We start from the raw sequence: 56,692 nt of genomic DNA on the forward strand, positions 1-56,692 counted from the left end.
ACCGCGTCGGCGATCGACCGGGTCCCCGTCACCACACACAGCGTGTAGGTCACGTCCGCCAGCTCCTGCTGCCACGCCGGGTCGGGCTTCTCCGCCAGCGCGATGCGCGCGCTCGCATAGCGGGCGAGCAGGGACCTCACACGGCGCGGCTCCGGCTTCAACACGACCACAAGTCCCTCCCAGGAAACTCTTCAGTGCCGTACGTGTTCCCCCGCACCGCGCCCTCATGCAAGGCGTTGTGGTTCAGTCCTCGATGACCACCCGAACGCTGGTGACCTCAGTGTCAGCGGCATCCGGCACGACCATGCCGGCGTCGATGCCCGAGCGCAGATAGCGGACGACGTCGGGGTTGAGGCGCTCCCCGGGAAGCGCGGCGGGAATGCCGGGCGGGTACGGGGTCAGCATTTCGGCGGTGATCCGGTCAAGCGCCTTTTCCCACGGCACCTGTTCGGTCCGTCCGAAGAACGCGTCGCGTGGAAGCAGGACTTGTTCCAGCCGCAGCTGTTCCGGGTCCGGGATCTCGACCTGCTGGGCGGGCCGCAAGTCGTCCGCGTGCGCGGCGACGTCCCGTAGGGCTGAGAGAAGAATCTGCGCCGTGTGCTCGTCGTCGGCGTGGCTCAGCTGGGCGCTGATGCGGCGGTGGTCGGAGAGGTGGAGATTGATCTGGTGGTGTTCGCGCAGCCAGTCAGCCGCTCGGTAGCCGGTGGTGCCGAGGGCGGTGATGTCGATGATGATCTGGAGGGGATCCATGTCGGCCGCGAGGCCGGGCCCGCAGAAGTCGTCCCGCCCGTGTACGTGCATGCCCTCGATGCGTCCGATCTGCTCCCGTACGGACGCGGCCAGGGCGAGGGCGTCCTCGTAGAGGGCGTGGCCGTGCTCGACCATCTGGCGGCGCCATCCGTCCATGGCGGCGTACAGCAGGACGGAGGGGCTCGTCGTACCCAGGAGGTCTTCACGGCTCTTGAGTACTTCCGGCTCGATCAGATCCCCCTGGAGGTGGAAGACCGAACCCTGCTCAAGCCCGGAACCCATCTTGTGCACGGAGGTGACGCAGACATCGGCTCCGGCGTCCATGGCCCAGGTCGGAAGCTTCTGATGGAACGGCAGGTGCGCACCCCATGCCTCGTCCACGATCAGCGGCTTGCCCCGCTTGTGGCAGACCTCCGCGATGGCGGACAGATCCGTACAGGTGCCGTACGGCGTGGGCGTGGTCACGAGCGCGCCCTTCGCGTCCGGATGGTCGGCGAAGGCCGCCTCGAAAGCCTCCGCGCACGGCGGGTGCGCGAGATGCCGCCGCGCGTCCCACTGCGGTGTCACCCAGATGGGCCGGATCCCCGACAGGATCAACCCCGAGACCACGGATTTGTGGGCGTCGCGCCCCACCAGAAGCTTCTCGTGCGGCCCTGCCACCGACAGCATGGCGGCCTTGACGGACAGCGAGCTGCCGCAGGTGGAGAAGAAGGCGTGATCGGCCCCGACGGCGTCCGCCATGAGCGCCTGCGCCTCTTCCACCACACCATGGGAGGAGGTCCGGTCGTCCAGGCCGCTGGTCGCCAGTACGTCGGAGTGGAAGACGGCGTCCCCGAGCACGTCACGGACCCGGGGATCCGCTCCGCGCCCCTGCTTGTGGCCCGGCGGGGTGAAGGGGGTCTGCCCCTTGGCGTGGTAGGCCGCCAGAGCTTCGAGCACCGGTGCTTTTGAATGGTCCATGGGCTGCGGCTGCCCGGTACCGATGGGGACGAAACGGTGCGCTGCTCCAGGTGGCGGCGGTGCCGGAGCCCCCAGTTGCGCTAAAGGCCGGCGTCCGCCTTCTCCCGCAGGCACCGCCAGGCACGCTCCGGCAGGTCGGGAGTGAGCAGGACGTCCGCCGCGGTACAGGCCAGAGCCTCCGCCGAGGCGAGCATGGCTTCTCGACCGCGGTCACTGGCGGCGGCCTCGGCGAACTGCGGGGTGTGGTCGCAGCCGCCTCCATCCGTGATGGCGACGAACGGATGGATGGCGGGGACCCGGGTGCTGACGTTGCCGATGTCCGAGGAACCGAGATAGACCCCGGGGGCAGGGTCTTCGACGGGAACGCCGAGCCGTGACAGGTGGTCCGCGAACCGGCTGGACAGCACGTCATTGTTGCGGAAGTGCTCGTACCCGGCCGTGACCCGGGCGGTCTCGGCCCGGGTACCCGTAGCGAGCGCCACCCCCTCGGCGCAACGGGCCAGTTCGGCCACCAGAGCGTCCAAGGCAGCCGTGGTCGCGCCCCGGAGCCCGAACAGGCCCTCGGCGAAAGCGGGCACGATGTTCGTGGCCTTGCCGCCGTCCGTCACGATGCCCTGGATGTGCGATCCCGGCGGCAGACGCCGGCTCAGCACGGCGAGCGTGTTGAACAGCTGGACGAGCGCAGCCAGCGCGTCGACCCCCTGCGTCGGGCTCCCGGTCGGATGCGCCGCACGACCATGGAAGCCCACGCGCACCTGGCACTGCGCGGTCAGGGGCGCCGATGACCAGGTGTTCACGCCGGGGTGGAACATCAGAGCGGCGTCGACGCCTGCGAAAACTTCTGACTCCACCAGAGTGACCTTGCCGCCGCCGCTCTCTTCGGCGGGGGTGCCGATGGCCAGAATCGTGCCGTCCACCTGTCCCAGCGCGCCGCGCAGCGCCAGCGCGGCGCCGAGTCCCGCCGCGGCGATCAAGTTGTGCCCGCAGGCGTGCCCCAGGTCGGGCAGGGCGTCGTACTCCAGCAGCAACGCGACGCGAGGACCGTTGCCGTTCCCTCCCGCCCGGGCCACGAACGCCGTGGACAGGCCCGCCACGCCACGCTCGACCTGGAAGCCCTCCCGCTCGAAGTGCCCGGTCAGCACCTCCGCTGCCCGGTGCTCCTGGAAGGCCAGCTCCGGCGTACGGTGCAGTTCCAGGGCGACGTCCCACAGGCGTTCCGCCCGGGCCGTCACCTCCTGCCCTATGCGCGTGTACAGAGCGTCGTCGATTTTCGCCATACCGCCTCCTCCGTATCTCCGTCTGCCCCGAAAGGCGGCGCCGCGCACGCTTCTCCGCTCGCTCCTCAGGGTGGCCGAGGCCGGTACGACACCGCGGCCGATGGGCCAGGGCGTTCGACCGCCTGGCGGCACGATCAGGAGGGGAGGGTGATCCGCAGGCCGCTTCTGGGCCGGGTGGGGATGCGCCGCAGGGGAATGGCCAGATCCTGTGGCGGCACCTCGTAGTCGAGGCGGCCGAGGCGGACGCTCAGTGCTTCCAGCAGAGCGATCGTGATCTCTTCACCGGGGCAGCGGTGGCCCGTCGAGGGGTCGCCTCCGCCCTGGGGGACGAGTTCGTCGCGGCCGACGGCTCGCTCCAGGAAGCGTTCGGGGCGGAAGGCGTACGGATCTCCCCACAGCTCGGCGTCGTGGTTCTGCCCGTACAGGTCGAGCAGTACGAGGGCCCCGGCGGGGATGTGCCGACCGCGCCAGGAGGTGTGCGCGGCCGCCCGGCCACCGGTGAAGGGCGCGAAAGGGTAGAAGCGGCGTACCTCGTGGACGAAGGCCGCCGTGTACGCGGTGTCACCGTCCCGGAGGCGCTCGCGGTTCTCGGGCCACCGGTGCAGGGCGTGGCCGGCGAAGGCGACGAACCAGGCCACCGCCACAGTGGGCCGGATGACGTTGAGTACCTCCACCGCGGCCGTGTGGGCGTCCAGCAGCTCGCCGTCCGCGTCACGGTGGTGCGCCACCGAGGCGAGCACGGAGCCGTCGGGGACGGTGAGGGCACCGGTGCGCACCTGATGCACTACGGGCGCCAGCCATGCCTCGCAGCGCCGGCGCGCCCGGCGGGCACGCCAGTGGCGCGGGCCCGGTGTGGCGAAGCCGTCCACCAGGGCGACCAGGTCACGCGCCGTGGGCTCCACCCGGGCGCCGTCCAGCGGGAGGCCGGCCCATCGGCACACCCCGGCCGTGAGGATTCTCGCCGCCTCGTCGAACAGCACCACGCCATCTGGGCGGCCACTCCAGCGGGCGACCGCTTCCTCCCACACCGCGGTCACCTCATCCACCAGGTCCGCGACCCGGGCCGGCGGGGTGAGGAGCGACAGGAACATCGCCTTGCGGACGCGGTGCGCTTCACCGTCCAGCGTGTGGATCGCGCCGTGGCCGAACAGGGTGCTGAGCACCGGTTCCGGAAGGGCGCCCCGGCGGCGTACGTAGTGCTCGTCGTAGAAGAACCGCACGGCGTCCGGTCCGCGCAGCGCCACGGTGTGCCGTCCCATCAGGCGAGCACGCACCACCGGGCCGGCGGCACGGCGCATTCGGTCGGGGAGCCAGGCGTATCCCCGCAGCAGCAGGGATCCGGTGCAGTCGGCGAGCGGGGGTCCGGGAAGACGCATGGAACGCCATTGCCCCGGGCGTCCGGTACGAAAACCGTACGTGGGCCGCTTGGCCCAGGACCAGACCTGCGCGCGGTGCTTAAGACAGCGCAGCCGGGAAAGGCGCCTACCACAGTGGCGGCGGATGACGCCCAGGAAAGCCGATGTGTAAGGGATTGCCATGAGTGACGACCAGATGGCGGATGACGTGTACCAGCCCACCGGTAGCAACGAGGAGCAGGAGGACGCGGCGCCGCTGGACCTCCAGAACGCCGTGGACGAGCGCACGTACGACGACATGCTGGACGAGGGCTACTCGCCTCCGGAGAAGCCGCTCGGCGTGACGAAGTACGGGACGACCGCGGCCGAGCAGCACGAGGGGGAGTCCCTGGACGAGCGGCTGGCCCAAGAAGCCCCTGAGGTCGGCGAGGATCCGGGCGACGGTCTGGGAGATCTGCCCGGCGGAGAGGGAGAACCCCTCCTGGACGCCGAGAGCGGTACCACACGCGCGGGACGTTTGACGGCTCCCGACGACGGCGCGCACACCGATGTCACCAAGGAGCTCGTCGGTCAGGACCACGGCATCGACGCAGGCGCCGCGAGCGCCGAGGAGGCCGCGATGCACATCGTCGAGGAAGAGCCCGCCGTGCCGGGGGAGGGCCAGGCCGAGGGGGAGAACGAGTAGGGCCTCGGCTCCCCGCGCCCGGCCCTCAGCCCGGCTGGCCTGCCCGGCCCGTGCGGGTCGTACCGCTGCGCTGCCTTCCGCTTGCGCCTGCCGGACGGTCAGTGATCTCTGAGCAGGCGCCCGGCGCCGAGGACCCGATCGTTGAAGCCGTGCTCGCGCAGCGCGTGCCACAGCGTCGCCGCGTTGATGGCGACGACCGGTTTTCCGAGTTCGGTTTCGAGGGCGTCGGCCTGGGAGACGAATGAGAGGTTCGTCCCGACCTGCACGATCGCCTCGACGGAGGGGTCGTCCAGTGCCGCGACCACCTCCAGGAGGCGGTCGGGACCCACCCGGGCGATGCCCGTGGCGGTCGGGCAGCGCAGTCCCGAGACGGCCGCGACGCTGAATCCCGCTTCCGTGAAGAACCGGCTCACCTCCCGGTCGGCGACCGGCTGGTACGGGGAGAAGACGGCGATGCGCCCGCAGCCCAGCGCACGCAGGGCGGCCTGGCAGGAGCTCGCACCGGTGGTGACGGGCAGCCCGGTGCGATCGCGCAGGCGGCGTTCGAAGGCGGCATTGCCGGCGGCGCCGCCCCAGAACGTCTCCGCGGACATTCCCATGACCATCCGGTCGGGCTCCGCGGTCAGGACGTCGCGAACCGCGGTGTCGATGGACGCCCTGATCTGTACGAGCAGGGCTTCGAAGTGGCGGTCGCTGTCCATGGCCGGGTCCGGGATGTACATGGAACCGGTCCGATAGGCGATGCCGGGGATTCGCGCGCCCCAGTAGTCGTGCTCCACCACGGTGTTGGTGCTCGGCACGATGACCCCGAAGACGGCCCGGGTGCCCACGGCGTTGCTCATACGGGAATGCTCCAGTCTGGTCGGTGGAAACGGGACGGCGCTGGGGTTGGGGAGCGTTTCGTCGTGTGAAACCCTGTTTCGCGGAAACTAGGGGCGGGCGGGCCTCCCGTCAACGGGCGCCCGGCACGGACGGGCCGCGGTGCCGGGAGGCCGCCATGCGGACCCGTTCCTCCCGGAGCTCCTTGAGGTGGCGCAGGGCGTCGACCTGGATGGTGTGGCGGGTGGAGGCGACGTACCGCCGCGCTGTGCGCTCGTGGTAGGCGGCGATCTCGCCGCGCATGACGGCCGGCGGCGGCAGGACGCAGCGCCCCTGGATCAGGTCGGCGACCCAGTGCGACTGCGCTTCGGCCAGGGGCATGATCGCGCCGAGCGGCTGCACCAGGCCGATGAAGTAGAGGCCCTCGTGGTCGGGCGAGACGACGCGGCGGTAGAGGCTGACCGCGTTGTCCGCCGGATCGATCAGCTCCCTCGGTAGGAAGGGGAAGGCGATGTCGTACCCCGTGCAGTAGATGACCGCGTCGACGTCCTGTCTGCTGCCGTCCTCGAACACGGCGCCGCCCCCGTCGAGTGCGCTGATCATCGGCGTGACCGAGATGTCGCCGTGACCCAGGCGGGAGAGCAGGTCGTCGGAGATGGTGGGGTGGGCGCCGAGCACCCCGTGGCGCGGTTCCGGCAGGCCGTACGAGGAGAGCCGGCCGCGGCTGAGCCGTAGCAGAAGGGACAGGCCGCTCGCCTGCACGGCCAGCGGCGCCCGGGCGAGCCAGGACGCCGTGAGGTGGTCGGTCGGGGTGCCGAAGAGGTACTTGGGCAGGATGTGCGCCCCGCGGCGCATCGTCAGGAACGTACGGGCGCTGACACGGGAGGTCTCCACGGCGATATCGCAGGCGGAGTTTCCGATACCGAGGACGAGGATCCGCTTTCCCGCGAAGGGTTCGGGCGTGCGGTAGTGGTGCGAGTGCGTCTGAACACCGGTGAAGGAATCCGCCCCCGGCAGCGCCGGACGCGGCAGCCGGGGCTTCCAGTGATGCCCGTTGGCGACGAGCACGGCATCGTAGACCCGGCTGGTCACTTCACCGTCATCGCGTCGGCGCGCCGTGACGGCCCACCGCCCCTCGGACGTTCTGGCGACGCCGGTCACCTCGGTGCGGAAGGCGATCCGCGGCCGCAGGCCGAAGTGGTCGACGAACGCGTCGAAGTAGCGGGCGATCTGGAAATGACTCGGGTAGACGGGATAGGTGTCGGCCATGGGGAAGCAGGCGTACTCCATGACCTGCCGAGAGGTGTTGATGTGCAGGGAGCGGTAGGCCGAGGACATGCCGTTGTCGTTCTCGTAGCGCCAGTTGCCGCCGACCTGGGAGCCGCTCTCGTAGCAGTCGTAGGGGATCGCGCGCTCGGCGAGCACCTGGCAGGCCGCGATGCCGGACGAGCCGGCGCCGATCACACAGACACGTTCCATGCCGACCTCCGTCATGACCACCCGGTCATGTGACCGGGTGGTCACAGGCTGGTCCTGTGCTGAGAGGTTGTCAACCTCCCTTGATAGCCCACTAGTTGTGGTCCGATGCCTCATCGCCGTCGGTACGGTCGGGTTCATTGACAGGGGCCGGGCTCCGCCCGCACTATGACCGGGCGGTCACATGACCGCCCGGTCACGCCGCGCAAGCGATGTCCTCGCCCCCGGTGCGACCGCCGGGCCGGTCGCTGTGCGGGAGCCGCAATGCCCACCTCTTCACCACCCGAGCACGCTCCGACGGCAACGGCCGCCCCGGAGCCTCCTCCGCCAGACGACGTCGACGTGCTGGTCATCGGATCCGGCTTCGGCGGCAGCGTCACCGCCCTGCGCCTGACGGAGAAGGGCTACCGGGTGGCCGTCCTGGAGGCCGGACGCCGCTTCACCGACGCCGACTTCCCGCGCACCTCTTGGCGCGTCCGCGACTACCTTTTCGCCCCCCGCCTCGGCTGCCGCGGCATCCTGAGGATGACCCTGCTGGGCCGGGTCCTCGTACTGAGCGGAGCGGGCGTCGGCGGCGGCTCCCTCGGCTACGCCAACACCCTCTACGATCCGCCGCCGCCGTTCTACGAAGGCACCCGGTGGGCCGCCATCACCGACTGGCGCACCGAGCTCGCCCCGTACTACGACCAGGCACGGCGCATGCTCGGTGTCGTACCCAACCCCCGCTTCACCCCGTCCGACCGGGTACTGAAGGAGGCGGCCCGGGAAATGGGCCGAGAGCACACCTTCAGCACCACCCCCGTGGGCGTGCACTTCGGACCGCCGGGCGCCGCACCCGGCACGACCGTCCCCGACCCCTACTTCGGCGGTGCCGGTCCCGACCGCGCCGCCTGTCTGCACTGCGGGGCGTGCATGACGGGATGCCGCCACAATGCCAAGAACACCCTGCCCAAGAACTACCTCGGCCTGGCGGAAGCGGCCGGCGCCACCGTCGTCGCCGAACGGACCGTCACCGACGTACGCCCGAACGGCGCCGCCACCGGCTCGGACGCCGACGCCGACGCCGCCAGCGGCTCGGACGCCGGATGGACGGTCACCTCCATCCGCACCGGACGCACCCTGCGCCCGGACACCCGCACCACCACCGCGCGGCACGTCGTCTTCGCGGCCGGAGCACTCGGCACCCAACGCCTGCTCCACCACCTGCGTGCCACCGGCGTCCTGCCCGGGCTCTCCCCTCGCCTGGGCCACCTGACACGCACGAACTCGGAGGCCGTCCTCGCCGTACGCTCACCGGACCCCGAGGCCGACTTCACCCACGGCGTGGCCATCACCTCCTCCGTGCACCTGGACGAGGCGACCCACGTGGAACCCGTCCGCTACGGCCCCGGCAGCAACCTCCTCGCCCTGCTCGGCGCTACCCTGACCGACCCGGTCCCCGGCCGCTCCCGGCTCCTTGCGGGCATCACCGCGATGGCCGCGAACGCCCGCCGCCTGCCCTCCCTGCACCGCCCGCGCCACTGGGCCCGGCAGTCGGTGGTCCTGCTGGTCATGCAGTCGGCCGACAACTCCCTCACCACCCGTCTGCGCCGCGGCCCGTTCGGACCGCGCCTGACGAGCCGGCCCGGCGAAGGCGCGCCCAGCCCCACCTGGATACCGCTCGGCCACCGCCTGGCCCGCACCGCGGCCAGGCAGAACGCCGCCCTGGCCTGCGGCACCTGGGGCGACCTGCTCGACATTCCCACCACCGGCCACCTCATCGGCGGGTGCGCCGTCGCCGATGACGCCGGACACGGAGTGGTCGACCCCTACCACCGCGTCCACGGCCACCCCGGCCTGCACGTCATCGACGGCTCCACCATCTCCGCCAATCTGGGCGTCAACCCCTCCCTGACCATCACCGCCCTCGCCGAACGCGCCACCGCGCTGTGGCCCAACCGCGGCGAGGCCGATCCGCGGCCCGAGCCCGGTGAGCCCTACCGCCGGGTGGATCCCGTACCGCCGCGCCGCCCCGCGGTACCCGCGCACGCCCCGGCCGCCCTGCGATTCACGGCGTGCCCCCGACCACCCACCGAAGGACAGGCTCCCGATGCCGACGTATCCGCCTGAACCCTGGCACCTGGCCGGGCAGATGTACCTTTCCCTGTGGCTCGTCCCGCGCAGGGCCCTGCCGCCCCTGCCGAAGGGGGTCCGCCCCCTCACCCTCGCCGGCCGGGCCGTCATGGGCGCCGCCTGGGTCCTCTACGAGAACGACAGCGTCCTGCGCTACAACGAGGTCCTCTCCGCGGTGCTGGTCCGCGACGGTCTGCGGCCCCGGGTCACCATCACCGACATCTGGGTGGACAGCCCCGCGTCGATGGCCGGGGGCCGCGAACTGTGGGGGATCCCGAAGGAGCTGGCCGCCTTCGACATCACCCGGGACAAGGACTTCCAGGCCTCGGCGCGGACCGACGCCACGGCCGTGTGCGCCGCGTCCTTCCGCCCCCGGATCAGGCTGCCGGGTCGCTGGCCGGTGGCCTACCGCGTCACCCAGCAACGCGGCGGACAGCTCAGGACCAGCCCCGTGCGCAGCCGAAGCGCGGTCGGCCTGGCCCGGGCGAACTGGCGGATCCCGTCCGGTAGCCCCTTGCGGCTCCCGGTCGGCGGCCCGCCGCTGCTCAGCGTGGCCCTGCACGACTTCAGCCTCACCTTCGGCAGCCCCGCCGCCCGGCCACCGTCCGCACCGTCCGACCCGGTGGTCTGAGACCACGTCGAGGCCCCCGGCGGCCCCCTTACCTCCCGAGGAGCGCCCATGACGCCCATGACGCCCGTGCCCGATCCGCCCGCGACACTCTGCGAGGCCTTCCAGCGGACCGTGGCCGCCCGCCCGCACGCACCCGCCCTGCTCACCCTCGACGGCACCGCGCTGACCTGGGCTCAGTACGCCGATCGGGTGGCCTCCGTAGCCGCCGCCCTGCGCCACCTCGGTATCGGCCAGGGCGAGCCGGTGGCCCTCATGCTCACCAACCGGCCCGAATTCCACGTCGCCGACTGCGCCGCTCTGCACCTGGGAGCCGTCCCGTACTCCCTCTACAACAGCCTGCCCGCCGACCAGGTACACGACCTGCTCGTCAGTACGGCCGCCCGCCTGGTCATCACCGAAGCCCGCTTCCTGCCCGTCCTGCGCGCCGCCGCCGCCGGAACGGCGGTCCGGCACCTGCTCACCGTCGACGCGGCCCAGCACACGGGCGAGGATGCGGTCCTCGCCCTGGCGGACGCCGAGGCCGGCGCCCCCGGCCCCCTCGACCTCGCCTCCGCCTTGGATGGCGTGGGACCCGAGGACCTCGTGACCCTCATCCACACCTCGGGCACCACCGGCCGTCCGAAAGCCGTCGAGATCACCCACCGCGCCATGATGAGCCAACTCGCCGGCACCCAGCAGCTCCTGGAGGTGACCGGCGAGGACAGCCACATCTCCTTCCTGCCCGCCGCGCACATCGCCGACCGGTGGGGCTCGCACTACACCCACCTCCTGTGCGGAACCAGCCTGACCTGCCTGGACGACATCTCCCGGCTCCCCGAGGCCCTCACCCTCGTGCGACCGACCCTCTTCGGCGCCGTCCCCGCCGTCTGGCAGCGGATCCGCGCCGCCCTGGAGGGCGCGCTCGCCGACGCCGACCCCGCACTCCGCGAACTCGTCGAGGACGCACTCGTCACCGGCCGCCGCCTCGCACCCCGCCGGTGGACCGCCGCCCTCAGTCCGTCCGAGCGGGCGGAACTCGATGCGGCCGACGCGATCCTCGCCGAACTGCGCCGCCGCGCCGGGCTCGACCGCGCCCGGATCTGCATCACCGGGGCCGCGCCCCCGCCCGAGGGCCTCCTGGAGTTCTTCCACGCCCTCGGACTGCCCCTCACCGACGCCTGGGGCATGTCCGAGCTCAGTGGCATCGCACTCACCGCCCGGCCCGGGCGGCAGCGGCCCGGCACGGTCGGCCGGCCGGTCCCCGGCGCCGAGGTCAAGATCGCCGACGACGGGGAACTCCTCGTACGCGCGCCCTTCCTGATGCGCGGTTACCGCGACGAGCCCGAGCTCACCGCGCGGACCGTGGACGCGGCGGGATGGCTGCACACCGGCGACCTCGCCACCCTCGACGCCGCGGGAGATGTCCGCATCGTCGACCGCAAGAAGGACCTCATCATCAACAGCGGCGGCAAGAACATGGCCCCCGCCCGCATCGAAGGCGTGCTGAAGGCGTCCTCGCCCCTGATCGCCCACGCCGTCGTCATCGGCGACGGCAGGCCCTTCAACGTGGCCCTCCTCGTCCTCGACCGGGAGGCCGCCACCGCGTGGGCCCGCCGTGAAGGCATCGCCTCGGCCGAGCCCTGGAACACCCGTACGGAGGAAATCGCCGCCGTACTCGCCGAAGCGGTGGCCGACGCCAATACGCGCCTTTCGCGCCCCGAACGGATCCGCGCCCACGAGGTCATCGTGGAGGAATGGGCGCCCGGCGGACCTGAGCTCACCGCAACGCAGAAGGTCCGCCGGGCCGCGGTGGCCGACCGGTACGCCGACCTGATCGAGGCCCTGTACCGGCACGGTGCGGCGACCCGGTGATCTCGGGCGCGCTGGCGCTGATCGCCGCCGTCCAGATACTGCTGGCCGTGACCGCCTGGCACACGGGACCGCCCGGCCGGCTCACCAGCCTGCTCGGCTGCGCCCTGGCCTACGACTCGGCCGTAGTGGCGGGCGGCGTCCTGCTCGGCGCGGGCCCGGTGCTGGAGACTCTGAACTTCGGCCGCTTCCTCGTCCACGCCCTGGGCACACCCCTCGTCGTGCCCTGCGCCGTCCTCGCGCTGCGCGCCGGCCGCACGGCCGTCGGCGCCGCGTGGGTCGCTGCCGGCGCCCTGGCCGTGCTCGGCGCGGCCACCACCCTGCCCGGCCTGCGGCTGGAGCCCCGCACCTGGGCGGACACCCTGCGGTACGCCGACGCCGAGTCCGGCGGATTCCCGCTCGCTGCCGTCCTCGCGATCGTCGTGCTCCTGGTGATCGGTGTGGTCGCGTGGATCCGCCGGACGACACCCTGGATCGCGCTCGGCGCCCTCGCCGTCTTCGCGGCCTCCGCCGCGGCTTTCGCCGCGCCCCCGCTGGGGAACCTCGGCGAGGCCGTGATGCTGGCCGGCCTGGCGGTCGCACGGCGACGGCCGCCGACCGAGCCAGTCGCCGCGCCTGTTCCGTTCGAGTGAACAAAGTTCCGTAGAAAGAAACAGCAGCCATATTGGCGCGTACGCGTCATTGTGCTGAAGTGGCGTACAACGTTTCCCTCTCCGATACCCCAACAGGAGGGTACTTCCGTGCTGCGCAGACTCATGCGCGCGGTCCCGGCCGTCATACTGGCCGTCGCCGCCACCCTGGCCGCCCCCACCGCCCTGGCGGCCACCCCGCCCCCCACTGCCCTCGCGGCCGATCACGCGGCGCCCGGGTCCTTCCCCGTCGCCTACGCGGACGTGACCGTCTCCGCCTCCGGCCGCTCGTACAGCGCCCGCGTCTGGTACCCGGGCGCGACGGCCGGCGCGGGCGCCCCCGTGGCCCAGGGGCTCCACCCCGGACTCGCCTTCGGACACGGCTTCTTCCAGGACATCTCCAAGTACGAGAGCACCCTGCGCCACTACGCCTCGTGGGGCTTCATCACGGTCGCCCCCAAGTCCCAGGGCGGCATCTCGCCCAGCCACACCGGCTTCGCCGACGACCTCAACGCGGCCCTCGCCTGGCTGACCACCCAGAACTCCACCGCCGGCTCACGCTTCGCCGGCGCCGTCGACACCAACCGCTACGCCCTGTCCGGCCACTCCATGGGCGGTGGCGCGGCCCTCCTCGCGGCGTCCCGCAACCCCGCCGTCAAGAGCGTCAGCACCCTGGCCGCCGCCGAGACCAAGCCGTCAGCGGTCACCGCCTCCGCCGCGCTCACCGTCCCCGCCCAGTACGTCGGCGGCAGCAGGGACACCGTCGCGGGCGTCGACGGCCACCAGCGCAAGATGTACGACGCGAAACGAGCGCCGGCCCAGCTCCGTGTCATCACCGGCGGTTTCCACTGCGGTTTCACCGACAGCGGCGGCTTCGGCTGCGACAGCGGTTCGGTCACCCGCGCCGAACAGCAGCGCCTCACCCGCTCCGTGACCACGACCTACCTGCTCTACACGCTCGGCCTCGACGCCTCCCTCCACGACCGGGTATGGGGCGCGGCCGCGCAGAACCAACCGGGAGTCGTGTACAGCGCGAAACCCTGAACGGCAGCGCGCTGGTGACCCCGGCCGCAGAAGCAGCCTTCACACCGACGACAGCGAACAAGACGGGATCACTGATGGCACACGCCACGCACCACACACGGCTCAGCGTCAGCCGAGGTATCACGGCGGGCCTGCTCGGATTCGCCCTCCTGACCGCCGCGGGCACCGCGAGCGCGGCCCCCACCGAGACCCCCGAGGGCCCCACCACCGTCCCCACCCGCGTGTACACCGCCTCCGTCGGAACCGACGCGGCCGACATCTACTACCCCGAGACCGGCAGCCGGCTGCCGGTCGTGCTGCTCCAGCAGGGCGCCAACGTCGACAAGAGCCACTACGAGGGATACGCCCGCACCGTCGCCGCGTTCGGCTTCGCCGTGGTGGTCCCCAACCACCTCCGGTCCGTGTTCGGCGTCCCCGGCCTGTGGGCCTCCGCCGACCAGAGCCTGACCACCGTCGCCTGGTCGAAGGCCGAGAACACGCGGACCGGCAGCCCCCTCGCCGGCCGGCTGGATCCTGCCAGTTTCGCCCTCCTCGGCCACTCCTTCGGTGGCGCCGCGGGCGTCGCCACCGTCCAGGGCCAGTGCGCGCCGCCGTTCTGCTTCGGCCTCCCGCCGGGCGCCGTCACGCCCGCCGAGCTCAAGGCGGCCGCCTTCTTCGGCACCAACAACGCTTCGCCCGGCGGCGGTCCGGTGGCCCCGATCAACAACACCGTGCCGGTCGCGCTCATCCAGGGATCCGCCGACGGCGTGGCCGCCCCCGCGGCCGCGCGGGCCACTTACGACGCCTTCCAGACCAAGCCCAAGGCGCTCGTCAGCGTGGCCGGGGTCAACCACTACGGCATCACCGACGTGCAGAACCCGCCCGGGGCCGCCCCCGACCCCTCCGCCCAGAGCACCGGCCAGGTCGAGGGCATCCGTACCGCGGCCCGCTGGTCGGCGCTCTTCCTGAAGGCCTCGCTGGGCGACGCCTTCGCCCGGTCCTACGTGCGCTACTGGGGCGATTCAGCGGACTCCGCGGTCACCGTCCAGCAGGCCCACTGAGCCCGCGGCACACCACGGAGGCGGCATCCCGCCGGCAGTCCGCCGGTGAGATGCCGCCTCCGTGGTGTGCCGCGGTCGCTGTGCCGTCCGCCGTCAGTGCTCGCGAAGCAGCGTGCCGTAGCCGTGCAGTGTGTCGGCGCAGCCGTTGTCCCGCAGGGCCATCCACCACGTGGCGGCGTTGATGGCGATCACGGGCAGCCCGAGCCACCGCTCCGCCTCGTCCGCGAGTGACACCATCGACAGGTTCGTTCCGCACTGCACGATCGCCTCGACGCCCGGTATCGCCGCCAACTCGACCAGCACCGAGCGCAGTTCGGCCTCCGATACATGGGCGATGGAAACCGCCGTCGGACATCGCAGGCCCTTGATGCCGGCCACCTCGAAGCCCAGCTCGGTGAAGAACCGGTCGACATTGGCATCGCCGACCGGCTGATACGGGGTCACCACCGCGATGCGCCGCGCCCCGAACAGGCGCAGGGCCCGCTCGCAGGCCTCGGCGCCGGTGGCCACCCGCAGACCGGTGAGGTCATGGATCTGCTGGACGAACGCCCGGTTGCCTTCGACACCGCCCCAGAACGTCTCCGCGCTCATGCCCATGACCATGTAGTCCGGCTCGCAGGTCAGCACGCGCTCGCAGGCCGCGCCGGTCTCCTCGCGGATCTGCTCCAGCAGCCGTTCCATGCCGGAGTCCCGGTCCATGTTCTGGTCGCGGATGTGGATGCGGGAGAAGTGCGCGGTCACACCCGGTACGGACATCCGGTAGAAGTCCGGTTCCACGATGGTGTTGGTACTGGGGGCGATGACGCCGAACTTGCGCCGCCAGCCGAGACTGTCCGTCATTCATGCCGCCGATCGGCCGGAGGAAGGGGAAGCGGGGGAGGAAGGCGAGGACGAGGACACGAGGTCGCGCCGGCGCTTCGCCAGCCGCCATGCGAGTACGACGAAGGCGCCTTGAGTGAGGGTGTTCGCCGACTGCTCCACCCACTGCAGCGCCACGCTCTGCTCGGGCCGGGCCGCCAGCGGCCCCAGCACGTACATGCCGCTGAGCCACAGCCCGCCCGCGACCGCCGCCGGGATGTCCCCGTCGGAGCGGGCGAGCAGGATGAGGCGTACACCGCAGACCGAGACGGCCACGATGGCCACCACCATGTTCGGCACCGTCGACCCCAGGAGCAGCCCCGCCGCCCCCGCGGCCAGCCAGAGCGACGCGAGCCCCCACAGCGGCGGAGGTCTGCGGCCGGCCCCCGGACCGCGCCCGTCCGGGGGCAGGGTGAGGACGGCGTGGGCGAGCAGCAGAAAACCGGCCGACAGGCACGGGAAGAGCGCCTTGTCCATGCCTTGGACGTCGGGACCGTCCAAGGCCACCAGCAGTTTCCAGGTGGCCTTGGAGAGCCCGCCGAGGAGGACCAGGGCCGTCCCCGCCGCCGCGGTCCGGGCGGCGGTGCGCGCGCCGTGCTTCCGCAGCGGCCCGATCAGCAAGGCGGCCCCCACGCCCGTCAGCACCACCGGCACGAAGTCCTCGACCGCGAGCGACAGCGGATAGTCCGGACCCGCGCTCACGAGGCACCCTCCCGCTCCGGAGCGGCCGGCAAGGCCTCCGGCAGCACCGACCGCCTGCGCAGCGCCGCCATCGCGAACCGTTTGGCAGCCTTGCGGCGCGTCAGCCACGCCACCCGGCCCCCGTTGGCCGTACGGTCGGCCAGGACCCGGTCCGCCAGCCACGGCGTCACCGTCTCCACCCGGTCGGCCAGGATGTTGAGCACCGCCCGTGCCTTCGGGTACTCGTCCGGCGTGTACTCGTGCAGCAGCAGGTCGGTGACGACGATCCCGGGCGACAGCAGCAGCGCCCGGACGTCGTGCGTACGGGTCTCCTGCTCCTTGCGGAGGTCGGCGGCCAAGGCTTGGGTGAGGTAGGTGACGGCCCTTTTGCTCGCGCCGTAGACACTCAGGCCGGGCATGATCCGGCCGTCGGAGCCGAAACCCTCCATGTTCCACACCCGGCCCCGGCCCAGGCGCAGGAAGTGCTCGGCCGCGACGGCGCTGCCGTTGAGGACGCCGCGCAGGTTCACCGCCGTCACAGCGTCGGACTCCCGCGCACTCAGCTGCCACAGCGGCCGGCGGGCGGTCGTCGCCCCGGCGTTGTTGATCCAAGCGTCGGCAGGCCCGAAGGCGTGCTCGACCGCGGTCCACAGCGCGGCCACCTGGTCCCGGTCCGTCACGTCCGCCACCCGGCCGACCGCCAGGGAGCCGCCCCCGAGGCTCGCCAGGGCGGCCTTCACGCCTGCCGCGTCGCGCCCGCAGAGGGCGACCCGGCAGCCCCGGTCGAGGAACGCGCGGGCCAGCCCCAGCCCGATGCCCCGGGTGCCGCCGGTGATGACCACCGTCGAGGTCATGACGCCGCCTCCCAGTCCAGTACGCCGTGCAGGACCCCGGCCAGCGCGTTGCCGCCGAACAGCTGGTACGTCACCGCCAGCCGGCCGCCCGCCGCCATCGCGGGACGGGCGTCGAGCATGAACTCCCGGCCGCGCACCCGGTGCACCTCCCCGTCGGTGAAGTGCCACAGCGGGAAATTGGCCCGGCCGAACGCCTGCGCGTTGCCCCAGGCATCAGGTCCCTCCCAGAACTCGCGGGTTCCGTCGCGACGGCGCTCCACCGTGAAGGAGTGGTCCAGGCCGCTCCCGCGCCAGGTGACGTGGTGGCGCGCGCGCAGCAGGTCCAGTGGCCGTACGGCGATCTCCACCTGCACGTCCCCGAGGTACTTCTGCTCCGCGCTCCACAGCTCGCAGGAGCCGGTGAAGCCGCCGGACCGCTTGGTGGGCAGGATCCACGGCACGGGGCCGCAGGCCGTCTCGGCGGCCAGGTGCCGGGAGACGCGTTCGCGGGCGGCCTCGTCGTGGTCGTCGTGGTCGTCGTGGTCAACGTGGCCGGTGGTGCGCACGTACACGCCGTTGAAGCATCCGATCACCGTCCAGCCCTGGTGCAGCACCGAGGAGTAGACCTGGGTCAGGCCGTCGGGCAGGACGTGGTTCCAGGTGTTGAGCGCCACCTGCCAGCCGGGCCCGTAGTAATGGGCGTCGACGAAGGAGCCGTAGGGCTGCCCGCTGCCGTGGAAGTCCGGACCGGTGTAGAGGCGGTTGTCGTCGGCGTCGGTCACCGCGAAGGCGAACGGCGCGGCGAGCTGGAACCGGCCGGCGAGCGGCCCGCCCTGAAGCAGTCCGCCGTCCATCCGGTACACCGTCCCCCCGTCGGTGAACTCGGAGGAACGGCGGATGTCTTCGTAACCGCACCAGGTCCCCTGCGCGTCGAACAGCGAGGGCCGGCCGTGCCATTGCCCCGCGATGCGCTGCTGCCACCGGCTCGGACCGGCCCCGGGGGTACCGCTCATGCCGCGGCCTCCTCATCGGGAAGTCTGCCGGTGGTCAGCAGCCCGCGCAGGCCGTCGGTCACCGCCGTGCCCAGCAGCCGGTCCACCTGCGCCCAGACGGGGTCGATCCCCCGGCTGAACAGGGCCTCGCGCAGGCGGCGGTCGCGCAGGGGCGCGTCGCCCTCCTTGGCCTCGCCGGCGGCGTCGGCCGGGAACACCCGGGCCAGCTCCAGCCAGTGGCGCAGGTACTCCTCGGCGAAGGGGGTGACGGCCCGCAGCGCCTCCGCGTCGGCGCGGTGGACGAGCATCCACGGCGACATCAGGGAGCGTTGGCGGGGGCTGATCGCCGCCGGGGTGAGGCCGGGTATCTCCGAGGCCCGGCTGTAGGGCCCGGTCAAGGGCCCGTACACGTGGTCCGCGTAGGCGGGGCTCACGGCCAGGTCGACGCGCGGGACCAGGTCCAGGTGGAAGGCGTACCCGCCATGGGCCTGGACCGAGTCGAGGGTGAAGTGCGGCAGCGGGGAGCCGGCGGCGCCGAAGGCGAACACCATGTGGCTGTCGAGGCCGAAGGCCGGCACCACCAGCGAGACGGTCACGACCGCGTCGACACCGCTCCGGCCGCCGCCGCGGAAGTAGCGTACGGAGCCCACCGGATCGGGACCCGCGGGGGTGGTCAGTACGGCCCAGGGCGTGGGCCGCTCTTCGACGGCCGCCGCGTCGAGGAGGGCCTCCAGGACGGTGCGGGACAGCCGGGCGGCCGGGGTCGCGCCGTCCGTGGCGGCGTCGGATGGTGCGGAGGGCGTCATACGGCTACTCCTTCTCATGGGCCGGTGCCGGGGACTGGGACCGTTCGACGGTCGGGTGGAAGCCCTGGGCCTTCTGTTCCCAGGCACGGGCCAGCTCGGGCACCGCACGCCGGCCCGGCGAGGCGATGACGGTGGCGCTGCGCGCGGGGACGTCGCCGATGATGCGGTCGGCGTCACCGACCGCCCAGCCCTTGGCGGCGAGTTCCTGGCGGCGCCGGCGGTAGGCGACGGAGATCATGTCGGAGCGCAGGTGCAGTTCGGCGCCGAGGTCGGACGGCAGCAGCTCCGGACGGGTCCCGTCCACGACCGGGGCGTCCTGGTCGAAGATGCCCAGCACCCGCTTGCGGGCGTTCCTGTCAGCCCAGTCACCGGTGAAGAAATCGCGCAGCGCCACCCACTTGACGAGGGTGGTGGTCTCGTCGACGGGGATGTTGGTGTCGTAGATGATCATGTTGCCCAGCGGCAGCCGCACATGCAGTTTGATCAGGTTGGGCAGCATCCAGCCCGCCGTGGTCACCACCGGCGGCCGGTCCTTGCCCCGGGATCCGCGGTCCGTGTACAGCCTCGCCCACAGCCCCTTGGCGGCGGGCGGGTTCAATGCCACCGTGGCGAAGGCGGACCACTCGTCCGGCTGCTCGACCGTGTACTCCTCGACCTCCGGCCGGTCCGGATTGCCGAAGGCGCCCGCGTGCACGAAAGGGGTGTGCGCGATGTCGCAGCCGTTCTCCAGGATCCGCTCGTAGTTGGAGTGCCACAGGTACTCGCCGGTCACCGCCTTGAACCGGCCGCCGTCCCCCACCAGATCATCGAACTCGGGCCAGTGCGGGATCGGCGGCCGCTCCTCCTCGGGGAGCTCGCCCAGGAACACCCAGACGAAGCCGTACCTCTCCTGGACGGGGTAGGAGTCCACCCGCGCCTTCTTGGGGATGCCCCGGCCCGGCTGGTTGGCGGGGATCGTGGTGCACGCGCCCTCGGTGTCGAAGCGCCAGCCGTGGTAGGGGCACACCACGCAGTCGTCCTCGACGGTGCCCGCGGACAGCGCGGCCCCGCGGTGCGCGCACAGGTCCGACAGCGCGACCGGCTTCCCGGCCGGGGTGCGGTAGAGCACGAGGGACTGGCCGAGGCAGACGGCCTTCAGCGGTTTGCGGACGACACGGTCGGAGAACTCGACCGCGTACCAGAAGTTCTTCAGCATCGGTGGGGCACCTCGCGGTTTCTGACGTCTCGGCGGGAGCAGGCGGAGCAGCGGCGGACGACGAGAGGGGGGCGGGATCAGCGGCGGGATCAGCGGCGGACGATGAGAGAGGGGGGGGAGGGCGGGATCAGCGGCGAACGACGGAGACCAGTCCCGGATGCGGGGGCGTCAGCAGGGCCCCGTACGCGGCGGTGTCCGCCGGGGAGGGCCGCTCCGGCAGGGTCGCCGCGCAGAATGCCGTCGCCAGGCGGCCGATGAGGGCGCGGGCAGCGCTTCCGGCGGCCTGCGGCGGCTCCAGGAAGGCGCGGGCGCTGGTCGGGTCCACGGGATCGCAGAACGTGAAATGGCCCGCCCCCGCGAGCTTCACCCAGGCGTGCGCCCCGTCCGCGTCGGGCAGGGCGCGGTGGAACGTACGGGCGACGGGGTCGGTGGTGGCCGGGTCGGCGCCTTCGGCCGGGCCCGCCGTCGCCCCGTACCGGTCCGCGCTCGCGGCGATCACACCGTCGTGCTCCCCCGACATCAGCAGGACGGGGACGCCCGCCGCGACCGGCAGGACGGTACCGGGCGGATGGCCGAGCGCCGCCGCCACCAGGGTGTGGGCGCCGTACGTGAACACCCCGCGCAGACCGGGCACATGAGCGGCGGACTGCAGCGCTACCGTGCCGCCGGCCGAGTGGCCGCCCACCACCACCCGCCCCGTGTCCAGCAGCCCCGCCAGGGGGGAGGAGGCGGCGGCCAGCTCCGTCAGGGCCGTGAGGACGGCGCCGATCAGCGGCGTCGTCGCCCGTGTGCCGTACGCGCCCGGTGGGCAGGCTTCCAGGTCGATGCCGGGCGTCACTCCGTGGCTGCCGGCGAACAGCTCTCCGACCAGCTGGGGCGTCACCGCGACGAAGCCCCGGCCGGCCAGCAGTACCGCCAGCCACCGGTAGGAGTCCGCGGGCACGTTGATGCCGGGGAGCAGGACGACGACCGGGAACGGGCCCCGCCCGGCATCGGCCGCGACCACCCCGGTCAGCCGCTCGGTGTCGGATCCGGTCGCCCGGGCGGGATAGCAGACCCTCAGCTGCGCCGTGTCGAAGGGCTCCTTGAGGCCGGGGACCCGGCAGGCCCACCACAGGGACCGGACCTGGTTCACGAAGGCCTCGGCAGGACGCGCTCGCCGCCCCACAGCCCCCGCACCAGCCGGTCGGTGAGCTGCTCGCCGAAGTACCGTACGGCCATCACGTTCGCCGGGTCGCGCTCCACGATGTTGCGGCGGACCGCCAGGTCGGCGGCGGCCAGCGCTCCCCGCTCCCCATCCGGCACCGGCTCCGCCTCGTCCACCCAGGTGAGCCAGCGATCGACGTGCTCGTGCGTCAGGCGCCGCACCAGCTCGATGTGCCGCTCGTCGCGGGGCATGGAACAGCAGTAGGCGGTGGGGGAGAGGCTGCCGCGGATGAAGCCGCTGCGGCTGGTGAACCAGGACAGGTTTTCGTACTCCTCCCGCACCGCGAGCCACTCCTCTTCGGCGGGGGCGTAGTAGCGGTCGTAGTAGTCCCCGTCGGCCACCAGGCTGGTACGGGGCACGGAGTCGAGGTAGAACCATCCGCCCGGCCAGCACAGCAGGGCGATGCCCAGGTGAGGGACGCGGAGGTGCGGGCCCAGCCAGACGGTGAGATGGAGATTGACGAAGCCGTGCTCCGGGTCCCCGACCCAGGAGTGGATCATCCAGTCCACCTCCGGACCGCTGAAGCCGGCCAGTGAACCCCGGGGACCGCCCGCCGCGCCGAAGGATTCCAGCTCCTCGGTGGAGGGGTCCCGGTGCAGCTCGAAGCGGGCCGTGATCTTCGCCTTGAGCTCGCCCAGCAGTTCCTGCCACTGGACGAAGGTCTCCGTCACATCGGTGACCGCGGACTCGTCGGTCATGTCCTGCACGGCCTTGAGTGTTTCCGACACGTCGCTCCTTCACTGGCCGGGGTGGGGGTGCGCGGGGGAGGCAGAGCCCTGGGCGCGGGGCCGGGGCGCCACCAGGGCGTCCGCCAGTCTCCAGGGGCGCCCGTCGACCAGGTCCGTGGCGCGCGAGACGAGCCGGTGCTCGGCCTGGCGGGGCCGGAGAGCGGCCAGGGTGAGGCCGGGCCCGGCCGCCGTGGTCGCGGGTGTGCTGATGGTGCCGTCGAAGGGGGTGCCCCGCGAGCGCCACAGGCCGAACTCCACCGGCAGGGCGTGCACGGCGCCCGCGCGGTGGCCCGAGGCGACGACGTTGATCCGGTTCTCCGCCGCCCGTTCCGGAAGGCCGAGGGCCGTCTCCCAGGGTTCGGTCACGCCCAGGCAGACCGCCGCGGTGTCGACGCCCCGCAGCGCGGCCAGGCGCAGCGTCTCCGGCTGGGCGGCGTCGTCGCCCGGGACGACGGCGACGCGGCCCCAGGGCGTGTCGTGGGTGAGCAGCTCCGCCGCTCCGCCGGCCCGGTCCCAGCCTCGGTGGCGGTCGCTCTGGTGCAGCTGGTGCTGGGTCAGCACCGGCCCGTCGCGGTCGAGCAGCACGCCGGCATGGCCGGTGGGCAGGGGGAGCGTGCAGGCGAGGTAGGCCGAGGTGCCTTCCAGGGCGGTGCGCAGGGTCCGCAGGACGGTCTGGGCCTCCTCCGGGTCCGGGCGCCCAGGACCGGGCAGGACGCCGTCCGAGTGCCAGAACAGCTCCGGCAGCACGATCAGGGCCGCGCCGCGCCGCGCGGCCGTGCGGACCAGACGCGTGGCGTCCTCGACCGCCGCGCGGCCGCTGCCGCGCGGCCGGACGACGGCGGCGTCGACCTGCTCGGCGCGGGAGCCGGCGAAGGCGGGGGCGGGGACGGGCGGTGAGGCGATCGGCAGGTAGAGCGAGGGGCGCCGCACCGCGAACGCGTCGGTGCCGTCCGCCCGGCGTTTGTCGGCGGCCGCGGCCGGCTGGATGTCGGCGACCACCACGGCCTCCCCGCGCCGCGGCCCCTTGGCGACGACCCGCCCGTCGGGAGCGACGATCTGGCTTTCGCCCGCCCCGTCGAGCGCCTCGGCCGGTACCCCCATGGCGGCGCTGATCGCGCCGATACGGTCCGCCGGGAGCAGCGGGCCGACCTTGTTGGCCGCGATGACCCACACCCGGTTCTCCGCGGCGCGCACCGGGATGTGCAGCGCGGCCTCGTCGAGGGCGAAGGAGTTGAGGCTGTTGAGCAGCAGGTGGGCCCCGCGCAGGGCGAGCCCGCGGCACACCTCGGGGATGACCCCCTCCATGCAGGAGTACAGGCCCACGGGACCGAGAGCGGTGTCGATGACGGGACCGGCCCGCGTCGCGGGGTCGAGATGGTCGTTCTCGCTGCCCATCAGGATCTGTTTGCCGGCCGTACCCGCCAACTCGCCGTCCGGCCCGTAGAGCAGACTCGCGGCCGTGACGCGCTCCGCTTCCGGGGGTCCGGAGGCGAGGGTGACGTGCAGCTTGACGGAGAGCCGATGGTGGGCGGCGCGTTCCGCCACGGCCGTCAGGAAGTCGTCCCCCCGGCGGCAGGCGGCGGCCAGGGCCTGAGCCCGACTGTCGTACCAGGACAGGTGGTTGCAGAACTCCGGCAGGACCACGAGGAGCGCGCCCCGCTCCGCGGCGGCGTCGATCATCCGGACGCAGACGGCCAGATTGGCCTTCCGGTTCGAGCCCACGGCGAACTGGGCGGCTGCCACGCGAAACGTGCGCGCTTGGTCCATGGTCGACTCCATCGGTTCCCCTAGCGGAACAGCGTTTCCTTAACATACACGGGTGGGGCTTCCTGCGACAGAGGGAGAACGGGCCCGGCGCAAGGAGCAAGTGCCTTGCTCGGGGCTGTCGTTCTCATCAGGTTCAGCGATGCAGCCGACCGCCGCGGACGGCTCCGGACCCCCTCACGGATAGGCTCCCGGTGCCATTCCCGCGCCCCCCGCCCGGAACGCGGCGGGTGCGTGCGTGAGCACCGGTTGTACGTACTCCAGCAGCCCCTCCGCCCCGTACTCCCGGCCGTGCCCGCTGCGCTTGACCCCGCCGAAGGGCGCCCGTAGCGCCATACCCGTCCGGTTGTGGGTGTTGACGAAGCGGAAGCCGGCCTCGAACCGGGCCGCCAGCTCGAAGGCCCGGGGCTCGTCCGCGCTCCACACGGATGCCGCGAGGCCGTACGGTCCGGCGTTGACCCGGGTGACCAGGTCGTCCTCGTCCTCGTACGCCAGCACGGGGAGGGCCGGACCGAACTGCTCCTCGCACACCAGCGGGGCGTCGTCACCCAGCCCCAGCACCAGCACGGGCCGGACGAAGTGCCCTCCGCCCAGGCGGATCCCGGTCTGTACGGTCCCCAGCTCGATGACGGTCCCCCCACGCGCGCGGGCATCGGCGACCAGCCCCCGGACGCGGTCAGCGGCCCGCGCGGAGATCACCGGACCCACGGTGGTGCCGGCGGCCAGCGGGTCACCGAGCCGCAGCACGCGCGCGGCCGCCGCCACATACCGCTCCACGAAGCGGTCCAGGCCGGCTCGCGGCACGTAGACCCGCTTGGCGGCCATGCACACCTGACCGGCCGTCGCGAAACTCGCCAGGACCAGCCGGTCCATGTCCGCCGCCGTCAGTACGGCGTCGTCCAGCAGGACCGCGGCGTCGTTGCCGCCGAGCTCCATCGTGGTCGGCGTCAGCGCTCGCGCGGCGGCGGCGCCGACGGCCCGTCCCGCCTCCGGCCCGCCGGTGAACGACAGCTTGCCCACGTCCGGGTGACCCGCCAGCCGCAGCGCCACCTCCGCTTCTCCCTGGCATACTCGTACCACGCCGGCAGGCAGCTCACGGGCCGCGCCTTCCAGGAACGCCGAGACGGCCAACGGAGCCAGCGGCGACGGTTTGACTACCACGGCATTGCCCGCGGCCAGCGCGGGAGCGAGTTTGACGGCAGCCAGGATCACCGGGGCGTTCCACGGGGTCAGCGCCGCGACCACCCCGAACGGCCGGTACCGCCGCTCCAGCCGGCCCTGGTCGTCGTCCACCACCTGCGGCGCCAGCAGCCGTGGGGCGTGCTCGGCGTACCAGCGCAGTACCGCGCAGGCGTACCGCACCTCTCCCCGGGAGTCGGGCAGTGGCTTGCCGGATTCCCGGGCCAGCAGGACCGCGAGGTCCCCCGCGGCGGCCTCCACCCCGGCAGCGATCCGCGTGAGCGCCGCGGCCCGGTCCACCTCGGCCGTCCCCGCCCACCCGGGCGCCGCGGCCGCCGCGGCTGCCACGGCGGCGTCCACGTCCGCCGCGGTGTGCGACCGTACGCTCCCCGCGGGCCGCGCCGTACACGCCGGATTCTCCACCGTGATCCGAGGAGCCGAGCTCCCGCCCCGCTCCGGTGGGGGCGTCACCGCGACCACCGGACACCGCGCAAGGAGTCGATCATCGAACTGCGCAGCAACGAACGACGCGCCGCCACCGGATCCGCGGCCGTGGCCCGCAACCCCGCCAAGAGCGCGTTCCGTTCGGCCGGATCCCGGGCGCGCAGCCGCTTCCAGTTGGCGTGCGTCTCGGCCCCCACGTAGCGCAGCGCGCAAGCGCGTCGTTCCTCGGTGCGCTCCGTCAGCTCCTCCTCGGACCCCTCGCCCGTGAGCAGGTCCGCCAGCGCGCCGCCCACCAGCACCGCGTCGTGGATACCGCTGTTCATGCCCATACCGCCCAGCGGGTTGTTCACGTGCGCGGCGTCCCCGCACAGCAGCACCCGGCCGCTGCGGAACGTGCCGGCCACCCGCTGGTGGACGCGGTACAGACTGGCGTGGGCGATGGCCGGCCGGCCCGGTCGCGAGGTGACCTCGGCCAGCCGTCCGGGCAGGCGGGCCAGCTCGCTCCGGTCCGACGTGCCGTCCGGGGTGGGCAGCAGGATCCGCCAGTGGTCGGGGGTGCGCAGCAGCACCATCCACTCGTCGGGATCCAGCACGTAGGCGATGGGAGCCAGATCCTCCAGAACGGCGCCGGGGTCCTCGTCCAGCGAGGCGACCAGGAACCGCTCCGGATAGGTCATCCCGTGGAACTCGGCCCGCACCGCATGCCGTACGGCGGAGTGTGCCCCGTCGGCGCCCACCAGCCATGCGCCCCGCACCCTGCTCCCGTCGGCCAGGACCGCGTGGATGCCCCCGGAGGTCCGCTCCACCGCGCTCACGCGCGCCCCGAAACGCACCTCGGCGTCCGGGCAGTGGCCGAGGGCCTCCAGCAGCATCGGAGTCAGCTTGTTCTGCTCGCACTGCAACCGAAAGGGATACGGGGTGTCGCCGGCCAGCAGAGACAGGTCCAGCGTGGCCACGGGGCCGCTGCCGCGCTCGCGGTACTGGAAGGATCCCGCGACCAGCCCGCGTGCCATGAGACCTTCCACAACACCCAGTTCGGCGAGCATCTCCAGTGTGGGCGGATGGAAGGTGGACGCCCGGGACTCCGCCGCGAGCTCCGGGCCCGCTTCCAGTACGGTCACGGGCACGCCCCGGCGCGCCAGGACCAGCGCGGCCGTCAGGCCCACCGGCCCGGCGCCCGCCACCACGACGCGGTCGGCGGCCGGCGCGGGGCGGAAGGCACTCATCGGTCCCCCTCCCGGCGGTGCGCCGTGTGCAGCGCGAAGCCCGACTCCACGCCCGTCACCCGGCTGCCGGTGAAGTGCAGCAGGGTCTCGGTGCTGCCTTCGTCGACCAGGCCGGAGGCTCCCCACGCGGGCCGGGGCGTATCCGTATGCAGGCTCATCACCGAGGACCCGTTCACCTTCACCTCCCCGGCGGCGATACGGCCGGCCACGCGCAGCCCGTCCTCGGGGTCGGCGGCGCACACGTACCCTTCCAGGCCGTAGCCCGTCGAGTTGGCGAGACGCAGTGCCTCCTCCTCCCGCTCATAGGTGTGCACGGCGGCGACCGGGCCGAACAGCTCCCGGCGGGTCGCCTCCTCAGGGGCCCCGGTGATCAGCAGCGGGGCGAAGTGGTTGCCGCGGGCCGGTACCTCGGTCCAGGTACGGGCCTTGGCCCCGGCCGAGAGCAGGCTGTTGACGCCCGCGGTCAGGGCCGCGTGGTGACGGGAGTGGGCGAGCGGGCCGTAGTCGGTGCCGGGGGTCAGCGGGCCCCCGGCCCGCAGCGCGGCGAGAACGCGGCCGGTGGCCTCCAGTACGTCCGGAGCCTGGTCCGCGGGCACGATGAGCCGGCCCAGCGCCCGGCACCACTGGCCGTTGAGTGTCGTCAGCAGTTCGGCGGCCATCCGGCCGGCGACCGCGGGATCCGCGCCCGGCAGGACGAGCAGCGGGTTGTTGCCCCCCAGTTCGAGCTGTACGGGCTTGAGAGCCAGACCGCAGACGGCCCCGATCCTGCGGCCCGCGTCCGTCCCGCCGGTGAAGGAGACGACGCGGATGCGCTCGTCGGCCACCAGCAGCGCCCCGGTACCGCCGTCCCCGTGCAGCAGTTGCAGGACGCCGGCCGGCGCCCCCGCCGCCGCCAGCCCCCGGGCGGCGGCCTCCACCAGCAACTGGGTCCCGTACGGCGCCAGTTCCGGAGCCTTGACCACGACCGGGCAGCCCGCGGCGAGGGCACTGGCCATCTTGTGCGCGGCCATCGGCGCCGGCGCGTTGTACGGCAGCACGCACAGGGCGGGCCCCAAGGGGGCGCGCCGCACCAGCACCGGGCGGCCGCCGCGGCCCGTCACCGTACGCCGCAGCACGCCGCCGCGCAGCCGGTCCGCCGCGGTGCGGAAGGCCCCGGCGAGGATGACGCCCAGTACGGCGCTCTGGGCGAGGGGCACGCCGGTGGCGAAGGCCTCCGCAGCCACGATGTGCTCCGCCGCCCGCTCGACCGATGCGGCCGCGCTCTCCAGCGCCTGCGCCCGGTCCTCGTCCGGCAGGCGGGACCAACCCCCCGAGGCGTGCAGGGCGGCCGCTGCCGCCAAGGCGGCTTCCACCCGGTCGCTGGCGCTGGCGCAGGCCGGGCGGACCCGCGCGCCGGTGTCCGGGTCCTCCAGATCGAAGCCGAGGCGCGTCTCGCAGGGCTGCCACACCCCGTCGACGAAGTCGCTGGTGGCCGGCAGGGCGCCGGGCAGGGCGGAGGCATCGGATACGCGCAAGGAATCCGGGACGCCGGAGGCATCGGATAGGCGGAAGGCACCGGGATGGCGGGGCCCGGGGGTCACCGGGCTTCTCCCAGCGTCGCGAACAGCGCGTTCTCCTGAGCCTCGGTGGCGATCCTCGCCGCCTCCAGGCGGCCCCGCTCCGCGGGGAAGGTCATCACGAGCCCCATGGCGAGGTCGCGCAGGGTGCGGCCGATGATCCCGTCCATGCGTGCTTCCGAGGTGCCGGATGCCTTCAGGGCGCCGAGGGCGACGGCGAAGCAGGCTTCCGTGACCGCGCCCTTGCCCAGCCGCCACTGGCTGAAGACCTCCGACTTCGGCCGGATCGGAGGCTCGGAGGTCTCCAGGTCGAGCTGGCGCCGCAGCCACTGGAACGCGGTCTCCAGGTTCTGGGTCATGTCACCGATCAGGACCTGGTGCATGGGGGAGGAGGCGATCGGCCGGCCGGTGTCGGCGAAGGTCTTGCGGGTCAGCCGGTCCAGCGTGTAGTCGTAGGCGGCCCGCGCCGCGCCGGTGTAGACGGCGGCGATGGCGAGCTGGTTGCCGACGAAGCTGCCGCGGCTGACCTGGAGCATGCGGGTGAAGGCCCCCGCAACGGTCAGCGCGTCCCGCTCGGGGACGAAGACCTCGGCGAGCCGGATGCCGTGGTTGGCGCTGCCGCGCATGCCGAGCCCGTTCCAGGGCGGGCGGGAGGACACCCCGGCGGCGTGGCGCGGGACGAGGAACATGGCCAGGCCGTCGGCGGTCTGAGTCTTCTCCAGCCGGGCGGTGACCAGATAGATGTCGGCGACTCCGGTCGCGCAGCCGAAGGACTTCTCACCGTTGAGGACCCAGCCGCCCTCGGCGCGCGAGGCGGTGGTGGCGATGGAGATGTTCGCGGTGGAGCTCTTGGCCGTCTCGCTGGCGAAGTTGGCGAGCCAGGAGCCCGACGCCATCGTGGTCAGCACCCGCTCGGCGAAGGCGGTGACGACCGGGGTCTCCTCCCGCGTGAACAGGCCCGCCCGGATGGCCTCCAGAGGCAGCAGGCCGCGCGACGCACTGGTGTTGTGGAAGAAGAAGGCGAGTGCCGTGGAGGGGCAGGCCGTGCCCATGGCGTAGGTGGCCGCCGCCAGGTCGCGCAGACCGCCCCCGAGCCCGCCGTACTCCTCGGGCACGACGAGGCCGAGCAGGCCAGCCTTCCGCAGCAGCGCGGTGTGGCCCGCCGGGAAGGCAGCCCTCGCGTCGGCCTCGGCGGCCGCCTCGCGCAGGGCGGGCAGTACGGATTCGACGCGCTCGGCGCGGGCCCGTTCGGCTTGGGTCATGCGGTCGACGAGCTGTGCGCCCGTGAGCTGGTGCGTGGTCATCGGCGGTACTCCTTACTCGGATTCCGGGGCGCGGGAGGCGGCCGCCGGGCTGGGGGAGCAGGCCGTGGCGGTGGCGGGCGGCTGGCTTCGCGCCGCGCGGAGGCCCGCGCGCAGGTCCCGCAGGGCCGCGGTGCCGAGGGGAGCGGCCACGCCCATGCGGGAGCAGAGCAGGACGAGCCGCTCGGTGGACAGCGCACCGCCGTGCCCGCCGAGGCTGGTGTCGAAGCAGCGCACGCCGCTCTTCATGCCGGTCAGTGCGTTGACCAGGCCGAGGCCGTGGTGGTCGCGCAGCGCGAGGCGAAGGAGCGCGGGCCCGGCCTCAGGGACCGCGTCCTGGAGCAGTCGCCGCAGTGCCAGGGGCGAGGCGCCCTCCGCGTCGGCCGGGCCCTCGGCGGGCTCCTCCAGGACGATCTCCCCGCAGCCGGCGGCGGCCAGCCGCCGCACGGTCCGCAGGCAGGCGCGGGCCAGCTCCGGGTGCAGTGCGTCGCGTATCCGGGCGACCGTGAGGGTATGTGGATGCCCGGCGTCCTGGATCGCCCGCACCGCGTCGGCGGCAGTGCTGCCCTGGCCGTCCGCCGCGACGGTGAGCTCGACGGCGGGGGAGCCGGCCGCGGCTGCGGCGACCGCGGCCGCCGCGTCGGCGACGTGCACCGAGGTGCAGCCCAGGCCGTTGGCTCCGATGTTGCCGGCGGGGCCGGGGTCGGGGCCGTGTCCGGCGCCGTGGAGTGACCCCAGGCGCACCCGTACGCCGGCCCGGCGCAGCGCCTCGGACAGGCGCGCGATGTGCGGCGCGGCGCGGGTCAGTCCGGTATCGGCCAGGTCCACGCGGTCGGGCAGCGGATCGGCGAGCTGGCCCCAGGAGCGCGAGTGGAACAGCAGCGGAGAGGTGATGCGCGGTACTCCCGCCGCCACCACCTCGCCGAGGAAGATGGTGTGGTCCCCGCCCGGGTAGCGGTGCAGCACGCGGCAGTCGACCCAGGCGGCCGAGTCCGTCAGGACGGGGCTGCCGGTGGCACCGGGCCGCCAGTCGCCCGCCGCGAAGCGGTCGCTGACGCCGGGCTCCATGCCCGCGAACCTGCGTCCCAGGGCGAGGTGGTCCCGGCCCAGGACGTTGACGGCGAACACGCCGTTGCGTATGAGGAGATCGTGGGAGCGGATGCCCTGGTCCAGGCAGACCAGGACGAGGGGTGGTGTGAGGCTGACGCTGCTGAAGGAGCTTGCCGTCATGCCGTGCCAGCCGTGCTCGCCGGCCGTGGTGACGATCGCGACGCCGCTGGGCCATCGGGACAGCACTTGACGGAAGGTCGTTCCATCGATGACGGCAGCCATCGCACCCCCGCGTGTCTATGTTTCCTCTAGTGAAACGATGTCTCCAAGAGCGTAACGAGGCTGTTGGGAGAGTGTCAACGAAATCGGCGGGAGCGGATCGACTGTTTCCCATGGGGAAATCGGCGTTATGCTTTCTCCACGTGTTTTCTCCACGTCGGGGAGCGGGCCACCGCCCACGCCTCGAAACCATCGCGCAGAAGGACGCCAGTGACCGAGGAGACGAACAGCAGCAGGTCCGTCGCCGCCGTCGAGCGGGCCATGGACGTGCTGTTGATGTTCGGCCGCAGCGGCCGCCCCGACCTCGGGGTCACCGAGATCGCTCAGGAACTCGGCATCACCAAGGCCGCTGTCCACCGCATCCTGACGGCCCTGCGCAACCGCGACCTGATCATCACCGACCCCGTCACCCGCCGCTACGCCCTGGGACCGGCCGCCATCTCGCTCGGCCGCGCCTACCTGGCCCGCACCGATCTGCGGGTCCTGGCGGCTCCCGAACTGCGGCGGCTCGCCGCCCAATGCGGAGAAACGGCCACCCTCTCCATCCGGCGCGGCGACACCAGGCTCTACGTCGACCAGGTCGTCCCCGAGCACGAGCTGCGCATGGAGGTCGCCCTCGGGATCCCCCTGCCCCTGCACGCGGGCAGCTCCTCCAAGGCGTTCCTCGCGTTCCTGCCGGAAGCCGAGATCGACACCTACCTCGAACGCCACGCCCTGGACGCGATCACCGACCGGACCATCACCGACCCCGAGCGCATGCGCAAGGAGCTCTCCGCCATCAAGCGCCGCGGCTACGCCACTTCGGTGGGGGAGCGGCAGAGCGGATCCGCCTCGCTCGCCGCACCCGTCTTCGGGCATGACGGACACGTCATCGCGGTGGTCAGCCTGGCCGGGCCGCAGTCCCGCTTCAAGCCCCGTCTGGCCGAGTGCGCCCCGCTGCTGCTGGCGAGCGTGGAACGGCTCTCGGCCGAGTTCGGCTACCGGCCGGGAGTCAGTTGAACGCGGCTCAGAGGTTCTGGATCCGGCTCACAGGTTCGCCCCGGGCTTGAGCACCCCCAGCGCCGCGGCCGCGAGGACGCACGTCCAGATCCCCGCCACGTACGGGACACAGCCGTTGACCGCCCGCCGCAGCGACCGCTCCACCCCCTCGCTGCTCCCTGCTGCCGCCAAAGCCGCGAACGCGGCCCCGAACGGGCGCAGCCGCAGCCGGATCCCCAGCCCGCAGGCGATCGCCGTCGCGTACAGGAGCACCTTGCCGCCCAGCCAGCGCGGATCGGTGGTCACGCCGAACGGCTCGGCGGCCAGCAGGGTGTAGAGCCCGACGCCCCACAGCGCGCCCGTCAGTGCGATCCGTATCGCCCAGTCCGCCCGGCGTATCCAGGGGTGGTGGCCCGGTCGGTGGTGCTCACGGACGGTCAGCCAGAGCCAGAGCGCCGCGAACACCCACGTGGCCGAGGCGGACCAGCCGTTGAGCAGACGCCCCGCCCCGTGGGGCTCCAGCGCCATCAGCGTGATGCCGCTCGGCAGGATGAGCACCAGGCAGACCTTCGGCCCGAGGTCCAACACGCTCATGACCGACAGCGCCGTCGAGCGCGCGGCGAAGGGCAGGCCAAGTTTCAGGACGTACCGGCTGGAGACGTAGACACCGAGGTCGCCGCCCAGCCAGAAGACGAACAGCAGGAGGTGCAGCAGGATCCACCACCCGTGCGGATGCGCTCCCATGGCTATTCCTCCCCCCGGGCGGGGGTGCGCGCGGACCCGGGGAAGGGCCCCGCCCTCCCGAGCAGGGCGGGCACCTCGATACCGAGGACGGTCCCCAGCCAGATGCCCGTCGCGGCCGCCGACTCCATGTCGATGCCCGGCTCCAGGCCCATCCGGCGCAGCAGGTAGACCAGATCCTCCGTCGCGATGTTGCCGGTGGCGGCCGGTGCGAACGGGCAGCCGCCTATGCCGCCGAGGGAGGAGTCGAGCCAGGCCGCCCCGGCCGCCGCGGCGGCGACCGCGTTCGCGTAGCCCGTGTTGCGCGTGTTGTGGAAGTGGCAGCGCAGGGTCACTCCGGGCGCCTGTTCCCGTACGGCTGCGAGCAGCCGGGAGACCGCGTCGGGGGCGCCCGCGCCGATGGTGTCGGCGAGGACGATCTCCACGGCCCCCGACTCCGCCCCGATCCGCGCCAGTTCGGCCACGGCCGCCTCCGGCACCTCGCCCTCGAAGGGGCAGCCGAACGCCGCCGCGATGGTCAGGGAGCGGCCGATCCCCTCCGCGCGGGCCCGGGAGGCGATCCCCTCCCACGCGGTCATCGCCTCCCGCGTGCCCACGCCCTGGTTGCGGCGGGAGAACGTATCGCTCGCCACCACCACGTAGTTGATCTCGTCCACACCACTCGCGCTGGCCCGGTCCATACCGCGGGCGTTGAGCACCAGGCCGCTGTAGCGCACCCCGTCCGGGCGCTTCAGCAGCCCCATCACCTCTTCCGCCCCCGCCATCTGCGGCACCCGGCCCGGATGGACGAAGGCCACCGCCTCCACCCGGCGCGCGCCGGCGGCCACTGCACGCTCGATCAGGGCCACGCGGCGCGCCGGGGAAAGGACGCGGGCTTCGTTCTGCAGACCGTCGCGCGGGGCCACTTCCACCACACCGGGCCCGGAGAGCGGCTTCGTCGCCAAGGAGTTGTCCATGCGTCACATTCTGCCGTGCTGATTCCTCTAGCGAAACGGCGTTTCCCAAACTTACACTCGCGGTATGAGTGGACCCCTCAGCGACATCCGTGTCATCGAGACCGGCACCCTCCTTGCCGGTCCCTTCTGCGGCCAGCTCCTCGGCGACCACGGTGCCGAGGTCATCAAGCTCGAAGACCCCGGACGCGGCGACCCCATGCGCCAGTGGGGGCGCGAGCGCCCCTACGGCAAGTCCCTGTGGTGGCCCGTCGTCGCCCGCAACAAGAAGTCCGTCACCTGCGACCTGCGCCGCCAGGAGGGGCAGGCCCTGGTCCGCCGCCTCGTCGCCCATGCCGACGTCCTCGTCGAGAACTTCCGCCCCGGCACACTGGAACGCTGGGGCCTCGGCTTCGAGGAGCTCAGCGCCGTCAATCCGGGCCTCGTCATGGTCCGCGTCACCGGCTACGGACAGAACGGCCCCTACGCGCCCCGCGCCGGCTTCGGCTCCATCGGCGAAGCGATGGGCGGCATCCGGCACATCACCGGCGAACCGGACCGTCCCCCGTCCCGCGCCGGAATCTCGCTCGGGGACGCCCTCGCCGGCACCATGGCCGCCTACGGCGCCGTCATGGCCCTGCACGCCCGCGCCCGGACCGGAACCGGCCAGATCGTGGACTCCGCGCTCTACGAAGCGGTCCTCGCCTACATGGAATCGCTCCTCCCCGAATGGGAGGTGGGAGGCTACCAGCGCGAACGCACCGGCCCCGTCCTCCCCAACGTCGCCCCCAGCAACGTCTACCCGACCGCGGACGGGGCCGCCGTCCTCATCGCCGCCAACCAGGACACCGTCTTCCGCCGCCTCACCGAGGTCATGGACCGCACGGACCTCGCCGAGGACCCCCAGTACGCCACGCACACCGCCCGCGGCGCCCACCAGAGCGAGCTGGACGACCTCATCGCCACCTGGACCGTCGGCCAGGAAGCGGATGCCCTGCTGGGCGCCCTCCACGCCGCCGGCGTCCCGGCCGGCAAGACCTTCACCGCCGCCGACATGCTCACCGACCCGCATTTCGCCGCCCGCGAGGCCATCGTCCGTCTCCCGCACCCCGACTTCGGCGACATCCCCATGCAGAACGTCGTCCCCAAGCTCTCCGGCACCCCCGGCGCCGTCCGCTGGGTCGGCCCCGAGCTCGGAGCCCACAACGACGAGATCTACGGCGACCTCCTCGGCCTGACCCGGGGAGAACGCGACGAGCTCGCCGCGGACGGAGTGATCTGACGTGGCGGGCAGGCCCCTCGCCCACGATTACGAGACCGCGGGCTTCGGCCACCGCATCGGCTGGGGCGAACACCCGGCCGTCCTCCTCGTCGACCCCGTACAGGCCTACGCGGCCCCCGACAGCCGCCTCTACCTCGACACGGCGGAGCGCGCCCTGCGCGCCATGGCGCACCTGGCCCGGGCGGCCCGCCAGTCGGAGTTCCCGGTCATCTTCACCGCCGTCCGCTACGAGGACGAACCGAGCGCGCACGCACCGCACTTCGTCCGCAAGGTGCCCAGCCTCGACGCCTTCCGCGCCGGCAATCCGCATGCGGAGTTCACCCCCGTCTGCGCCCCCGAACCGGGGGAGGTCGTCATCCGCAAGCACTACCCGAGTGCCTTCTTCCAGACCCGCCTGCGTGACGTCCTGTCCGTCCTGGGCGTCGACACGGTCGTCATAGGCGGTTTCTCCACGAGCGGCTGCGTGCGGGCCACCGCCCTGGACGCGCTTCAGTACGGGCTGCGGCCCATCGTGGTCCGCGACGCGGTGGCCGACAGGGACGACGGCCCCCACGAGGGCAACCTCTTCGACCTCGACTCCAAGTACGCCGACGTGGTCGACATCATCACGGCCTGCCGCCGCCTGGGAGACCCGTCCTTCCACCCCCGCCGGAGCTGACAGCCGTCGCCCCTACCCGTCCGCGCGCCGGACGGGACACACGCGGAGCCCGGCCGGGGCCGTACGCGCCCGGCCGGGCTCCGTCATGTCCTCTCCCGGCCGGGCTCCGTCATGTCTCCTCCCGTACGGAGCCCGTGCCTCCGGGTACGGAGGACCACGGGCCGCCGATCAGCGCGCGCGTCCCTCCCCGGCAGCGCCAGGGCCCGTGCGGTTCACCGGCCGCAGCACGCACCCGGCTTCAGCGGACCCGCTCTGCGCGGCCGCTCACGCCCGCCTGCCGCGCCGCAGCAGGATCAGCACGCCCCCGCCCAACAGCAGCAGCGCGCCGCCCAGGAGGGCCGCCACCGGCAGGTCGTCGGTCGGCCCCGTCTGCGGCAGCGACTCCACCGGATTCCCGCCGGTGACGCTCGCACCTCCGCCGGATGCCGCCGTGCCCGCGCTGCCCGTGGGAGGGGCCGGGCTGGCGGGAGGCGGACTGCTCGCGCCGGGGCCGCCCGCGGCCACGGTGAGTGGCACCTCCACCAGCTCCCTGGTCGCGGAGATCGACACCGCGATGACGCAGTTGCCCGCCTTGGCCACGCAGTCCGCGCCGCCTGCCTTGGCCTTGACCGTGATGACGGCGGAGGTCGCGTCGTTCGCCGCGCTGTGCCACACCCCGGAGGCGTCGGTCCTCCCGATGAGCGCGGCGTCGGGCGAGGTCTCACAGTCCGCCGGACCCACCGGCTTCGGCTTGCACAGGCCGATCGGTACGAACGGCTGGTTGGGGCTCAGCCCCTTCGCCGACACCGTGACCTTGTCCCCCACGGCGAGTCCGGTCGATTTGCTGACGGTCAGCGTCCCGGCGGCAGCGGCCGGCCCGGCCGTTAGCGCGACCAGGGCCGAGGCGGCGAGGAGCGCGCTCGAACAGCGGTTTCTCCGTAGCGAGTTCATGATTTTCCTCCAGAATCGGATGGGGCGGGCGAAGACCCGTCCGGGGCCGCCCCCCGGCGGCCCCGGACGAAGGAGAGGACACCGAGCACGAGGCCGGCGAGGGCCACGCCGAGGGACAGGGACCACACCGGGGTGGACGGCCCGCTCCAGGCGTCGACGCTCCCGCCGCCCGGGGAGCCGGCGGCTGGCGCAGCCGGTCCGGCCCGCCCGGTCCCGGAGGGCTCGCCCTGGACCGTCCCGCCTTCGAAACCCACCGCGACCTGCACGCTGTTGGCGGCGATCAGTGCGGGCGAGGTCCCGGAGGGCAGCGGTGCGACACCGACCACGCACGAGGCGAAGCGGCAGTCGATCCCGGCGAACCGGGCGCGGACGGTGAGGGTGACCCGCGGCAGTACACCGTCCGGGCCGACGGTGACCAGCCGCGCGCCGCCGCCCAGATCGCAATCCTTGTTGCCGGTGTAACCCTTCTTGCAGAGGCCGACCGCGACCGAGGCCAGCCCCGCGCTGAACCCCGATCCGTCCACCGTCACCCGTTGACCCTCGGTCAGTCCGGTCGCCGCCGAGAGCCGGACGGTGGCGGCCGGGGCCTCCTCGGCCCCGGCCGCCGCGGCCGTCGCCGTGCGCCCACCCGACATCGCCAGCGCCGCGGTCGCCGCGAGAACAACCCACCGCGTCCGGCTATGCGTTGAGATCTTCACGGCCGTCCCTTCCGTTCCGTAGCGAGAAGGCCGTCCGCAGGTGGCGGAGCCCGGGTGAAACCCATGGCGCGGTGGCCACCACCACGGGCGCCAGGCCGACAGCGGTCAGCGTGTCCGGGCCGCCCACCTGTCGACCGGACAGCGCGATCACCGTCACCGCGGCCGCCCCGCCGCACAGCGCGGCCACGGCATGCCCCGCGGCCGTCGTGGATGCGCGGTCCTGCGGGCGGGACGACTCGGTGCGCGCCGTCGCGGCGGCCCCACAGGTGAGGGCTGTCGCCAGCGCGAGGATGAACTGCCAGGGGCGGGCGGCGCCGGCGCACGCCACGACCGCCGCCGTGAGCCCGGCTGCGAACAGCACCGTGGTGCCCGCGCCCGCAGCCGTACTCGTACTCGTGTGGGGCCGGAACCGGTCGGCCACCGCGAGGCCGGAGGTCACGGCGGCCGAGAGCAGGGCCGCGTAGGCGTACGGCCGGGCGCCCGCGCCTGCGAGCAGTTCCCAGCGGAAGACGAGGAGCTCCTGGGCGGCGAACAGCGCGCCGAACACCGCCGCGCCCACGGCCCCCGCCGTAAAGGGCGGCGAGGAAGCGAGCCCGGCAGCCTGCGGTGCGCCCCGCAGGCAGAGGGGAAGCAGCAGCAGTGCGGCGAGCGCGCACAGGGGGGCGCAGGTCCCCTGCGGGTGCCGGGCGAAGAGCGCCGTAGCGGTGCCCGCCACGCCCGCGCCCGCCAGGCAAGCGGCGTGCCAGGCGTGTTCCGGCCGGTAGAGGCCCAGGGCGCCGCCGCCGAGGCCGGCGGCCACGAGCAGCAGGACCGCGAACACCAGGGGCGAGGCGGTCAGCGGCGCCGCGCCGGCCAGCACACAGGCCCCCATGCCCCACAGCGCAGGTGCCCGGGGGCCGCGCGGCCGGACCCGGTCCCGCCGCTGGAGCACCGCACCGACCGCTGCGGCGAGCAGCATGCCCGTCAGGAGGAGGTAGCGGACGGCCTCGCCGGGCATACCGACGGGCGTACCCAACAGGGGCGCCGCTATCAGGTATGCGCCGCCGGCCAGCCCGGCCGCCACGCCCGCGCACAGGTCCGCTTGCGGACGGCCGGCGGTGAGGAAGGCCATCATCGCTCCTCTCCTCCTCCTGCGGTTCACCCCCGCAGGGCATCGGTGCACGCGCAGGTGCGAAGTTTCCCAGGACGGAACTGTGTTTCGCTCGCGTCCCCCCATACAGCCCGCTGCCCGCTCGGCGTGTCAAGGGACCGGACGCGCACGCGGGTAAAAGCTGCGTTTCCGCGACCTCACCCGGAGGTGGACGCCGTGAGGAAACACCGGATCCCCCAGCGAAACGAACGCATTGACCCGGCATGCCCGCGCTCCTAGTGTGGGAGCCGCCCAACTCGCCCGCCCGCCCCGCTGCTTCCCCCGCGAATCGGAGCGCCGCGCCATGACCGCGAACCCTCTCGCCCCCGTGCCCCGCTCCTTCCTCTACGTCCCGGGCGACCGCCCCGAGATGCTCGCCAAGGCCATCGGGCGCGGCGCCGACGCCCTGATCGTCGACCTGGAGGACGCCGTCCCCGCCCAGGCCAAGGAACAGGCCCTGGCGCTGGTTCATGCCTGGCTCACCGAGGCGCGGACCTCTGCCCCGGACGCGGCGGACGGTGGCGCGGGCCGGCCACCGGAGATATGGATCCGCGTCAACCCGGGCGAGCGGGGGCGGGCGGAGAGTGCCCGGCTCGCCGTCCCCGCAGTGACCGGCTTCTGCCTCGCCAAGTGCTCCGGCGTGCAGGAGACAGCCGACCAGCACGCCGTCCTGTCCGCCGCGGAGGAACGCCACGGACTCGCCCCGGGCACCTTCGCCCTCGCCCCACTGCTGGAGAGCGCCGAGGCGGTCCTCGACGTACGGCACATCGCGCGGGCACCCCGCGTACGCCACCTGCAGCTCGGCGAGGCGGACTTGTGCGCCGAACTGAGCCTCGCGGCGCCCGATGGGACGGACCCGGCCGGAGCGGCGGCGGGCGCGGCCCTGACCGCCATCCGTACGGACATCCTCCTCGCCTCGGCCGCCGCGGGGCTGCTGCCGCCGGTCGGACCCGTCAGCACCGACTTCACGGACCTCGACGCGCTCGCCCGCACCACCCGCGCCCTGCGCGGGCTCGGCTACCGGTCCCGGGCCTGCGTCCACCCCCGCCAACTGGCGGTCGTACACGCCGTCTTCACCCCGGGGCCCGAGGAGATCGCCGCCGCGCAGGCCCTGCTCCACCGCTTCGACCAGGCCTCGCGGGACGGCTCGGGCGTCATCACCGGGCCCGACGGACGCATGGTGGACGAGGCCGTCGTACGGGCGGCCCGCCGGGTGCTCGCCTCCCGCCGCTGACCCGGCCACCAGGCCCCCGCCCTACTCGATCCGGGTCAGACCCAGCAGGGCGGCCACGGCGCCAGGCGGCGCCGCGGGCAGCACCCGCACCGCCTCGACCAGCCGCTGCGCGCGGGCCGCTCCGATCACCGGCTCCGCGTTCAGCCGGAACTTGCCCGCCAACTGCGCCCGCGACAGCGGCGACCCCGGCCCTCCCAGCGAGCTGGCGACCCTCGACTCCACGACCTGTCCACCGCGGGTGCGGACCCGCAGCACCGCACTGAAGGCCTCCGGGAACTCGGCATCGCACTGCGCGTCGGCCACCACCTCCACCCGCTCCGCCAGTGCCAGCCGACGCGGGTCGGTGAAGGCCCCGAGGGAGAAGTCCGCGTGCCGCAGACCCAGCCCGTCAGCACCGCCGTCCGCGCCCCCCTCCGACAGCAGCGCCGCCGCCACCGTGTACGGACCTGAGAACTTGGCGTGGTACGGCGTACGGGGCCGCACCTTCTCCGCGTACGGCTCGCCGATGGTGCGCCGGGGCGCGGCGGCCACCCCGAGCCGCGCGCTGACCACGTCCTGCGCGCGCAGCCCGGCCCGGCGCAGGGCCAGCGCGCAGTCGATCCCCGGGTGGGTGAAGTGGTTGGAGGGGTACGGCTTGAACACCGTCCGCGCGTACTGCCAGTTCCCGGCCGCGCCCATATCCTCCAGACCGGCCACCAGCGGCGCCGGCGTCCACCGCTCGTCCAGGAAGGCCGTCAGGAATCCGAAGCGGCCCTCGATCACGGTCGGCGGGCCGGTGACCCCACCCGCCGCGAACTGGGCGGCGACCACCCCGGAATGGGCTGCCCATCCGCAATGCAGCCGTTTGACGCTGCCTCCCGTGCGGTTCGCCTCGATCACCCCCGCGCCCATCGAGCAGGCGATGCCGATGGCGTGTGCCAGCTCGGCCGCCGGCAGCCCGTAGAGCAGGCCCGCGGCGACGGCGGCGCCCACGGTCCCGCAGATGGAGGTGGCGTGCAGGCCCTTCTCGAAGAACACCGAGTTGCGCAGTTCCGGGTCGTAGGAGGCCATCCCGAGGCGTACGCACACCTCACCGCCCGCCGCGAGCGCGGCTACCAGCGCCTCCCCGCCGGCCTGGGTGGCCTCGGCGGCGGCGAGCGCGGCGGGCAGGACGGCGGCCGTGGGGTGCAGGACGGAGGGCAGGTGGGTGTCGTCGAAGTCGAGGGCGTGCGCGAGTGTGCCGTTGACCAGGGCGGCCCGGTCGGCCGGCATCCGCAGGCCGCTGCCCACGGCGGTGGCCTCTCCGACCCCGCCCGCAGCGCGCGCCAGGGCCAGCGCCGCCGCCTGGGGCGAGGTACCCGCCGGCTCATCGGCGTGTACGCCGAGCGCCCCCAGGCTGTTGCCCAGGCAGTCCAGCGTACGGGCGGCCGCGTCCGCCGCGATCTCCGGCGGTATTCCGCCGGCCCGGCACGCCGCCGCGAAGTCGGCCAGGCGGGCCGCGTACCCCTCGCCCTGAGCGCCGCTCATGCCCGGGCCTCCCCGTCGTGGTCGGGCAGGACGGCCAGCGGACGTACGGGAGAGCCGGTGGCCCCCACGACCGGCAGCGGAGCGAGCATCAGCAGGAAGGCGGCGTGCCGCCCCGAGGCGAGGCCGGCGAGGCCGGTCAGCCGCATCGTCTCGACGATGTGAATGCCCGCCTCCACCAGCAGCTGCCGGTGCACGGGCAGTTCGGCGTGACCCCGCCCGGGCGGGATGTGCTCGAAGGCGATGGTTTCCCCGCCGGTCACCCGGACCCCCCGCTCCGCGATCCAGGCTCCGGCCGCCGGACCGGGGCCCGGCGCCCCGTCCTCCTGGCCGGTGAAGACCCGCGGGTCCGGCCAGTGCCGGGACCACCCCGTCCCCAGCAGCAGCGCCTCGCCCGCCCCGACGTCCACGCCGGCCGCGTCCCGCGCCCGCTCCAGATCGGCGACGCTGACCTCGTACCCGGCGGGAAGGACCGGAACGCCGTGCACGGCGGCGATGTCCAGGAAGACCGCCCGGCCCACGTACGGCGGGAACTCCTCGATGCCGTGCCGGGAGAAGCCCTCGTGGCTCTGCACCGAGGCGGCTGGGACATCCCCGTGCAGCAGTCCGCCCTGCGACACGTGGGCGAGGGCGTCGACGTGCGTGCCGACGTGGCCGCCGGTGACGATCAGCTCGTTCGCCGCGGAGCCCTGGTCGGCGCGCACGTGGTCGCCGTGGCGGCGTTCCAGCAGCATGCGGAAGGGCGGGTGGTTGGGGGACTGCGGCATGCCGCGGCGCATCGGCTGGGAGAGGTCGATCACGGGAGCGCCGGCGAGGGACACCGGTTGGCCGCCGTACCCGTGCACGTTGTTCATGGAACCTCCGAAGGGGATCAGATCGTGCGGTCGGCGGCGAGCTCGTCCAGCTCGCCCGGCGACAGGCCGAGCCGCGCCGCGTAGAGGTCCCGGGTGTCGCGGCCGTGCGCGCGGCCGGTCCAGCGGATGGCGCCGGGTGTGGCGGAGAGCCGGAAGAGGACGTTCTGCATCCGGAGCGGACCCAGTACCGGGTCCTCCACGGTCGTCAGCGAATCCAGGGCCTGGTACTGCGGATCCTTGAAGATGTCGGCGATGCCGTACACGGGGGAGATCGCGGCCTCGGCCTCTTCGAAGGCGGCGATCACCGTTTCCCGGTCGCGGGCCGCGATCCACCCCCCGACCTGCGCGTCCAGCAGGTCCGCGTGCAGGGCGCGGCCGGCGCCGCTGGCGAACCAGGGCTCATCGGTCACTTCGGGGTGCCCGACGAGCTTCATGACCCGCTCGGCGACGGACTGCGCCGAGGTGCTGACGGCCACCCAGGCGCCGTCCCGGGTCCGGTAGATGTTGCGGGGGGCGTTGTTCACCGAGCGGTTCCCGGTGCGCGGCGGCTCGGTCCCGAGCTGGTCGTAGGCGGTGGGCTGCGGCCCCAGCAGGGTGAGGAGCGGCTCGATGATCGCGAGATCGACCACCTGCCCCGGCCCGCCGTGCACGTCGCGGTGGTAGAGCGCGGTCTGCACGGCCGAGGCCGCGACCAGCGCCGCCACCCCGTCGGCCAGCCCGAAGGGCGGCAGCGTCGGCGGGCCGTCGGGCTCGCCCGTCAAGGCGGCGAAGCCGCTCATGGACTCGGCGAGGGTGCCGAAGCCGGGCCTGCGGGCGTAGGGCCCGTACTGCCCGAAGCCGGTCACGCGGGCGATGACCAGCCGCGGGTTGGCGCGGTGCAGCTCCTCCGGGCCCAAACCCCAGCGCTCCAGGGTTCCGGGGCGGAAGTTTTCGATCAGGACGTCCGCCTGCGCGGCGAGCCGCAGCAGCAGCTCGGCTCCAGCGGGGCGGCTCAGGTTCAGGGTGACGGTGTGCTTGTTGCGGCCGAGCATCTTCCACCACAGTCCCTCACCGTCCTTGGACGGGCCGTGGGTGCGGGCCGGGTCCGGCCGGGCAGGGTGCTCGATCTTGATGACGTCGGCGCCGAAGTCGCCCAGGACCGTCGCGGCCAGCGGGCCGGCGAACAGAGTCGCGCAGTCCAGGACGGTGACCCCGCGCAGGGGAGCGGGAACGGCAGGCGGTGCCGAGAGGGCGAGCGCAGGCGGGACTGAGCCGGGGACGGGAGGTGGGACCGGGCGGGGGAGGGGAGGCTCCATCGGGGTTCACGCACCTTCGGTCAAGATGTTTCTCCTTGTGGAACGCTGTTTCGGAAAGCTAGCATGAGGCCCCGCAGCACAGAAGAGAAACGGCGTTTCCCCAAGTCCTCGGATGTGGAAGGGAGGTACGGGCGCCACCGCCTGCGGGCCGCCCGGCCTGTCATGTCCCGTTACGACCTGCTCATCCAGAACGGCACCCTCGTCCAGCCCCACCTCGGCGAGATCACCGCGGACCTGGCCGTGCGCGACGGCAAGGTGGCCGCCCTGGCCGACCGCATAGACGCCTCGGAGGCGGCCGAGGTCATCGACGCCTCGGGCCGGACGGTCTTCCCCGGCGCGGTGGACGCCCACTTCCACCTGGGCATCTACCGCTCCCTGGAACAGGACGCGGCGGAGGAGACCCGGTCCTCCCTGGTCGGCGGGGCGACGAGCGTCCTGTCGTACTTCCGCACGGGCGAGCACTACCTGAACCGGACCGGCGCCTACGGAGACATCTTCCCGGAGGTCCTCGCCGCAGTCGGCGGCCGCAGCCACACCCACTACGGCTTCCACCTCGCCCCGATGGACACCGCCCAGGTGCGCGAGATACCCGACCTCGTGGCGAAGCACGGGGTCAGCTCCTTCAAGTACTACATGTTCTACAAGGGGTTCAACCTCTCCGCCGACTCCCAGGACGCCAAAGGATTCCGGATGGCCGCCGAGGGCGAGGAGTACGACCTCGGCCACCTCTACCAGCTCATGGAGGCCGTCGCCGCGGCCGGCGCCGCCCGCCCCGGGGGCCGCGTCTCGCTCTCCCTGCACTGCGAACAGTCCGAGCTGATGCGCCTGTTCATCGACCGCGTCCGGCGCGCCGGTGACCCCCAGACCCTGCGTGCCTACCACGAGGCCCGCCCGCCTCTGACCGAGGAGGTCGCGATCGCCGAAGCGGCCGCCCTGGCCCGCGCCACCGGCTGCCCGGTGAACCTGCTGCACCTCTCCAGCGCCGCCGCTCTCGCCGGGGCCCGCGCCGCGCGCGCCGCCTCGCCCGGCCTGGACCTGCGCACCGAGGTGACCCTGCACCACCTGTGCCTGGACCACGAAAGCCTGGACGCCGCCGGCAGCGGGCTCGGTGCCAAGGTCAATCCGCCGATCCGCACCCGCGCCGACAACGACGCACTGTGGGAGGGAGTGCTCGACGGCACCGTTGACTGGGTCGCCTCCGACCACGCCTGCTGCATGGAGGAATCCAAAGGCGACGCCCTGTGGCCCGCCCTGCCCGGCTTCGGCGGCACCGCCCTGCTCTACCCGATCCTGCTCTCCGAGGGCCACCACAAGCGCGGGCTGCCGCTGCGCCGCGTCGCGGAACTGCTCTCCGCGAATCCGGCCGCCGCCTACGGCCTCACGGGCAAAGGGTCTCTGATGGTGGGCGCCGACGCCGACCTGGTCGTCGTCGACCTGGACTCCTCCCGATCGGTCACGGCCGGACTGCTGCTGTCCGGCCAGGACCACTGCCCGTTCGAAGGGCGGGAACTGCGAGGGTGGCCCACCGCCACGATCGTGGGGGGCCGTGTCGCCTACCGCGACGGAGCCGTCACCGCACCTCCCGCCGGCCGCTACCTCGCCCGCTGAACGGAGCCCTGGGACAACTTCCTCACGCTGACGGCCCGGGACAGCTTGAGGGCCCGTTACAACTCCTCGCGTTGACAGGGCGGCCGGGGCGCCCGACGATGACCGGGCGGTCACCCGGCCGCCCGGTCGGACCGTCGGAGAGCGCGCATGCCCACCACCACCTGGACCCATCTCCCGCCCGACCGGCGCGAACGGGTCCTGGTCGCCGCGATGGACGAGTTCGGCACCCACGGCTATTCGACCGGCAGCCTCAACGTCATCGCGCGCGAGGCGGGCGTCGCCAAAGGCTCCCTCTTCCAGTACTTCGCCGGAAAACTGGACCTGTTCACCTACGTCGCCGAGCAGACCTCCCTGCGCATATACGAGGCCATGCGCCCCTGGCTCGACGGCTACCGCCCCGACGGGACGGGCACGGCCCGGGACTTCCCCGCGTACCTGGTGGACGCCGTCGACGCCTGGGTCGCGTACTTCGAGACCCATCCCCTGGAGCGGGGCGTGACGGCCGCGACGAACATGGAGATCGACCCGGTCGTGCGCCAGGCGGTGCTGGAACCAGTCCAGCGGCTCTACCTCGCCGGCCTGCGCCCGCTCCTCGAAGAGGCGGTCGCCGCCGGTGAGTTGCGCGCGGATGCCGACGTCGACGCTCTCCTGTCCCTCCTGCTCCTGCTCCTGCCCCATACCGCCCTCGCTCCGTTTTTCCCGGCCGTCGCGGGTCCCGTCGCCCCGCCCCGAGGGGACCGGGCCGCCCGCCGCGCCGCGATCGAGCGCCTCGTGCGCCCCGTCCTCGCGGCCTTCCTCCACGAGCCCGCTCCCGGCTGACCAGCCCGGCTCCGTACGCAGCCCCGTCATCGCTCCCGCGTGCCGGGCCCCCGGCATGCTCCGGAGGACGGCGCAGGAGGCTCCGGAAGACCCGCGGAGGCTGCTCCGGCAGGAGACCGCCCGGGCTCAAAAGAATCTGCGCCGCACCGCTTGACGCGGTGTCCCCACTCGGGCCCAATGGGGACCTCTGGAGAAACGAAGTTCCGGCAGTGGAAACACCCGTCGGCCCTGTTCGGGCCGGCCGGCGACGCCGCGACCCACGCGGCACCCCCCTCGGGAGTCCCCATGAGAGACACCTCGCACAGACGAACGTCCCTCCTGCGCACCCTCTTCACCGCGGCCCTTGCCATCGCCGCGACCCTCACCGCCGTCCCGCCCGCCGCGGCCGCGGAGCAGGCCCCCACCGCGGTCGTCAAGGTCTCCAACACCGTCGACGTCCGCTGCGCCTTCCTGGTCTACAAGCGCTCCGGCGACTGGTACTTCCCCGCCACCACGCCCAAGGGCACCGTCTGGCTGCAGCACGGGTTCTCCCGCGCCAACGAGCACCTCGAAGACCTGGCCCGACGCTACGCCGCCGCCGGCTTCGTCGTCTTCGCCCCGACACTGCCCTCCGCCGACATGTTCGGCTGCACGGTGTCCAACATCGGGAACAACACCGGCTTCCTCGACAACGTCGCCGACCTCTTCGGCAAGGCATCCGACCCGAGGGACAAGCTCGGCCGCAGCTTCGCCGACGCCGCGGCCAAGGCGGGCCGCCCCGGACTCCAGATGCCCGCCGAGTTCGTCTTCTCCGGGCACTCCGCCGGCGGAGAGGCCGTCAGCTACGTCGCCAACCGCCTGCGCACCCAGTACCCCGCGGCGTTCGCGCGTCTGTCGGGACTCGTGCTCCTCGACCCCGTCAACTCCTTCACCGGGCTCAACATGGCCAACGCCCTCAACGGCCTGAACAAGACGAACCTGCCCATGCACGCCATCTCCGCGCCGCCCTACGCCGCCAACGGCCAGGCCTCCGGCACCCGCGAGCTGACCACCGACGTCCACCGGGACTTCCTCGGCGTCCGGCTCACTACCGGCTCCCACTGCGATGCCGAAGGAGCGAGCACCGACACGCTCTGCAGCCTGCCCAACGGGGCCCCCCAGGCCGCCAACGTCGCCGTGCTCCAGGAGTTCGCCACCGTCTGGGCCACCGACGACGTGAACGGAACGACCACCGCCACCCACCGCCCCGGCGGCAGCCGGTACGAGTCCCTGCGGACGGCCGGCACCATCCAGACGCTCAGCGGATCCTGATCCCGACGCACCATCCGTACGCCGTACCCGTGCCCCTACCCGTGCCCCTACCCGTACCCGTACCCGTACGCGTGCCCCGCGCCCGCCCCCGACGCTGACCGGGGGCGGGCCGGGGCGGGCCGCTGCGCTCAGTGCGGGCGAAGGCGGGAACCCGACTCGGCAACTCGACTCTGAAGGAGACGCAATGCGGCCGCATGTGGAGCTTGTGGACGAGCGCGATCTGATCTGGCACACGGGGGAGTTCGAGCACGCCGAGGGCTGCGCGAGGCAACGTCACCTCAGCTACGACGAGGAAGACGGCTCGGCGTCGCTGAAGGTGCGCTTCACCACCGACTGGTCGCGCCCGGCCGGCGTCCACCATGCGGCGACGGAGTGGTACGTCCTCTCCGGCCGCGTGACGGTCGGGGACACCGTCCTCGGCCCCGAAGGCTTCTGGATGGCCCCGCCCGGAATCCTCACCCCCACCGTCACGGCCGAAGCCGGTACCGAGATCCTGCTGTTCCGTGAGCACGGCGGCTGGCGCTTCGACCTCGCGGACGCCCATCGGGAGGGTGTGCGCCCGGACCAGAAGCTGATCGTCCTGCAGACCTCGGACATGCCCTGGATCGACGTACGCGACGGCAGCCCCATGCGTTTCGACCTCGGCGGCACACCGGTTCCGGGCCTCTACATCAAGATGCTGCACCGCGACGAGAAGACCGGCTTCTACAGCAGGCTGATCAAAGCCAAACCCGGCTGGCGCGAGGAGCCGCTGGCCCACCACCCGTGCACGGAAGAGGCGTACTGCCTTGAAGGCGCCTTCGACTACAACTACGGCAAGATGTGGCCCGGAACCTACTTCTGGCGCCCCGCCCTCATCCGCCACGGCGACTTCACCGCCGACCCCGAGACGGGATGCACCTGGCTCGTACGCTCCGACAGCGATCTCGTGGACTGGTACACCTCCGACGCCCGTGTCGTCATGGAGGGCCAACCCACCAACTGGGGCCCGGAACACCCGCACAGCGTCCCACCGCGCTTCGTGGAACCGGTCCGCTCCCGCAGCATCGGCCCGTGGGAGAACCCGTCCTACCAGTAGCTACCCGTACCCGTGCCCGCCGGACTCCCTTGGCGGGGCGGCTTGGGTGGCGAACCCGTGCAGGAGGGTTCCGGTGGTGTCGGGGTCCTCGAACATGGGTGTGTGGCCGACACCGTCGAGGATCACGATGCGGGCATGGGGGAATCGGCCGTGGTCCTGGGCGGAGGACGGCCGCCATCGCCGGTCCTGGGAGCCGCAGATCACCAGGGTGGGCAGTCCGAGGCCGGCGAGCCGGTCGGGGAGGGCCCGTTCCCGCAGGAAGGCGTCGGCCGCCTCGCGGCGCTGCTCGGCCAGCGCTGTGGCGACGGCCCCGCCGGTGGAATGCCCGACGAGGGTCGCCCGCTGCACCCCGAATCGGTCGAGCACGGCCCCGACCGCGCTGGGATGGATGCCGCCCGGCGCATCACCCGTGCCGGGCCGCCATCTCACGCGCCGCCACAGCAGGGACACGGCGGGCCGCGGTGGGCGGTTCGGCACCGCGGCCCGCACTTCGTCGTATCGCTGCGCGGGCACATGGCACATGACCGACACGCCGCCGCGGACGGAGCCGGCGCACGGCGTCGCGCCGTGCGCCGGTGCCTTTACGAGGCCGTGACCCTCACCGGTTCCGTGTCGGACGCGCTGTGCCGGTCGGCCCAGTTCTCCAGCGCCGTGCGGCAGGCGTGGTCGACATGGTGCAGCCCGGAGAGGTCCAGCTCCACGGGGCGGTTCTGGGGCAGCGACTCCAGGCTGTCGAGGATCTTCGGCAGCCGCAGGAAGGTCGCGTTGCCCGACAGGTACGCCTGGACGGGTCCGGCGCCCTTGTCGATGATCTCCAGCTTGACGTGCGAGGCCTCCCAGGCGGTCTTGGCGACCGACAGCGCCAGACCGATCAGCACGCCCTCGAACATGTTGACCGCGACGATCGCGACGGCCGTGACCACGAGGATCAGCGCCTCACCGCGGTACGCCGACCACAGCAGCACGACCTGCCGGAACGGAATCAGCTTCCAACCCGCGTGCACGAGGATGCCGGCGAGGGCGGGCAGCGGGATCAGCTCCAGGACGGACGGCAGGAGCGCCGCGAACAGCAGCAGCCACACGCCGTGCAGCACGCGTGAGGCCTTGGTCTTCGCGCCCGCCTGGACGTTCGCCGAGCTGCGTACGATCACGGCGGTCATCGGCAGCGCACCGAGCAGCCCGCACACGGTGTTGCCGGCGCCCTGCGCCATGAGTTCCTTGTCGTACTCGGTGCGCGGCCCGTCGTGCAGCCGGTCCACGGCCGCCGCGCTGAACAGGCTCTCGGCGGAGGCGATCAACGCGAACGCGAGGATCGTGCCGAAGATGGCCGGCTGGGCCAGCTGACCGAAGGCCTCGGCCCCGGGCGGCTGGATCGCGCCGAGCAGCCCCTGCACCTCGACCTTGGCCACGGGCAGCCCGAACGCCAGCGAGGCCAGCGTGGCCAGCAGCACCGCCGCGAGCGCGCCCGGCACCGTCCGGACCGGTTTCGGCATCCGCTTCCACAGCACCATCACCGCGATGGTGGCCGCGCCCACCCCGAGCGAGGCCAGGGCCTCGGTGCTGCCGACCGCGCGGACGAGCGCCCCCGGCAGCCCCGCGATCTTGTCGATGCCGGACGCCGGTGCCTTCATGCCCGCAGCCGCGTACAACTGGCCCGCGATGATCACGAGCCCGATGCCGGCCAGCATGCCCTCGACCACCGAGACCGAGATGGCCCGGAACCAGCGGCCCAGCTTGAGCGCGCCCATGAGGAGCTGGAGCAGCCCGGCGGCCAGCACGATCACGCCGAGCGCGGGCAGTCCGAACTGGCGGACGGCCTCGAAGACGAGCACGGTCATACCAGCGGCCGGCCCGGACACCTGCAGGCTGCTGCCGCGCATCAGACCCGTGACGATGCCGCCCACGATGCCGGTGACCAGGCCCAGTTCCGCCGGGACGCCGGAGGCGACGGCCACGCCGACGCACAGCGGCAGCGCGACGAGGAAGACGACGAGGGAGGCGGCGAAGTCCTGCCTCAGGTGGGGAGACTTGATCACAGCGTTCATGGGGCCGCTCACAGAGCCTGGAAGGTATCGGTGTCCGTGCGGTGTTCGAGTACGGCCCCGGTGTGCACCTCGTAGTACCAGCCGTGCACCCGCAGACGCCCCTCGGCCAGCCCCTTCTCCACACAGGGGTACGAACGCAGGCGCAGCAGTTGGGCGAGCACGTGGTGCTGCACGGACGCGGCGACCGTCGGGTCGTCCGGGTCGTCCGACACCGGCCGGCTCGCGGCGTACGCGAGCCAGTCCCGTACGGCGGGGACGGGGTCGAGATCGTCGCCGCGCACCAGCGCGCCGACGGCGCCGCAGTGCGAGTGGCCGCAGACGACGATGTCCTGGACGCCGAGCACTTCCACGGCGTACTCGATTGTGGCGGCCTCGGAGGTGGGCCGCTCGGAGGCGTACGGCGGAACGATGTTGCCCGCGGTGCGCAGCTCGAAGAGCTGACCGGGGGCGGCGCCGGTGATCAGGGCCGGTACGACCCGTGAGTCGGAACAGGTGATGAACAGGACCTGTGGTGACTGCCCTTCGGCCAGTCTGGCGAACTCCTCAGGGCGCTGTCCGAACGTGCGGGCGTTGTCGATGAGGGGCTGCATATGTGTTCATTCCTCCTGGCGCGCCAGAGCGGCGCGTCGGACGGGCAGGACAGAGGGGGACTGCTTCTTTCGCTGTCAGCAGCGCAGGACCTGGAGCGCCGGCGGGACGCGGCGGGTGTGTACGGGGGCCTGCCGGCCCGCCGAGGCAGCGGTCGCCGTGACCGGTGACGGCGCGCGGTGTCTACTGGGATGACTCAATTCCGGACTGGGCTCAGGCCGCGGCGCGACGAGCGCCGTGCGCGTGTGCGAACGCCACCGCGTGCGCCGGTAGCGGGCGGCGAGCAAGACGGTGGCGGGGATCACGCACACGGTCCCGGCTGTCACACCTCGCAAAATCCATCCCTCCTGCACAATTGGTACCTCTCGTGCGCACCAAGCGCCAGTCAACGATTGGTCAAGAAGCACGTTAACCCGACGAAGTTGTTTGCGCGGTTAACTCGACGTGTCGAACTGAAGAGAGCCCGAAAGTGCGATGCAAGTTGGCGTGAACTCATCCCTCGTGGAGCGCAGTTGACCGACTCACGGCCTCGACGGCCCGCCGTACCGCCACGCGCCCCGTCCGCGCTGGCGTCGTCGGATGGCGGGCCCTCCGCACGGCACGGTGGTTCACTCGTGTGGAGCAGCCTCCGTGCCCCCTGCGGTCGAGCCAAACCGCTCGCACCGCCCCCGGTGCGACATGTCCGTTACTTGGTGTCAGGCGGTGCCGACCCGGGCGGTGGTCGGGTCGCTCGCCGGGACGAGCAAGCGGAAGGTGAAGCCGTGCAGTCCGCTCTCGTAGGTCAGGGTGCCGTCCTCGGTGAACCGGGCGCTGAGGACGCCGTGGTCCTCCCAGGCCCTGCGCACCGCCTGCGGCGCACACGGCAACGGGCTGCCACCGGTGCCCGAAGGCGTGGGGCAGCCCGTGTTTGCCGATGTGTCAGGCGCACGTCGCGTACTGGCGTCCCGAAGCGGTGGACGCGCGTCGTTCGGCGCCCGGGAGCCGACCGGTCTCATGGCCGGGGCGGTTGCGTGCGGACCCGGGCTGAGGCGGAGGCCGGCAGGCCCCCGGCAGGCCGGGTGCACGCAGCTCTGGGTGTGCCCCGGCCTGCCGGCCGGTCAGGAGACCTCAGGTCACGCGTCGATGATCACCGGGATGATGAGGGGCTTGCGCCGGTGGGTGCGAAACGCCCAGGAGGCTACGGCGCGCGCGATGAGCTGTTCCAGCGCGACCGCGTCGCCGACGCCCTCCGCCGCGGCGGTCGCCAGGGTCTTTTCGATCACGGGGATGAGGGGCGCGAAGGTGGTGTCGTCGTGTTCGAAGCCGCGGGCCAGGAAATCGGGCTCCTCGGCCAGCGTGCCCGTGTTCGCGTCCACGATGGCCACGACGGTGACCACGCCCTCCTGCGCGAGGGTCACGCGGTCCTTCAAGGACGCCTCGGTGGCGCCGCCGACCGTCATGCCGTCGACGTACACGTTTCCGGCCGGGACCTTGCCCGTAATGGAGGCGCGTCCGTCGACGAGGTCCACGACGACGCCGTCCTCGGCGATGACCACGCGGTCGGGGTCCACGCCGGTGCGGATGGCCAGGTCGCCGTTGGCGCGCAGGTGGCGCCATTCGCCGTGCACGGGCATCACATTGCGGGGTTTGACGATGTTGTAGCAGTAGACGAGTTCACCGGCGCTGGCGTGACCGGAGACGTGCACCTTCGCGTTGCCCTTGTGGACGACGTGGGCGCCCCACCGGGTCAGCCCGTTGATCACCCGGTAGATGGCGTTCTCGTTGCCGGGGATGAGGGAGCTGGCGAGCAGGACGGTATCGCCCTTGTCGATGCGGATCACGTGGTCGCGGTTGGCCATCCGTGACAGCGCGGCCATGGGCTCCCCCTGGGAGCCGGTGCACACCAGGGCGACCTTGTGGTCGGGGAGTTTCTCCAGCTCCCTCATGCTGACCACGAGGCCGGAGGGGACCTTCAGGTAACCCAGTTCCCGGGCGATGCCCATGTTGCGGACCATGGACCGGCCGACGAAGGCGACCTTGCGTCCGTGCTGGTGGGCGGCGTCGAGCACCTGCTGGATGCGGTGTACGTGGCTGGCGAAGCTGGAGACGATGACCCGGCGCGGGGCGGTGCGCATGACCTGCTCGATGGCCGGGTTCAGCTCGCGCTCGGAGGTGGTGAAGCCGGGGACCTCGGCGTTGGTGGAGTCGGTGAGGAAGAGGTCGACGCCCTCCTCGCCGAGCCGGGCGAAGGCGCGCAGGTCGGTGATGCGCTCGTCCAGGGGGAACTGGTCCATCTTGAAGTCGCCGGTGTGCAGCACCATCCCGGCGCCGGTGCGGATGGCGACGGCGAGACTGTCCGGGATGGAGTGGTTGACCGCCACGAACTCGCAGTCGAAGGGTCCGAACCGCCTGCGGTCACCCTCGCGCACCCGTACCGCGCGCGGCTTGATGCCGTGCTCCTTGAGCTTCGCCTCAAGGAACGCCAGCGTCAGCTTCGAACCGACGACGGGGATGTCGGCCCGCTCGCGCAGCAGATAGGGCACGCCTCCGATGTGGTCCTCGTGGCCGTGGGTGAGCACGATGGCCACGATGTCGTCCAGCCGGTCCCGGATGGAGGTGAAGTCGGGAAGGATGACGTCGACGCCGGGTTGGTGCTCCTCGGGGAACAGCACGCCGCAGTCGACGATCAGGAGCTTGCCGGCGTGCTCGAAGACGGTCATGTTGCGGCCGATTTCGCCCAGGCCGCCCAGGGCGGTGACCCGCAGCCCTCCAGCGGGCAGCGGCGGGGCGGCTTTCAGTTCGGGATGGGGATGACTCATACCTTGACGTTACCGGAGGGTCTGTCGAGGTGATCCTTTGCCGGTTCGCTGAGATCCAGGTGCAGGGGGTGCGCTTCTACCCCGGATACCGGTCGGCTCGGTTCCTTGTGAGTACGGACGGCACTCGGGTCTACGACATCGTTCACTGGGCCGGCCAGGTGGACTACCGCGCCTCCGTCGAGACCTCCGACACCGAGGGGCGGATGCTTGTCAACTTCGCGTTCATCGGGCTACTCCTCGTCAAGCCCGACCGCGCCTCGGAGCGACCGGCCATCGACGCCATCGATGCCCTCGCTCTCCGCGCGATCCCTCCCATCGCAGCACCGCAGGAGCCGGATCGCGTTCCTGGCCGAAGGGTCCCCAGTCTCCAACGCGCATGCCATGATGTTGAGTTGTGGCTAAGGGGGAGACTATGGCGACAAACGCCATCCGCGTGCGCCTGACGCAGGGTGCGAGCGAGAGCGACATCGGGGCTCTGAAGGCGTGGCTCGAACGGGAGCAGAAGCTCGAACTGCTCAGGAGCAGCGGCAGGCTGGAGATCCAGGAGCGCGCGGGGTCGCAGGACGGGCCCGCCAGCCCGATGGGGGCCGGCATGGAGATCATGCTGGTGCTGATCGGAGCAGCCGCCCCCAAGTTATTCGAGGAAGTGTACGAGCAGGTCAAGAGCGGGGTGCGCGCGTGGCGGGAGAACCGCCGTTCCGTGGAACGCGGCGAACCGCCAGAGGTCGAGGTCACGCCGGACAGCGACGGGAGATAGCGCGGTGGCGCGCTTCGACCCGCGTGGGAAGGTGAACCGGGCGCTGCTCGTCGGAGTCCCCGAGTACGACTTCAAACGGCCCGAACATCCCGTCGGCGTGTCCGGCGACCTCAAGGCGGTCGGGCACAACCTCGCCGGGCTCAAGGAGGCGCTCCGCGAGGGCGGGGTGTTCACGGAGGGCGGGATCACCGTCACCCGGCCGCGCACCGTGGACGAGTTCGACCAGCAGCTGGACGCCGCTGTCGACGCGGCCAGAGGGCTGCTCCTGCTCTACTTCTCCGGCCACGGGGCCGTGCCCAGTACGGGTGACGAGCTCTGGCTGCTGATGCGGCGCGCGACGATCGTCCCGGGTACGGAGTCGGTGTTCCGCGGCGCGGCCCCCTGGAAGAGCGTCCTGACCGTGCTGTCCCGTGCGAGAGCGGAACAGGTGGTCGTGATCCTCGACTGCTGCTACGCGGGTAACGCCTCGGCGGCATGGGACGCGCTCGGCACGGCCCAGCGGCAGCGGACCTCACTGCTGATGAGCGTGCAGGCGAACAACCGCATCGACGCGGGCGACGGCGACACACCGACACCGTTCACGGCGCAGCTCGTGCGCTTGTTGCGTGGCGAAGTCGGACAGCGTGGCGAGGGCGGAGAGGGCAGCGAGGACGGAGAGGGTGCCGAGGCCGGAGAGGACGCAGAGCGCGCCGAGATCGGCTTCAACGAGCTGGCCGACCGGATCAGGGCGCACATGTGCGCCCACCACACGACGCTGCGCGAACCCCCCGAGCCGTGGGAGCCGCAGAGCCGCTCGGCCACCTCGGGGGCCGACGTACTGCTCGCCGCCCCTCGCCTGAATTCACTGGGCAGTACGGCCACGCCGAAGCTCCTCGCCGGGCCCGGCCCTGACGAGGTGGGCAGCCAGCGGCCCTCGCCGCAGTCGGCAGGGGCGCCGCCCGGCGGGCCGCGGACTCACGGAAGCCGGGCTCCCCGCTGGAGGCCCGGGAGCCCCGGCGGGCGCAGCGGCGGTGATCGCGGTGTGGCGGGCGGGCCCGGTCCCTTCACCGGCCGGAGGCTGGCTGCCGTCATCGGCGTGCCCGCGGCGATCGCCGGTCTCGTCGCCGCCGGCCTCGTCCTCCTCGACAGCGGGAACGGGGCCCCCTGCAAGCCGCCCCTCGAACTGCGGCTGCTCACCGACCCCGACCTCGAACCCACCGTCCGCAAGGCGGCGGAGGCGTATCTGACGTCGGACGAGAACAAGACGGACGGCGAGTGCAGGCGCAGCGGCATCACGATCTACAGCGCGGGAGCCGCCGCGGCCGTCGCCGCGTTCAACCGGCACTCCGACCCCTGGCAGCGGCCTACGGGCGATGACAACCCGCAGCGTGACATCGGACCCCAGCCCGACATCTGGATCCCGGCCTCCTTCGCGAGCGTCGAACGGGCCCGACCCGCCTCCACCGAGCGAACGTATGCCGAGCTGGAGGCCGACGCCGAGCCCTTCGCGTACTCGCCCCTCGTCCTCGCCGTCCCGCAGAACCTGGCGCCGGAGGCGCTCGCCGACCGGGTGGGAGGTCTCGCGGCCTTGACGGCGGCGCTCAAGAAGCGGGAGCCGAAGAGCGAAGTACGGCGCCCGGACCCCGAGCACACCGACTCCGGCCTGCTCGCGACCGTCGGCCTGTACGGCACCGGGCAATCGGACCCGTCCACCGCCGAACGCGCCGTACTGCAGGCCGGACCACCCTCGCGTACCGGCGCGGACCTGCTGTGCACCCTGCCCGACGACGACGCCGTGGACGAGCGCACCGCCGCACTGGTTCCGGAGTTCCTGCTCCACACCGGAGTGGGCTGCGACAGTACGACACGGGCCCGGCGGATGGCCGCGTACCCCGCCGACGTACCGGGGCTCACCCCGACCTTCGTACGGGTGCGCTGGGGGGATGCCGCCAGGGACGAAGCCGCGCGGGACAGCGAGGTGAAGCGGTTCCGCGACTGGCTGACCGGCAAGAAGGCGCTCGGGAAGGACGGAGCGGCGACGTCCGCGCCGGGGGCCGGGGGAGGACTCGCCGTATTCGGGAGGGACGCCTTCCGGAGTCCTACGGGCGGTCACCGGCCCCTCGGCACCGGCAGCGGCACCGGCAGTGGCGCCGGCAGCGGAAAAACCGGCACGGGCGCCGGCGCCGGTACCAGCACCGGCGTCGTCTTCAGCGACTTCGGCGCCTTGGAGGACCCCGGTCCGCTCAGCGCCTCCGCCCTCCCGTCCGCGATGACCGCTGCGCTGAAGGGCTACCGGGAGGCCAACGGGCCGGGCCGGGTGCTCTTCCTGCTGGACTCCTCCGGCTCCATGGGCGACCTGTGGGAGGGGCCCGGCGGCGCGCCCGGCATCATCGGTCAGTCCCTCGCCGGTCTCGGCGAGCGGGACGAGTACGGCGTCTGGGCGGTCGCCTCGGAACCGGGCAGCGCCCGCGCGCACAGCGACCTGCTGCCCTTCGGCAAGCACCGGCGCGAGGAAGCCGTGCGCACCATCGACGCCGCCGCGCAGGTCGAGGACCTGCAAGCGGACCCGTACCGAGCGCTGGCCGCAGCACTGGAGGACATGGCGCGGCGCGGCACCGACGACCAGCGCCCGCAGCTCATCGTCTACGTCACGGACGACGAGGACAACAACCGGCTGACCGAGGGGGACCGGCTGAACGATCTGCTCCGGTCCGCCCGGGAGAAGGGGATCCCGGTGGTCATGGCATCCCTGGACAGCGGCGGCTGCGACC

Annotated in this window: 50 protein-coding genes (2 of these 50 only partly in view); 17 read left to right on the forward strand and 33 right to left on the reverse strand. The window is 72.7% G+C overall.

The features are described 5' to 3' along the window. The 4 genes from ACWDX7_RS14440 to ACWDX7_RS14455 all read right to left on the reverse strand — a co-directional run. Window positions 1–170: the 5' portion of a DUF5133 domain-containing protein gene (locus tag ACWDX7_RS14440; protein ID WP_451750589.1), read on the reverse strand. Its footprint begins 91 nt before the window's first position; the window shows 170 of its 261 coding nt (coding positions 1–170); the start codon lies at window positions 168–170; its stop codon lies beyond the left edge, outside the window. Window positions 171–243: 73 nt separating this feature from the next. Beyond that, window positions 244–1,710 carry an aminotransferase class I/II-fold pyridoxal phosphate-dependent enzyme gene (locus ACWDX7_RS14445; protein ID WP_451489605.1) on the reverse strand — a complete coding sequence of 489 codons (1,467 nt, stop codon included), beginning with the start codon at window positions 1,708–1,710 and terminating at the stop codon, window positions 244–246. An 80-nt stretch (window positions 1,711–1,790) separates the two neighbouring features. Further along, the gene (locus tag ACWDX7_RS14450; protein WP_451489604.1) at window positions 1,791–2,987 is read right to left on the reverse strand and encodes an amidohydrolase; all 1,197 of its coding nucleotides are present in this window, start codon (window positions 2,985–2,987) and stop codon (window positions 1,791–1,793) included. Window positions 2,988–3,121: 134 nt separating this feature from the next. Then, the gene (locus ACWDX7_RS14455; protein WP_451489603.1) at window positions 3,122–4,363 is read right to left on the reverse strand and encodes a cytochrome P450; all 1,242 of its coding nucleotides are present in this window, start codon (window positions 4,361–4,363) and stop codon (window positions 3,122–3,124) included. A 160-nt stretch (window positions 4,364–4,523) separates the two neighbouring features. Here ACWDX7_RS14455 and ACWDX7_RS14460 point away from each other — a divergent pair, with 160 nt between their 5' ends. Beyond that, the gene (locus ACWDX7_RS14460) at window positions 4,524–5,027 is read left to right on the forward strand and encodes a DUF5709 domain-containing protein (protein WP_451489602.1); all 504 of its coding nucleotides are present in this window, start codon (window positions 4,524–4,526) and stop codon (window positions 5,025–5,027) included. A gap of 98 nt (window positions 5,028–5,125) precedes the next feature. Here the strand turns inward: ACWDX7_RS14460 and ACWDX7_RS14465 are convergent, their stop codons facing one another. Together ACWDX7_RS14465 and ACWDX7_RS14470 are read right to left on the reverse strand one after the other, a co-directional pair. Continuing rightward, window positions 5,126–5,869: a maleate cis-trans isomerase family protein gene (locus ACWDX7_RS14465; protein WP_451489601.1), complete on the reverse strand. Its 744-nt coding sequence runs from the start codon at window positions 5,867–5,869 to the stop codon at window positions 5,126–5,128. 109 nt (window positions 5,870–5,978) lie between these two features. Further along, complete coding sequence (locus tag ACWDX7_RS14470; protein ID WP_451489600.1) at window positions 5,979–7,325, reverse strand: NAD(P)-binding domain-containing protein; 1,347 nt, start codon at window positions 7,323–7,325, stop codon at window positions 5,979–5,981. A gap of 261 nt (window positions 7,326–7,586) precedes the next feature. Between ACWDX7_RS14470 and ACWDX7_RS14475 the strand changes: the two genes are divergently transcribed. The 6 genes from ACWDX7_RS14475 to ACWDX7_RS14500 all read left to right on the forward strand — a co-directional run bounded on the left by ACWDX7_RS14475 (window position 7,587) and on the right by ACWDX7_RS14500 (window position 14,626). Next, a complete protein-coding gene (locus tag ACWDX7_RS14475) occupies window positions 7,587–9,431 on the forward strand; it encodes a GMC oxidoreductase (protein WP_451489599.1) in 1,845 nt (614 codons plus the stop codon). Further along, complete coding sequence (locus tag ACWDX7_RS14480; RefSeq protein WP_451489598.1) at window positions 9,412–10,065, forward strand: acetoacetate decarboxylase family protein; 654 nt, start codon at window positions 9,412–9,414, stop codon at window positions 10,063–10,065. The genes ACWDX7_RS14475 and ACWDX7_RS14480 overlap by 20 nt, the downstream gene beginning before the upstream one ends. A 48-nt stretch (window positions 10,066–10,113) precedes the next feature. Next, window positions 10,114–11,916, forward strand: a complete 1,803-nt coding sequence (locus ACWDX7_RS14485; RefSeq protein ID WP_451489597.1) for an AMP-dependent synthetase/ligase — start codon at window positions 10,114–10,116, stop codon at window positions 11,914–11,916. After that, the gene (locus tag ACWDX7_RS14490) at window positions 11,913–12,545 is read left to right on the forward strand and encodes a hypothetical protein (RefSeq protein ID WP_451489596.1); all 633 of its coding nucleotides are present in this window, start codon (window positions 11,913–11,915) and stop codon (window positions 12,543–12,545) included. Before ACWDX7_RS14485 ends, ACWDX7_RS14490 begins: the two co-directional genes overlap by 4 nt. Before the next feature lie 108 nt (window positions 12,546–12,653). After that, window positions 12,654–13,586: an alpha/beta hydrolase family protein gene (locus ACWDX7_RS14495; RefSeq protein WP_451489595.1), complete on the forward strand. Its 933-nt coding sequence runs from the start codon at window positions 12,654–12,656 to the stop codon at window positions 13,584–13,586. A 74-nt stretch (window positions 13,587–13,660) separates the two neighbouring features. Next, on the forward strand, window positions 13,661–14,626 hold the full coding sequence (locus tag ACWDX7_RS14500; RefSeq protein WP_451489594.1) for an alpha/beta hydrolase family protein: 966 nt from the start codon (window positions 13,661–13,663) through the stop codon (window positions 14,624–14,626). Window positions 14,627–14,719: 93 nt separating this feature from the next. Here the strand turns inward: ACWDX7_RS14500 and ACWDX7_RS14505 are convergent, their stop codons facing one another. The 14 genes from ACWDX7_RS14505 to ACWDX7_RS14570 form a co-directional block, all read right to left on the reverse strand. Next, a complete protein-coding gene (locus ACWDX7_RS14505; protein WP_451489593.1) occupies window positions 14,720–15,466 on the reverse strand; it encodes a maleate cis-trans isomerase family protein in 747 nt (248 codons plus the stop codon). Then, window positions 15,467–16,186 (reverse strand): hypothetical protein, encoded by a 720-nt coding sequence (locus tag ACWDX7_RS14510; RefSeq protein ID WP_451489592.1) that lies wholly within the window; start codon window positions 16,184–16,186, stop codon window positions 15,467–15,469. Continuing rightward, window positions 16,183–17,019: an SDR family oxidoreductase gene (locus ACWDX7_RS14515; RefSeq protein ID WP_451489591.1), complete on the reverse strand. Its 837-nt coding sequence runs from the start codon at window positions 17,017–17,019 to the stop codon at window positions 16,183–16,185. Before ACWDX7_RS14515 ends, ACWDX7_RS14510 begins: the two co-directional genes overlap by 4 nt. After that, window positions 17,016–18,011 carry a hypothetical protein gene (locus ACWDX7_RS14520; RefSeq protein WP_451489590.1) on the reverse strand — a complete coding sequence of 332 codons (996 nt, stop codon included), beginning with the start codon at window positions 18,009–18,011 and terminating at the stop codon, window positions 17,016–17,018. The genes ACWDX7_RS14515 and ACWDX7_RS14520 overlap by 4 nt, the downstream gene beginning before the upstream one ends. Then, the gene (locus ACWDX7_RS14525; RefSeq protein ID WP_451489589.1) at window positions 18,008–18,796 is read right to left on the reverse strand and encodes a hypothetical protein; all 789 of its coding nucleotides are present in this window, start codon (window positions 18,794–18,796) and stop codon (window positions 18,008–18,010) included. The genes ACWDX7_RS14520 and ACWDX7_RS14525 overlap by 4 nt, the downstream gene beginning before the upstream one ends. Before the next feature lie 4 nt (window positions 18,797–18,800). Continuing rightward, a complete protein-coding gene (locus tag ACWDX7_RS14530; protein WP_451489588.1) occupies window positions 18,801–19,991 on the reverse strand; it encodes an aromatic ring-hydroxylating dioxygenase subunit alpha in 1,191 nt (396 codons plus the stop codon). Window positions 19,992–20,118: 127 nt separating this feature from the next. Next, the gene (locus ACWDX7_RS14535; protein WP_451489587.1) at window positions 20,119–21,126 is read right to left on the reverse strand and encodes an alpha/beta hydrolase family protein; all 1,008 of its coding nucleotides are present in this window, start codon (window positions 21,124–21,126) and stop codon (window positions 20,119–20,121) included. After that, on the reverse strand, window positions 21,123–21,926 hold the full coding sequence (locus ACWDX7_RS14540; protein WP_451489586.1) for a hypothetical protein: 804 nt from the start codon (window positions 21,924–21,926) through the stop codon (window positions 21,123–21,125). Before ACWDX7_RS14540 ends, ACWDX7_RS14535 begins: the two co-directional genes overlap by 4 nt. Window positions 21,927–21,935: 9 nt before the next feature. Next, entirely contained in the window at window positions 21,936–23,693 is a 1,758-nt protein-coding gene (locus tag ACWDX7_RS14545) for a nitrilase-related carbon-nitrogen hydrolase (RefSeq protein ID WP_451489585.1), read from the reverse strand. Window positions 23,694–23,867: 174 nt separating this feature from the next. Further along, the gene (locus tag ACWDX7_RS14550; RefSeq protein ID WP_451750602.1) at window positions 23,868–25,349 is read right to left on the reverse strand and encodes an aldehyde dehydrogenase family protein; all 1,482 of its coding nucleotides are present in this window, start codon (window positions 25,347–25,349) and stop codon (window positions 23,868–23,870) included. After that, window positions 25,337–26,539, reverse strand: a complete 1,203-nt coding sequence (locus ACWDX7_RS14555; RefSeq protein WP_451489584.1) for an FAD-dependent oxidoreductase — start codon at window positions 26,537–26,539, stop codon at window positions 25,337–25,339. The genes ACWDX7_RS14550 and ACWDX7_RS14555 overlap by 13 nt, the downstream gene beginning before the upstream one ends. Next, a complete protein-coding gene (locus tag ACWDX7_RS14560; protein ID WP_451489583.1) occupies window positions 26,536–28,053 on the reverse strand; it encodes an aldehyde dehydrogenase family protein in 1,518 nt (505 codons plus the stop codon). The genes ACWDX7_RS14555 and ACWDX7_RS14560 overlap by 4 nt, the downstream gene beginning before the upstream one ends. Window positions 28,054–28,115: 62 nt before the next feature. Continuing rightward, on the reverse strand, window positions 28,116–29,399 hold the full coding sequence (locus ACWDX7_RS14565; protein WP_451489582.1) for an acyl-CoA dehydrogenase family protein: 1,284 nt from the start codon (window positions 29,397–29,399) through the stop codon (window positions 28,116–28,118). A 12-nt stretch (window positions 29,400–29,411) separates the two neighbouring features. Then, window positions 29,412–30,692 (reverse strand): flavin reductase, encoded by a 1,281-nt coding sequence (locus ACWDX7_RS14570; protein ID WP_451489581.1) that lies wholly within the window; start codon window positions 30,690–30,692, stop codon window positions 29,412–29,414. Between the two features lie 243 nt (window positions 30,693–30,935). On the opposite strand from ACWDX7_RS14570, the gene ACWDX7_RS14575 reads away from it, so the two are divergent. Next, window positions 30,936–31,724: an IclR family transcriptional regulator gene (locus tag ACWDX7_RS14575; protein WP_451489580.1), complete on the forward strand. Its 789-nt coding sequence runs from the start codon at window positions 30,936–30,938 to the stop codon at window positions 31,722–31,724. 27 nt (window positions 31,725–31,751) lie between these two features. Here ACWDX7_RS14575 and ACWDX7_RS14580 read toward each other — a convergent pair whose 3' ends face one another. Beyond that, a complete protein-coding gene (locus ACWDX7_RS14580) occupies window positions 31,752–32,447 on the reverse strand; it encodes a hypothetical protein (RefSeq protein ID WP_451489579.1) in 696 nt (231 codons plus the stop codon). A gap of 2 nt (window positions 32,448–32,449) precedes the next feature. Continuing rightward, window positions 32,450–33,400, reverse strand: coding sequence for a hydroxymethylglutaryl-CoA lyase (locus ACWDX7_RS14585; protein ID WP_451489578.1), 951 nt, complete (start codon window positions 33,398–33,400; stop codon window positions 32,450–32,452). 64 nt (window positions 33,401–33,464) lie between these two features. Here ACWDX7_RS14585 and ACWDX7_RS14590 point away from each other — a divergent pair, with 64 nt between their 5' ends. Beyond that, entirely contained in the window at window positions 33,465–34,658 is a 1,194-nt protein-coding gene (locus tag ACWDX7_RS14590; RefSeq protein WP_451489577.1) for a CaiB/BaiF CoA transferase family protein, read from the forward strand. 1 nt (window position 34,659) lies between these two features. Then, complete coding sequence (locus tag ACWDX7_RS14595) at window positions 34,660–35,316, forward strand: isochorismatase family protein (RefSeq protein WP_451489576.1); 657 nt, start codon at window positions 34,660–34,662, stop codon at window positions 35,314–35,316. A 264-nt stretch (window positions 35,317–35,580) separates the two neighbouring features. On the opposite strand, the gene ACWDX7_RS14600 is transcribed toward ACWDX7_RS14595, so the two are convergent. From ACWDX7_RS14600 to ACWDX7_RS14610, 3 genes are read right to left on the reverse strand one after another with little or no spacing between them, the layout of a single operon-like run. Further along, window positions 35,581–36,246 carry a neocarzinostatin apoprotein domain-containing protein gene (locus ACWDX7_RS14600; protein WP_451489575.1) on the reverse strand — a complete coding sequence of 222 codons (666 nt, stop codon included), beginning with the start codon at window positions 36,244–36,246 and terminating at the stop codon, window positions 35,581–35,583. Continuing rightward, complete coding sequence (locus ACWDX7_RS14605) at window positions 36,243–36,944, reverse strand: neocarzinostatin apoprotein domain-containing protein (RefSeq protein ID WP_451489574.1); 702 nt, start codon at window positions 36,942–36,944, stop codon at window positions 36,243–36,245. Before ACWDX7_RS14605 ends, ACWDX7_RS14600 begins: the two co-directional genes overlap by 4 nt. Then, window positions 36,925–38,058, reverse strand: a complete 1,134-nt coding sequence (locus ACWDX7_RS14610) for a hypothetical protein (protein ID WP_451489573.1) — start codon at window positions 38,056–38,058, stop codon at window positions 36,925–36,927. Before ACWDX7_RS14610 ends, ACWDX7_RS14605 begins: the two co-directional genes overlap by 20 nt. A gap of 319 nt (window positions 38,059–38,377) precedes the next feature. Here ACWDX7_RS14610 and ACWDX7_RS14615 point away from each other — a divergent pair, with 319 nt between their 5' ends. Beyond that, complete coding sequence (locus ACWDX7_RS14615; protein ID WP_451489572.1) at window positions 38,378–39,307, forward strand: HpcH/HpaI aldolase/citrate lyase family protein; 930 nt, start codon at window positions 38,378–38,380, stop codon at window positions 39,305–39,307. A 21-nt stretch (window positions 39,308–39,328) separates the two neighbouring features. On the opposite strand, the gene ACWDX7_RS14620 is transcribed toward ACWDX7_RS14615, so the two are convergent. From ACWDX7_RS14620 to ACWDX7_RS14630, 3 genes are read right to left on the reverse strand one after another with little or no spacing between them, the layout of a single operon-like run. Next, complete coding sequence (locus tag ACWDX7_RS14620; protein ID WP_451489571.1) at window positions 39,329–40,813, reverse strand: MmgE/PrpD family protein; 1,485 nt, start codon at window positions 40,811–40,813, stop codon at window positions 39,329–39,331. Next, a complete protein-coding gene (locus ACWDX7_RS14625) occupies window positions 40,810–41,664 on the reverse strand; it encodes a cyclase family protein (protein WP_451489570.1) in 855 nt (284 codons plus the stop codon). Before ACWDX7_RS14625 ends, ACWDX7_RS14620 begins: the two co-directional genes overlap by 4 nt. 17 nt (window positions 41,665–41,681) lie before the next feature. Next, window positions 41,682–42,959: a CaiB/BaiF CoA transferase family protein gene (locus ACWDX7_RS14630; RefSeq protein WP_451489569.1), complete on the reverse strand. Its 1,278-nt coding sequence runs from the start codon at window positions 42,957–42,959 to the stop codon at window positions 41,682–41,684. A gap of 162 nt (window positions 42,960–43,121) precedes the next feature. On the opposite strand from ACWDX7_RS14630, the gene ACWDX7_RS14635 reads away from it, so the two are divergent. From ACWDX7_RS14635 to ACWDX7_RS14650, 4 genes are all read left to right on the forward strand, one after another. Continuing rightward, entirely contained in the window at window positions 43,122–44,567 is a 1,446-nt protein-coding gene (locus ACWDX7_RS14635; RefSeq protein ID WP_451489568.1) for a dihydroorotase, read from the forward strand. Window positions 44,568–44,714: 147 nt separating this feature from the next. Continuing rightward, entirely contained in the window at window positions 44,715–45,386 is a 672-nt protein-coding gene (locus ACWDX7_RS14640) for a TetR/AcrR family transcriptional regulator (protein ID WP_451489567.1), read from the forward strand. Window positions 45,387–45,671: 285 nt separating this feature from the next. Continuing rightward, window positions 45,672–46,676: an alpha/beta hydrolase gene (locus ACWDX7_RS14645; RefSeq protein ID WP_451489566.1), complete on the forward strand. Its 1,005-nt coding sequence runs from the start codon at window positions 45,672–45,674 to the stop codon at window positions 46,674–46,676. Window positions 46,677–46,860: 184 nt separating this feature from the next. Then, window positions 46,861–47,754 carry a DUF4437 domain-containing protein gene (locus ACWDX7_RS14650; protein ID WP_451489565.1) on the forward strand — a complete coding sequence of 298 codons (894 nt, stop codon included), beginning with the start codon at window positions 46,861–46,863 and terminating at the stop codon, window positions 47,752–47,754. Here the strand turns inward: ACWDX7_RS14650 and ACWDX7_RS14655 are convergent, their stop codons facing one another. The 5 genes from ACWDX7_RS14655 to ACWDX7_RS14675 form a co-directional block, all read right to left on the reverse strand. Continuing rightward, entirely contained in the window at window positions 47,755–48,120 is a 366-nt protein-coding gene (locus ACWDX7_RS14655; protein ID WP_451489564.1) for an alpha/beta fold hydrolase, read from the reverse strand. It lies immediately after the preceding gene. A 215-nt stretch (window positions 48,121–48,335) separates the two neighbouring features. After that, on the reverse strand, window positions 48,336–49,799 hold the full coding sequence (locus ACWDX7_RS14660) for a SulP family inorganic anion transporter (RefSeq protein ID WP_451489563.1): 1,464 nt from the start codon (window positions 49,797–49,799) through the stop codon (window positions 48,336–48,338). 8 nt (window positions 49,800–49,807) lie between these two features. Beyond that, window positions 49,808–50,389, reverse strand: a complete 582-nt coding sequence (locus tag ACWDX7_RS14665; RefSeq protein WP_451489562.1) for a carbonic anhydrase — start codon at window positions 50,387–50,389, stop codon at window positions 49,808–49,810. 693 nt (window positions 50,390–51,082) lie between these two features. After that, window positions 51,083–51,232 (reverse strand): DUF6204 family protein, encoded by a 150-nt coding sequence (locus ACWDX7_RS14670; RefSeq protein WP_451489561.1) that lies wholly within the window; start codon window positions 51,230–51,232, stop codon window positions 51,083–51,085. Between the two features lie 267 nt (window positions 51,233–51,499). Then, a complete protein-coding gene (locus ACWDX7_RS14675; RefSeq protein WP_451489560.1) occupies window positions 51,500–53,185 on the reverse strand; it encodes a ribonuclease J in 1,686 nt (561 codons plus the stop codon). Between the two features lie 412 nt (window positions 53,186–53,597). On the opposite strand from ACWDX7_RS14675, the gene ACWDX7_RS14680 reads away from it, so the two are divergent. Both ACWDX7_RS14680 and ACWDX7_RS14685 read left to right on the forward strand, forming a co-directional pair. Then, window positions 53,598–53,942, forward strand: coding sequence for a hypothetical protein (locus ACWDX7_RS14680; protein WP_451489559.1), 345 nt, complete (start codon window positions 53,598–53,600; stop codon window positions 53,940–53,942). Between the two features lie 4 nt (window positions 53,943–53,946). Then, window positions 53,947–56,692, forward strand: partial view of a substrate-binding domain-containing protein gene (locus ACWDX7_RS14685; protein WP_451489558.1) — the 5' portion only. It continues 122 nt past the right edge of the window; 2,746 of the gene's 2,868 nt are visible here — the first part of the coding sequence; the start codon lies at window positions 53,947–53,949; the stop codon falls past the right edge of the window.

The organism is Streptomyces sp. NPDC003034, assembly GCF_053591375.1.

Excerpts from the sequence above, each read along its gene's own strand:
- ACWDX7_RS14500 (WP_451489594.1), top strand. The coding sequence starts at position 13,661 with ATGGCACACGCCACGCACCACACACGGCTCAGCGTCAGCCGAGGTATC.
- ACWDX7_RS14660 (WP_451489563.1), bottom strand. The coding sequence starts at position 49,799 with ATGAACGCTGTGATCAAGTCTCCCCACCTGAGGCAGGACTTCGCCGCC.
- ACWDX7_RS14485 (WP_451489597.1), top strand. The coding sequence starts at position 10,114 with ATGACGCCCATGACGCCCGTGCCCGATCCGCCCGCGACACTCTGCGAG.
- ACWDX7_RS14450 (WP_451489604.1), bottom strand. The coding sequence starts at position 2,987 with ATGGCGAAAATCGACGACGCTCTGTACACGCGCATAGGGCAGGAGGTG.
- ACWDX7_RS14525 (WP_451489589.1), bottom strand. The coding sequence starts at position 18,796 with ATGACGCCCTCCGCACCATCCGACGCCGCCACGGACGGCGCGACCCCG.
- ACWDX7_RS14460 (WP_451489602.1), top strand. The coding sequence starts at position 4,524 with ATGAGTGACGACCAGATGGCGGATGACGTGTACCAGCCCACCGGTAGC.
- ACWDX7_RS14615 (WP_451489572.1), top strand. The coding sequence starts at position 38,378 with ATGACCGCGAACCCTCTCGCCCCCGTGCCCCGCTCCTTCCTCTACGTC.
- ACWDX7_RS14505 (WP_451489593.1), bottom strand. The coding sequence starts at position 15,466 with ATGACGGACAGTCTCGGCTGGCGGCGCAAGTTCGGCGTCATCGCCCCC.
- ACWDX7_RS14580 (WP_451489579.1), bottom strand. The coding sequence starts at position 32,447 with ATGGGAGCGCATCCGCACGGGTGGTGGATCCTGCTGCACCTCCTGCTG.
- ACWDX7_RS14480 (WP_451489598.1), top strand. The coding sequence starts at position 9,412 with ATGCCGACGTATCCGCCTGAACCCTGGCACCTGGCCGGGCAGATGTAC.
- ACWDX7_RS14470 (WP_451489600.1), bottom strand. The coding sequence starts at position 7,325 with ATGGAACGTGTCTGTGTGATCGGCGCCGGCTCGTCCGGCATCGCGGCC.
- ACWDX7_RS14465 (WP_451489601.1), bottom strand. The coding sequence starts at position 5,869 with ATGAGCAACGCCGTGGGCACCCGGGCCGTCTTCGGGGTCATCGTGCCG.
- ACWDX7_RS14530 (WP_451489588.1), bottom strand. The coding sequence starts at position 19,991 with ATGCTGAAGAACTTCTGGTACGCGGTCGAGTTCTCCGACCGTGTCGTC.
- ACWDX7_RS14665 (WP_451489562.1), bottom strand. The coding sequence starts at position 50,389 with ATGCAGCCCCTCATCGACAACGCCCGCACGTTCGGACAGCGCCCTGAG.
- ACWDX7_RS14650 (WP_451489565.1), top strand. The coding sequence starts at position 46,861 with ATGCGGCCGCATGTGGAGCTTGTGGACGAGCGCGATCTGATCTGGCAC.
- ACWDX7_RS14555 (WP_451489584.1), bottom strand. The coding sequence starts at position 26,539 with ATGAGTGCCTTCCGCCCCGCGCCGGCCGCCGACCGCGTCGTGGTGGCG.
- ACWDX7_RS14640 (WP_451489567.1), top strand. The coding sequence starts at position 44,715 with ATGCCCACCACCACCTGGACCCATCTCCCGCCCGACCGGCGCGAACGG.
- ACWDX7_RS14445 (WP_451489605.1), bottom strand. The coding sequence starts at position 1,710 with ATGGACCATTCAAAAGCACCGGTGCTCGAAGCTCTGGCGGCCTACCAC.
- ACWDX7_RS14475 (WP_451489599.1), top strand. The coding sequence starts at position 7,587 with ATGCCCACCTCTTCACCACCCGAGCACGCTCCGACGGCAACGGCCGCC.
- ACWDX7_RS14565 (WP_451489582.1), bottom strand. The coding sequence starts at position 29,399 with ATGACCACGCACCAGCTCACGGGCGCACAGCTCGTCGACCGCATGACC.
- ACWDX7_RS14625 (WP_451489570.1), bottom strand. The coding sequence starts at position 41,664 with ATGAACAACGTGCACGGGTACGGCGGCCAACCGGTGTCCCTCGCCGGC.
- ACWDX7_RS14620 (WP_451489571.1), bottom strand. The coding sequence starts at position 40,813 with ATGAGCGGCGCTCAGGGCGAGGGGTACGCGGCCCGCCTGGCCGACTTC.
- ACWDX7_RS14610 (WP_451489573.1), bottom strand. The coding sequence starts at position 38,058 with ATGATGGCCTTCCTCACCGCCGGCCGTCCGCAAGCGGACCTGTGCGCG.
- ACWDX7_RS14520 (WP_451489590.1), bottom strand. The coding sequence starts at position 18,011 with ATGAGCGGTACCCCCGGGGCCGGTCCGAGCCGGTGGCAGCAGCGCATC.
- ACWDX7_RS14645 (WP_451489566.1), top strand. The coding sequence starts at position 45,672 with ATGAGAGACACCTCGCACAGACGAACGTCCCTCCTGCGCACCCTCTTC.
- ACWDX7_RS14585 (WP_451489578.1), bottom strand. The coding sequence starts at position 33,400 with ATGGACAACTCCTTGGCGACGAAGCCGCTCTCCGGGCCCGGTGTGGTG.
- ACWDX7_RS14515 (WP_451489591.1), bottom strand. The coding sequence starts at position 17,019 with ATGACCTCGACGGTGGTCATCACCGGCGGCACCCGGGGCATCGGGCTG.
- ACWDX7_RS14675 (WP_451489560.1), bottom strand. The coding sequence starts at position 53,185 with ATGAGTCATCCCCATCCCGAACTGAAAGCCGCCCCGCCGCTGCCCGCT.
- ACWDX7_RS14630 (WP_451489569.1), bottom strand. The coding sequence starts at position 42,959 with ATGGAGCCTCCCCTCCCCCGCCCGGTCCCACCTCCCGTCCCCGGCTCA.
- ACWDX7_RS14545 (WP_451489585.1), bottom strand. The coding sequence starts at position 23,693 with ATGGACCAAGCGCGCACGTTTCGCGTGGCAGCCGCCCAGTTCGCCGTG.
- ACWDX7_RS14455 (WP_451489603.1), bottom strand. The coding sequence starts at position 4,363 with ATGCGTCTTCCCGGACCCCCGCTCGCCGACTGCACCGGATCCCTGCTG.
- ACWDX7_RS14600 (WP_451489575.1), bottom strand. The coding sequence starts at position 36,246 with ATGAACTCGCTACGGAGAAACCGCTGTTCGAGCGCGCTCCTCGCCGCC.
- ACWDX7_RS14635 (WP_451489568.1), top strand. The coding sequence starts at position 43,122 with ATGTCCCGTTACGACCTGCTCATCCAGAACGGCACCCTCGTCCAGCCC.
- ACWDX7_RS14590 (WP_451489577.1), top strand. The coding sequence starts at position 33,465 with ATGAGTGGACCCCTCAGCGACATCCGTGTCATCGAGACCGGCACCCTC.
- ACWDX7_RS14680 (WP_451489559.1), top strand. The coding sequence starts at position 53,598 with ATGGCGACAAACGCCATCCGCGTGCGCCTGACGCAGGGTGCGAGCGAG.